A 57,671-nucleotide genomic window follows, 5' to 3' on the forward strand; every position below is an offset into this window, starting at 1 on the left:
GTGATCACGGGCCGACCTCCCCGAAGCCGCGTGTACCCGGTCCGTTCGGAACGCGTCGCACGGGCGCGGCGCGCCCGCCCCTTCACACGTCGTCCCCGGGCCTCATCCGGGCGGGGGGCCGGGGAGCGGGACGTCCGTCGGCAGCAGGCCTCGGGCATGCAGCGCGCGCCACATGCCTGCGGGGATGGGGTGGTCCATCATCGCGACGGCGTCCTCCGTCTCGCCGGCGCCGCGCGCTCCGATCAGCACTCCCGCGACGGCGGGATGACCGAGCGGGAATCGGAGTGCGGCGGCTCGCAAGGGGACGTCGAAGCTCTCGCACACTGCTTTCATGGCCAGAGCCCGTTCCAGCAGTCGCGGTGGGGCGGGGGCGTAGTCGAAGGTCGCGCCCGGCCGGGGGTCGGCCAGCAGGCCGGAGTTGAACACTCCGCCGATCAGGACGGACACGCCGCGGCGTGCGGCCTCGGGCAGGAGCGAGTCCAGTCCGCTGTGGTCGAGCAGGGAGTAGCGGCCGGCCAGCAGGATCACGTCGATGTCGGTGTCGCGGACGAACCGGGTCGATATCGCGGTCTGGTTCACGCCGGCGCCGATGGCGCCGACCGTGCCCTCCGCGCGCATGCGTTCCAGTTCCGGGTACGCGAGGTCGAGGGCTTGCCGCCGGTGGTTGTCCGGGTCGTGGAGGTAGACGATGTCCACGCGGTCCAGGCCGAGTCGGGTGAGGCTCTCCTCGATGCTCGTGCGCACGCCGCGGGCGGTGAAGTCCCATACCCGTTCGTGCGTGGCGGGGACGGCGAAGCCGTTCGCCAGGTCGTCCCCGGAAGGTTCGGTGCGCGGGCGCAGTAGGCGGCCGACCTTGGTGGAGAGCGTGTACTGCTCGCGCGGGCGGGTGCGCAGTGCCTGTCCCAGTCGGCGTTCGGACAGGCCCAGTCCGTAGTGGGGCGCGGTGTCGAAGCTGCGGATCCCGCACGCCCAGGCGGCGTCGACGGTGGCCGCGGCTGTCTCGTCGTCGATGGCGTGGAACAGATTGCCCAGGGGGGCGGCGCCCAGGGACAGTTCGGTGACCGTGGTGGCGGTGCGGCCGAGGGATGTGCTGCGCATGGTTTCGTGGGTTGCCTCTCACGGGGGCCGGCCGGACCACTCGGCGAGGGACGGCCGGTCCGGCCGGGCGTCGGGGTCGGCCGGCGGGGGTCGGGGGGTCAGCCGGCCGCGGGTCGTGGGCGGAGAGCGGCCATGCCGCCGTCGACGGCCAGCGCGGTACCGGTGGTCGAGCCCGCCGCGGGGCCGGCGAGGTAGACGATGGCGGCGGCGACCTCCCGCGCGGCGACCAGCCTGCCGTGGGGTTGCCGGGCGTTGAGGGCGGCGAGTTCGCCGGCCGGGTCCCGGGATTGTTCCAGCAGTCGGGTCACCCATGGGGTGTCGGCGGTGCCGGGGTTGACGCAGGTGACCCGGATGCCTTCTCCGACGTGGTCGGCGGCCATCGCCAGGGTCAGCGCGTAGACCGCGCCCTTGGTGGCCGAGTACAGGGCTCGTCGGGGCAGCCCGGTGGTGGCGGCGACCGAGCAGGTGTTCACGATCGCCGGGTGGGCGGATCGGCGCAGGTGCGGCAACGCGGCGCGGGTGGTGCGTACGACGCCGAGCACGTTGACGTCGAACACTCGATGCCACTGCTCGTCGGGGTTGTCCTCGACCGTGCCCTCGGCGCCGATTCCGGCGTTGTTGATCAGGATGTCCAGGCCGCCGAGCCAGGCCACGGCGGTGTCGACCGCGGCGCGCACGCTGTCGTCGTCGCCGACGTCGGCGGTGAAGCCGGCCCGGGATGGCGACGGTGCGCCGGGGGTCAGGTCGAGCACGGCCACCTTCGCACCGCGTTCGATCAGCAGTTCGGCGGTGGCTCGGCCTATTCCCGCGCCGCCGCCGGTCACGATGGCCCGTAGGCCCGTCAGTTCGGTCATGGTCGTCCTCTCACGCCGCGGCGCAGGTCTGCCGTTGGGTGCCGAGCCCGTCGATGGCGGCACCTGTCTCCCGCGCGTGATCGCGATGGTTCGGACCTATGCAGACGATCTTGCCGGGGCGGGCAACGGGGGCTCCGGTCCGTCGGTCGGTGCCGTCCGGTTCCGGAAGCAGGCCCCGGGCCGGTGCGGTTCGGGCCCGGGCCCGGGCCCGGGCCACACCGTCGCCCGCCAGGAAGCGGCCGTCGATCTCGGCGGTGATCGACGACAGGTCCACAGGTCCCACCCGTTGCAGTTTCATCCGAGAGCGTCCCTTCGGCCTCGCATCACGACGTGCCGGACTCTAGGAGCCTTGGTCCGGCGAGCACAAGCGGTACATCAGATGTATTTCCTCGCCAGGATGACCGCGACACGGCATTTATGCAGATCACAGAGGTATGGCAGAGCGTTTCGCCTGCAAATGATTCAGAAACATTTCCGGCGAGGTGTTGTTACGGACGGACGTCGCTGTCTAGAGTCGGTCGCGTCCGGGATCCGGGGGCGAACCCTTCGGCATGGCTCCCGCGGACGCGCTCCCTGAGGCGATCCGCGGACGTGCGGCCACCGCTCTCCCCCGTCGCGCCGACGGCCCGTGCGGCCGATCGCCGCGGGGGAACGTGCACGGCCCCCCGGACAGCACCGGCACCAGCTTTCCCCCGCACGCCGTTGTCGGCGCGGCGACCGGAATTCGGCGCGGCGACAGGAACGAGGTCAGACCCGACATGCAGACCGGACGGCCGGGAACACCCGGCGAACCACGGTGGCTCGACGCCGAGTTCGATCGATTGATCGCCTTCGCCCGCGGCGCACGCCTGGCCGACGGCGGGTTCGGCCGGCTCGACGACGTCGGTGTGCCCTCCTCGGACGACACCGTGCACACGTGGATCACCGCGCGGATGACCCACGTGTTCGCCCTCGCCCACCTGCGCGGTGTCCCCGACGCCGCCCCGCTCGTGGATCACGGGGTCGTCGCGCTGTCGAGCCTGCTGCGCGACGCCGGGCACGGCGGCTGGTACACGTCCGTCCACCGCGACGGGCGGCCGGTGGCCACGGAAAAGCGCGCGTACGACCACGCCTTCGTCGTCCTCGCCGCCGCCGGCGCCTCGATCGCCGCGCGTCCCGGCGCCGACGAACTCCTGGGCGAGGCCCTGGAAGTCGTCGAACGCCGTTTCTGGAGCGAGACCGAGCACGCCTGCGTCGAAACGTGGGACCGCGCGTGGGCCTCGTGCGAGGCCTATCGAGGCGCCAACAGCAACATGCACGCCGTGGAGGGCTTCCTCGCCGCGGCCGACGCGACGGGCGACCCGGTGTGGCGAACGCGCGCGCTGCGCATCGCCGAACGTGTCGTCCACGAACACGCGCGCGGCAACGCATGGCGGCTGATCGAGCACTTCGACGTCTCCTGGCGCCCGGCGTACGAGTACAACCGCGATCGCCTCGACGACCCGTTCCGCCCGTACGCCGCCACGGTCGGGCACTGGTTCGAGTGGGCTCGACTGCTGGTCTCCCTGGCCGCGTGCGTACCCGATCCACCCGGGTGGCTGCTCGACGACGCCGCCGCGCTGTTCGCCGCCGGGGTGCGCGAGGGCTGGCACGCCGACGGCCGCGCGGGCTTCGTGTACACCGTGGACTGGGACGGGAAACCGGTCGTACGCACGCGCATGCACTGGGTCCTCGCCGAGGCCGTCATGGCCGCCGCGGCGCTGCACGAGGCGACCGGCGACCCCGACTACGACCGCTGGTACCGAACCTGGTGGGCCCACGCCGAGACGTTCTTCGTGGACCCGGCGCACGGCAGCTGGCATCACGAGCTGGACGCCGACAATCGGCCCTCGGCCACCGTGTGGTCCGGCAAACCCGACGCCTACCACGCCGTACAGGCAACCCTGCTGCCCCGATTGCCCGCCGCACCAGCGCCCGCCGAGGCACTGCGGCGCGGGCACCTGATCGACGGAGCGCGCGTGCTCCCGAGGGGCGACGAGCCACCCGTGCGACGCGTTCCGAACGGACCGGGTACACGCGGCTTCGGGGAGGTCGGCCCGTGATCACCGTGGTGGGCGAAAGCCTTGTCGATCTCGTCCGGTCCGACGGCGGTACACCGGTGGCCCGTCCCGGGGGAAGTCCGGCCAATGTCGCCGTCGGACTCGGGCGGCTCGGCGCGCCGGTCCGCCTGGTCACCGCGTTCGGCCGGGACACCCACGGTGCGCTGCTCGCCGAACACCTGGCGGCGAGCGGGGTGAGCGTGGTCCCCGGATCGGTGCACGACGGTCCGACCGGCGTCGCACGGGCGCGGGTGGACGGTTCCGGAGCGGCGTCGTACGACTTCGACGTCACCTGGGATCCGGGCAAAACCCTCCCGATGACGGACTGCACCTGCCTGCACACCGGGTCGATCGCGGCGACCCTCGCACCGGGCGCGTCCCTCGTGCGCTCGCTCGTCGAGCACGCCCGAGCCCGGCGACGAGGGCGGGGACGCACGACCGTGTCATACGACCCGAACTGCCGTCCCGCGCTGATGGGCGATCCCGCTTCGGCGCGCGCCCGGATCGAGTCGCTCGTGGCACTGGCCGACATCGTCAAGGTGAGCGAGGAGGACCTCGCCTGGCTCCACCCCTCCCGCGACTTCGCCGACGTGGCGGCCGACTGGCTGGGTCGCGGGCCGGCCATGGTGGTGGTGACACTGGGCACGGAAGGCTCGTACGGTCTGTGCCGGGCCGGCGCCGTCTCCGTCCCGGCGGTCCCGGTCACGCTCGTGGACACGGTCGGCGCCGGCGACGCCTACACCTCCGGTCTGCTCGACGCGCTCCGCCGCCGAGGTGTCCTGGGCACCGAGGACCCGGCCGCCCGCCTGCACCCGGACCTGCTGGCGGACGTGCTGGCCGAAGCGTCCCTGATCTCCGCCCTGACCTGCGCCCGCGCGGGCGCCGATCCGCCGACCGCGACCGAGGTGGCGGCGTTCGGCCCTTGAGCACGCGATGGCGAACCGACCGGGGGCGAGAGGGTACACCCCCGACGAAAGCGTGGAAGGAACGCTACGCCGGCAGGGCGGGTATCCAGGGGACCATCCGCCATGCCGTCGCCGTCGGCCGCATGCCACGCAGCCGTTGCCGCCGGGGGCGGCGGCTATCCGAACAGGTTCCGAACGACGTTGCTCCTGGCCTCCCTGATCAGCACGTCGAGCGAGGAGCTCTCGAGGTCGCGGGGGTGTTGTTCGTTTCGTTGTTGTGGTGTCTCCGGTGTGGCGATCCAGAACGGGCTTCCGCCGGCCGCGGCGACGACCAGGTCGAAGCGCAGGTCGCCGGCGCACCACAGGACACCGCGACCGTCGGTCATCGCCACCCACACGCTTTGGGGCATCTTTGTCCGAAACGTCGCCGCCGCGCTCCCATCGGGTGCGAGCAGTGACAGTCGTCGCTCGGTGATCCTTCCTTCGATGTCGTCCACGCGGCATGGCCACACCTGCCAGGCTTGGCCGCGTAGCAGGACCGCGCCCGTACCGACCCGATCCGCCCGCCCCTTGAACATCGCCGCCACGAAAGCAACCGCCAGGCAGACGGCCATCACGGTGTAGTGAATCCGCGTGTCGAGGTCGACGGCGAACATCAGCACCGTCGTCAACGGGAGGATTACCAGGGGTACCGCTATTCCGGCGTAGACGATGAGCACGGTGCGCCGACCGCGGACCAACTCGTCCTGGACGCCCGGGGTGTGGATCGCCGCCTGCGACGACACCTGGTATCCGTATTCTCGCGCCAACATTCGCACTCCCGTGGTCGTTCGTATGCGTCTACGTCAACGTGCCGCCGCGACGCACGAGGTCTTGCTCAATGTCGGACCGCGACCGGGCGGAACCGAACCGTTGTCAGTCGTCGGTGATCACGGCATGATCGATTCATCTCTCCACAACGCTGTTGCGGTTGTTGCCCCTCGAGCGACCGGGTTCGACGCGGGCGGTATCAAGACTGCTGCGGAGCCGGGGTGGTCGGCTTGTACGAAGGCGCACTCTCGGGCCGGGTCGATGTTCGTAACGGAGGTTGGAATGTCCACGGATTCGAAGGATGGGGGCGGATACGCGGAGCGGTGCCCCTCCGGACGGTTACGCGACCATGTGGTGATGTTCAGGGGACATCGCACCACGGGACGGGGACCGCTCAGGCTCACTCTTCCCTCGGCCACCGTGACGTTGATCCTGGGGTGGGGAAATCCGCTCCACTTGGTCCATGAGGCCCGGAGCGCGCCCGCGGTGCGAACGACGTGGCATGCGATGCTCGCCGGTCTGCGGCTGTCGTCGATCAGGGGTGGATACGAAGGCGTCGCGGAGGCGATCGAGGTGGAGTTCACTCCGCTCGGCGCGTACATGTGCCTGGGTTTGCCGCTGCACCACCTGGCCGACCATCACGTACACCCGGATGCGGTGTTGGGCGCCGGCTGGTCCGCCGGACTCACCGAGCAACTCGTCGCGGTGCCGGATTGGGAAGGGCGCTGGGCGGTCCTCGAGGACGCCTTGGCGCGGCGGATGGTGGACGCGCTGCCGCCGTCGCCGATCGTCGCGGAAGCGTGGAGTCGGTTGCGCGCATCTCACGGGCGGTTGTCCGTCCGGGATCTGGCCGCGGCGACAGGCCGGAGTCCGCGGCGGCTTCAGGTGCTTTTTCGCGAACAGATCGGGCTCCCACCGCAATCCGTCAGCCGGATCCTGCGGTTCCAACGGGCGCTGACTCTGCCCTCGGACGCGTGCCGGTCACTGGCCGACCGGGCGGCCGCGTGCGGCTACCACGACCAGGCACACATGAACCGCGACTTCCGTGACCTGGCCGGACTCACCCCCGCGCGGCTGTGCCTTCTTGCGGACCGTGCCGCCCCTCGTCGCAAAGCTCCCGTCGAGGGGCGGTTGGCGGACGTCTTCGATCACTGAAACCGCCACCCACCGGGCCCGAATGCCCGCTCGGCGGCGCCGCGACTCCTCGCCGGTGCTGCCGGGTCGCGACAGGCTTGATGTACCGGTGGCAGGGGACGAGGACCGGACCCGTCACGGCGTCGGCCGGATAGTCGAACAGGCCTTCGTCCACCCAGCCGTTGCGTGCGTAGAACCTGCGGGCCCGGGCGTTGCCGCTCACGACGGCCAACCACGCCCGACGATGGCCGCCGGCACCGACAAGGTGCTCGGCTTGCGTCAGCAGTAGGTCCCCCACCCCCCTGCCGCGGTGCTCCTTCGATACGTAGACCTGTTCCACCTCGTCGTCGATCACGGTCACGAAACCCACAACCGCTCCATCGATGTCGACGACCATCGTGGCGTCCATACGTTCCAGCGCCCGTGTCCTGAACGACGACGCGCCGCGGACGGCGACGAGAGCCTCGGGAACGTGCCCCAAGTGGCCATCGCGCCAACCTCGTTGCCAGATCTCCGCGATCCTTTCCACATCGTTGGGGCTTGCGGGCCGAAGCATCGAGAACTCCTTTGTCGAGCCTTGTCGTCGAGGGGCTTTTCCGCGTGACCAGGGGACTCGGTCCTCTCGGCGGACGACACTCCCCGGCCGGAGTCGACCATCGCGAGATCGCAAGGCCGACGCCTGGCGGGAACCAGCTTGCCGAGAGGTGGTCAGGAAGTCGTTGTCGTGGCCCGCACCGTTGTTGTCCGTTCGCGCACGGCGTCGCTGTGATGATGGCTTCGGTACTGTCCGGGGGGCATGCCGTACGCGGATCGAAAGACGCGGCTGAAGTTGGCTCCGTCCTTGAAGCCCCACCGGGTCGCGATGGCCAGGACCGAACGCGAACTCAGGGCGGGGTCGGCCAGATCACGCCTGCAGCGCTCGAGCCGACTCCTGCGGATCCAATCGGCCACCGTGAGGCCCTGATCCTGAAAGAGCTTGTAGAGGTAGCGCGTGGAGATTCGGTGAGCTGCGGCAATGGTGTCCGGCGAGAGGTCGGGGTCGCCGAGGTGTGCTCGGATGAACGCGTGAACCTGTGCCTGTATCGCCCTTCGATGTGTCTCCGGCGGCAAGGTGCCGTTGGATTCCAGCTCGTGTGCGCACAGAGCGGCGGACAGGTCGATGGTGATGGCCGCCAGACGGGCGGCGTCCGCCGGGGTATAGCCGGCGGCGTTCGCGACCAAGCTGTCGAGATGACCGGCGAGTAGCGCGCCGAGCCCGTCCCGACTCGCCACGGGAGCCGCGAGGAGCGGGCCGAGAGTCTCCGCTCGGACGGGGAACAGCTTTCTGGGCACCTGCAGGATCAGGCAGCCGGCGACCGTCTCCGCTCCGGCGGTCGCCCACGCGGTGAAGGGTCGCGAGGTGTCGTAGTAGACCAACGTCTTCGACGTCAGCACTGTCTCACGACCCGCCTGGGCGACTCCTATCCGTCCGAGCCGAGGGAACACGAAGTAATAGACGCCCGGGTCCGACCGTCGGATCAGTTTCGAGGTCCGCGTCACGTGCAGCGGACTGTACGTCAGTGTCGATATCTGCACGGAGCCGAGATCGAGACGGCGTATCGAGCCCCGGAAGTCGTCCTGATGGTCGGTGTGGATCAGCGTCGGCAGATGAGACTTGGTTCCGGCGTCGTACCAGCTTGCCCAGCGGTCCTGCCTCGGTAAAACGTCGGTGGTGAACGTGTCTTCGATCATCACCTCTCCCTTCGGTCCGCCGGTTTTCCGTTGCCGGCCACGTCATGGCGCAACGTCCCTTCCAGGGCGATACGTTGCGCTCCCGGAGCGGCCCGCGCCGGGCGCCGCGCGGCGCGTGTCCATAGTGGTGTGGCCGCTGAGCGGTCGCCTTGTACGAAGGCGCACTCCGCGACCGGGGCGTGGACACCACGTCGACGGCCGCGATGGCCGAGCTCGCGGATCTTTCTGGAGTTCGCGCTCGTCTACAGCAACGACCGGTTCCGGCTGCCGTGCGATCCGCCCGTCGGCACACTTGGGAATGGTCGTTCGCATGACCGGCGTCCCGGTACGTTCGGCCGCCTTGGTCGACGGTGAGTCCACGCACGCGGCTCGTTCCGGGATTCGACCGGTACGTCCGGGGGCGACGAGTGCCTACCCCGTGCCGCGGGGCTCGGGGGTGGCCGGTGCGCGCAGGCCGGTCAGGATGATGCGCAGGTTTCGGCGCCATTGGTCGGCGCTGGGTTCGAGGCCGATGGTGTGATCGGTGGGGATGGCCGTGGCGAGTACGAAGGGGACGTCGCGCCAGTCGATGTCGTCGCGGATGACGCGGGTTCGTTGGCCCCGTCGGACCAGGTGACGGACCGCCGCTCCGAGGCGGGCGATGTGCGGCTCCAGGTCCAGGCGGTCCTCGCCGCGGCCGGACAACACGTCGTGCAGGCCGCAGCTCGACGTGCGCAGCCGTACGTACGCCTCGGCGAACTCGACGAACCCCTGCCACGCGTCGGGGGCGTCGAGCGCGGTCCGGGCCCGTTCGGTCATCTCGTCGATGGTGTCGGTGAGGATGGCGGCGAGCAGGGCGTCCAATGACGGGATCCGCCGATACAGCGTGCCCAGACCCACGCCCGCGCGTTGCGCGATGTCGCGGGTGGTGATGGCGAGTCCCTGTTCATCCAAAGCCCGGCGGGTCGCGGCGACCAGGCGCTCGACGTTGCGTCGGGCGTCCGCGCGGGGGCGGGTCTCGCCCTCTGCGAGCAGCGCGGCGACTGCGGATTCGTGCACGACCGCAGCTTAGGCCGTATGCCGTGGATCGGTCCGATCCGGTCCGGGCGAGGCAAGGAAGCGGGTCGGCATGTTCCGGTTCTGCTATCGTAAATAAACGGAACAATGTGACCCGGTTATGGAGGTACAAGCATGCCCGAGCCGATCGGCGTCGGAATCCTCGGCGCGAACCCGGATCGAGGATGGGCCGCCCGCGCGCACATCCCCGCGATCACCGCGTCGGCGCACTTCACACTCGCGGCCGTCGCCACCACCCGCGAGGACAGCGCGGAGGCCGCGCGCGTGCGATTCGGCGCCCGCCACGCGTTCACCGACGCGCGCCGGCTCGCCGCGCATCCCGACGTCGACCTCGTGGTGGTCGCGGTGAAGGTGCCGGCACACGTCGAGCTGGTCACCGCCGCGCTCGACGCCGGCAAACACGTGTACTGCGAATGGCCCCTGGCCACCACGGCCGAGGAGGCCGCCGCCCTCGCCGCCGCCGCGCGGCGGGCGGGTGCCCACGCCACCGTCGGCCTGCAGGCCCGGTTCTCGCCGGCCGTACTCAGGGCGCGGGCCACGATCGCCGAAGGTCGGCTCGGCACCGTGCGGTCGGCGACCGTGTACAGCTCCCGCGCCAAGGGCAACACCCGCGACGTCCCCGACTGGACGGCCTACACCTACGACCACCGCAACGGCGCCGGCCTGGTCGAGGTCCTCGGCGGACACGCCCTCGATCTCGTGCGATTCCTGCTCGGACCGATCCGCGACCCGTCGATGCGTACGGCCATACGTACCGAAGGGCATCGTGTCGCCGAAACCGGCGCGCCGATCGCCGTCACCGCGCCCGACCAGTTCCTCGCCCACGCCGAAGTCGACGGCGGCGCGGTCGTGTCCGTGCACCTGCGGGACGGCGCCACGGCCATTCCGGGGACGCGTGTCGAGATCGCCGGCACCGCGTCGAACCTGCTCTTGACCTCCGCGCCCGAGCACGACCCGTGGGCCGCGCAGATCCAGATCGGCCGACTCGACCTGTACGAGTCCCGAGCCGAACGGCCGGAGTGGACGCCCGTCGCCCTCGACCCGGACTCCGCCGACACGTTGCCGATCGAGGCGGCCAACGTCGCGCGGGTGTACGAGCGGATCGCCGCCGACCTTCGCGAAGGCACGCACACCACACCCGACTTCCACGCCGCCCGGGAACTGCACACGCTCCTCGAACAGGCACCCCGACCCCGCCTCCGGGCCTGATCCGGGCCACTGATTCCGCCCCCGGATTCGGCTCGGCCACCACTCGACGGACCGCCGCGTGGTGCCGTCGTGTGAGCGCTCGGGCTACAACTGCGGCGGCAGCATGGCTTCGATGAGGTGGGGGCCGGGTTCGGACAGGGCGTGCTCGAACTGCCGGGCCAGTTCCTCGGCGGTCCGGGCACGGGTGGCGGGTACGCCCATGCCGTGCGCGAGGGAGACGAAGTCCAGGTCGGGGCGGGACAGGTCGAAGAGTTGGGCGGATGCCTCGGCGGTGGCGCCGACGCGTTGCAGTTCGGCGCGCAGGATCGCGTAGGAGCTGTTGTTGAGGATCACGGTCGTGATGTCGAGGTGTTCACGGGCGTGGCTCCACAGGGCGGACAGGGTGTACATGGCGCTGCCGTCGGCCTGGAGGCAGATCACGGGACGGTCCGGGCGGGCGATCGCGGCGCCGGTGGCCGACGGCAGTCCCTGGCCGATCGACAGACCGGTCAACCCGAGCACGTCGTGGGGCGGTGAGCCGGCTGTGGCCGTGTGGAGGGTGGCCATGCCCGCCGTGATGGACTCGTCGCAGACGATGGCCTCCTCGGGCAGCAGGGCTCCGATGACCGCCGCCCAGTTGTCGACGCTCAGCTCACCGCGCGGCAGTGGTGGCGGCGACAGCTCGGCGAGGACCGGCTCGGTGTCCGGCGCGACGTGGTCGGCCAGTGTTTCCAAAGCCAGTACGGTGTCGGCGCCTTCGTCCTCGGCGAGGACGTGCACCCGGGTATCGGGGGGCGTCGGCAGACTGCTGCGGTCGGGGTAGGCGAACGAGGTGACCGGTGTGCGTGCGCCGCAGAGGATGAGGTGCCGTGCGTCCCGGAGTTGGGCGGTGATGTGCTCGCCTCGGTACGCGAGGGGTTCGACGGATGGCACCCCGGCGCCTCGGCGTTGGCGGGCGGCCCAGTTCCGCGAGAGCAATCGTGCGCCCGTGGCGCGCTCGATCCGGCTCGCCGCGCGCAGTCCCCGCTCGCTCAACGCCCGGCCGTCCAGCAGCAGGACGCACGGTTCTCCCGAGCGCAGCACACGGGCGATGGAGCGCACGTGCTGTTCGGAAGGCGCGATAGGGGCGGGTATCTTCACCGGCCGAGCCGGTCGGCCGCCCGCCGACCAGGACAGGTCCGCCGGGACGATGAGGGTCGAGACGGACCCGGACGTGCCGGTTCGGGAGGAGTCCTGTCCGACCTCCCCGGCGCCCTCGAAGGAGGTCAGTGCCGCCGCGACCGCGTCGGCCGCGTCGGCGCCCAGCGCCTCGGTGGTCGTGGAACGCCGCACCCACGTGGAGACCGTGCCGGCGAGCGCGTCGATATCCGACTCCAGCAGGGAATCCAGACCCTTGTGGCCGATGGCGTGATCGCCCACGACGTTCACCACCGGGGTGTTCGCGCGGCGGGCGTTGTGCAGGTTCGCGAGCCCGTTGGCCAACCCGGGCCCCAGGTGCAGGAGCGTCGCGGCCGGGCGCCCCGTCATCCGTCCGTATCCGTCGGCCGCACCGGTGGCGACCCCCTCGAAGAGGCACAGCACCCCGCGCATCCGCGGCAGGTCGTCCAGCGCGGCCACGAAATGCATCTCGGACGTGCCCGGGTTCGCGAAACAAACCCGCACATCGCTGTCCACCAACGTGCGCACCAACGCATGCGCGCCACTCGTTCCCTGCACCATTGCTCCTTGCCGTGTCCACATATCCATCGATCGCCCGCGACCTCGTGAGCGGTGACCTCACCACGCATCCACCCTGGCACGGCATCAACCTCGGGGTCGGAACCGAACACCTTCCATGCGTAGCGAAACGCGCTATCCCAGCACCCGCCCGAGGAAGCCGCGCAGATGACTCGCGACGACGTCCAGGTGGCTCTCCAACAGGAAGTGGCCGCCGTCGATCAGGTGCACCTCCACGTCCTCGGCGTCGCGGGCGAAGGCTCGCGCGCCGGCCGGGCCGAAGATCTCGTCGTTGCGGCCCCACACGGCGAGCACCGGGACGTCGTTGGTGCGCAGGAATTCGTGCAGCGCCGGGTAGAGCGGGCGGTTGTTCCGATAGTCGCGGAACAGCGCCAGTTGCACCTCGTCGTTGCCCTCGCGGGAGACGAGGGCGAAGTCGTGCTCCCAGGTGTCCGGGCTGACCAGGCTCGGGTCGGGCACGCCGTGCAGGTATTGCCAACGGATGGCGTCGAGGCCCAGCGCGGCGCGGACGGCGGGTTCGGTGTCGGGACCGGGGTTGTCCCCGTAGGCCCACACGTCGGTCCAGAACGACTCGACGAAGCCGTCCTCGTACCCGTTGCCGTTCTGGGTGACGACGGCGGAGACGCGTTCGGGGTGCCGGAGTGCGAGGCGCCACCCGATGGGGGCTCCGTAGTCCTGGACGTAGAGGGCGTAGCGGTCCAGGCCCAGGTGGTCGAGCAGTGCGGAGGTGATTTCGGCGAGGGCGTCGAAGGTATAGGTGAACTCCTCGACGAGGGGGGCGTCGGAGTGGCCGAAGCCGAGATGGTCCGGCGCGATGACGTGGTAGTCGTCCGCCAGTAGCGGGATGAGTTCGCGGAACATGAACGAGCTGGTCGGGTAACCGTGCAACAGGACGATCGCGGGGGCGTCGGCGGGACCGGCCTCGCGGTAGAAGATCTCATGGCCGTCGACGGTGGCGGTCCGGTGGTGCACCGGGCTCATCTCTAACCCCTTCAAGTATTTGATTCGGTTAGGTCTTCGTCATGCAAACACGGGCCGCGATAACCTGTCAAGTGACGTGATCCGGTTAGAAGGGAGCGGTGCCGATGGACACGCTGCTGGACCTGCTCAACAGCAGGCCACTGGTCAACGGCAAGGAACAGGACGCGCTCGGCGACCCGGCCGAAGGCAGACGCTGGGCCCGGGAGCACGGCGGCGAAGGCAGCCTCGCGGAACTGGCCCTGCTGCGCGAGGCGCGGGACGTCCTGCAGGACGTGGTGCGCGGAAAACGCCCGCCCGCCGCATTGGGCCCGCTGCTCGAAGGGGTCCGCCGGGTCCCGGAGATCACCGCGGACGGTCTTCGGTGGACGGTCCAGACGCCACCGCACGCCCGGCCGGCCGTCGAGGCGGTTCTCGCCTGGGCCGCCACCGAGGAGCAACTGCCCGGCCGGCTGCGCCCCTGCGCCAACGACGAGTGCCGGCTGTTCCTGCTCGACCGCAGCCGCGCCAACCGCGCCCGCTGGTGCTCGATGGCCGTCTGCGGCAACCGCGCGAAGGCACGCCGCCACTACGAACGCACCCGATGACCCCTCCCCCACGCACGGTAGTGCCCCGACGCGGTGCTACCGGCGTACCGCGCCCGGTTGTACCGGTGGTCGGGGCGCGCGCACGGTGTTGTGGATCTGCCGGCCGCACCACATGCCCGGGAGAATCCACACGGCGGTCCCCAGGGACATCAGCACGGTGATGGCGTGACGTGCTCGGGCATCCGGGTGGTCTCCGCCGTCGTACCCGGCGAGGGACAGGATGAGGGCGGTGATCCAGACGACGCCCGCGGCGAGTGTGGTCTGGGCGAAGGCCGCCAGGCCGTAGAGGGTGCCTTCACGGCGTTCCCCGGTGCGGGCCGATTCGGTGTCGGCGATGTCGGGGAGAAGGGCCCAGCCGGTGACGGCGACCGCCATACTGCCGGCCGAGCTGAGCAGGATGAGCGTCCAGAACAGGACGTCGTCGCCCCGGCCCGGGACGACGAACAGGCACTGCACCACGGCCCAGCAGCCGGTGAACAGCAGGTATGTGCGGGGCTTGCCGATCCGGTCGGTCATCAGGCGCACCAACGGCAGCCACGCGAGTCCGGCGGCGAACCAGGTGAGCATCACCAGGGACGCGGTCTGCTCGCTGTAGCCCATGACATGGATGCCGTAGTACACCGCGACCGCGCCCGTGACACTCAACGGTGCCCAACCGAACGCGAGCATGCCCAGCGTCAGTCGCACGGTCCTGGACTCGCGAACCATCGCCATGCCGTCGCGTGGTCGCACCGTCGCCGGTTCCGCCGCCAGGTCGCGACCGCGCGCCGTCGCCCAGGTCGCCAACAGTCCGCCGGTGGCCGACAGGGCGCATACCGCCGCGGCGGCCGACCAGCCGGCCTTCTCGCTCCCGCCCAGGGCGTCGCCGAGTACCTCGTGGAGCGCGAGCGGGGTGATCGCGCCGACGAGTGCGCCGAGTTGCGAGAAGGCGGTGCGGACGCTCGACAGGGCGGTGCGCTCGGTCGGGTCGGTACTCAGCTCGGCGCCGAGGGCTCCGTACGGTACGTAGAAGACGGTCAGACTGGTGAACCAGGCCAGTGCGACCGCGGTGTAGTAGGCGGCACGGGCGACGCCCGTCAGGCCGAAGTCGGTGAACAGCAGCCAGGACGCCGCCGTGTACGGGATCGCCGCGGCCGCCAGGAAGGGGAGTCTGCGTCCGTGGCGCGAGCGCAGGCGATCCGAGCGCAGGCCGACGTACGGCTGCAGGATCGCGTTCCATACCGTGCCCAGCGCCACCACCGTTCCGCCGAGCGCGGCGGACGCGCCGACGACGTCGGTCACGTAGTAGAGGAACAGCGTGGAAACCGCCGTCCACATCACGGCGTTGGCCCACTCGCCGCCTCCGTACCCCCACCGCACCCGTCTGGGCAGTGCCTGGGCGTCCGCGGCGCGCGTCATGCCGTTCCCCCCACAACGCGCAGGTCCAGGTGGGACGCGGCGGCCGCGTCGTGATGGATCGTCGTCGTGCCCGCACGGGTGTTGCGGTCCCAGCGGTCGAAGGCGCTGCCGGATATCTCGACGCCGATCCGATGACCCGCGCGAAAGCAATGCCCGGTGGCCCCCAGGCTGACGTACGCGGCATAGGGGCGCCCCGGTTCCACCGGCGTGGGCGCGCCGGCGGGGTCGCGGTGCGTCAGGCGCCGGATGCCTTCCTGGACGAGCTGGGCGGCGCCGTCGGGGGCGATGTCGATCAACGAGACGGTGACGTCCGCGTCGGTCGCGGTCGTGGAGGCGTGGATCGTGGCCGTGATCGGTCCGACGACGACCGTGTCGTCCGTCAGCGGATCGCCGCGGTAGACCAACACGTCGGGGCGCGTGTGGAGATCGCGGCGGTCTGCCAGCGTTTTGGTCATCGACCACAGATCCTTGCCTTCCCACGGCGCCGCCGGGTCGGCCGGGTCGTAGGCGAACCGTGCCGCGTGCTCGGTGACCTCGGGTTCGCCGGCGGTGAGTTCGCGGTTGCCCCGCAGGTAGAGGCGCAGTTCGGTGGTGTCGCGCGGCGGCCACGCGTCATCGGTGTGCCAGCGGTCGGCTCCGGTGACGTACGCCCGTACCCGGGGTCCGTCGAGCTCGACGGGTATCGCCGTCGACTCGCCGGTTCGGGCGAGGACCTCGTCCGTGAACGCCAGCACCCGGTCCCAGGAGCGGGCGCCGGCCGGGATCGGAATGCGGCCAACTGTGCCGTCGAAGTCGCAGCTCGTCTCGTGGTCGGTCGGGCCGATCACCAGGCGCCTGAGGTGCGCCAGGTCCGGGCGGCGCTCTTGGAGCTCGGTCCAGCATTGGAGCGTGCCGGGCAGCAGGTTGTCGTACCAACCGCTCCACACCATCGTCGGCACCTCGACGCGGTCGAGCAGGTGCCGGAAATCGTGCGCGTTCCAGAAGTCGTCGTCGCGCCCGGTGCGTCGGGGGCGGTCGACGAACTCGCGGTAGAGCCCGCCGGGCAGTCCGGCCGCGTCCGCGATCTCCCGCACCGGCAGATGCCGGGTATCGAAGCGGTGCCAATTGAGGAACCCGCGCCCGGCCTGGTCGCACGCCCACATCGCGGTGCTGCCGAGGCACAGTGCGCCGCCCTCGAACAGCAGCGTGTGCATGTCAAGGCCCATGTCGCCCGGCGAGACGCAGACCAGCGCGGGATGGCCGGACGCCGCGGCGGCCCACTGGGTGAAGGCGTAGTAGGACTCGCCGGTCATCGCCACCCGGCCGTCACACCAGGGTTGGTCGGCCACCCAGTCGATCGTGTCGTAGCCGTCGTCGACCTCGTGCACGAACGGACGCCACCGGCCCTGCGAACCGAATCGGCCGCGGACGTCCTGCACCACCGCCGCATAGCCGCGCCGGGCCCAGAAGCGGCCGACGGCGGGCATGTACGCGTACGCCTCGCGGATCCCGTACGGCATCCGGATCAGCATCGCCGGGTGCCGGTTCCCGGACGGCCGTGCGGTGCGGTCGGCCGGCAGGTAGACGTCCGTCAGCAGGCGCACGCCGTCGCGCATCGACACCATCGCGCCTCGCATCACCCGCACCCTGGGGAAACGCTCCGGCGACGCCGAGGGCAGTTCCTTGAACGGCAACGCGAGATGTTTCGCGCCGACCAGACATGCCCGGGTCATCCCCCACTTTGCGTCCGCAATGAGATGCTTCATCCGTGTCTCCCGTTCGCGACGTGCCAGGCGGGTGACGCTAGTCGGCGCGGAACGCGCGATCATGGGAAGAATTCGCCGGCATCCCAACGGAGTGGCATGGACACATCACCCGGCACGCCCCAGCCTCGCCGCGGACGCGGTCGACCGCGCGAGGTCGTGCGTCGGACCCCCGGGGAAGGCACTCCGCTGGACCGTCGCCCCGCGGACTCTCCACGGACGACCGCCGCGATCCTCGACGCCGCGCACCGGGTCCTGCTCCGCGCCGGGACGACCGGGCTGACGCTGGTCGCCGTCGCTCGCGAAGCCCACGTCGACGTGACCACGGTCTCGTACCACTTCGGCACCCGGCACGGCCTCATCGAAGCCCTGATGGACCGGCTCTACCAGGAACAGGCGGCCGACTTCGCCGCCAAGGCCCGCGAACTGCGCCCCGGGCGCGAGCGCTGGCAGGCGTACCTCGACGGCGTCGAACGCATGTGTCAGGACGGCGACGCGACGCGCGCGTACTTCGCCATCGCCGTGCTCGGCCTGCACGACGACGCGTTGCGCGCCCGGCTCGCCAAACTGAACGCCTGGACGGTCCGCGCGTTCGTCGACACCGTCCACGGCGACACCGCTTCGCACGAGCGTCCGATGCCGGATCCCGAACGCCTGCGCGTCATCGGTGAGTTCGTCTACGCGGCCGTCGACGGCATCGAGCTCCACCACGCACTCGGCGACCGCACGTACCCCCTGCCCGACCTGCTCGCCGTCCTCGACGACGTTGTTACCCGGCTGCTCGCGCAGGACAGCCCCTGACCCGCGCGAACGCCCGAGGCACGGCCACGGGTGGGAGCCGCGCAGCGGGACGGGAGAGGAAGGCCGACCCGTCTCCGGGGTCGTGGTCCGGCCGCACGTCCCGAGGCCGGCCGTCCTCGCGGCCGTGGAGTTCGCCGGCATCCGGCCTGCCGCCCTATCGGGTCCCTGCGGCGCGGCCGGCGCGGCGGGACAGCTCCGCGAACGCCGCGCGCAGTTCCGGCGGGGCGACCACCTCGATCTCGGTGTCGAAGCGGGCCAACGCCGCCGCGAGGGCGGCCCAGGACCAGGATCCCGTCGTCAGCCTGGTCCGGTCGGCGTCGAGTTCCTCGACGGCGCCGTCACCGGCGAACGGGGCCACCTGCGCCACCGGCAGGCCGAGGATCACCTCGCCACGGCACGGCCAGGCGTCCGCGCTCTCGGAACCCTTGAACCGGGCCGACAGGAAGGCGATCACGTCGCCGCCCGGCACTTCACGGGGAACGAACCGCGGCCCGTTCGGGACCCGCGGTGTCATCCGATCGACCCGGAAAGTGCGCCAGTCGTCCCGGTCGGGGTCCCAGCCGACGACGTACCAGCGCCCGGCCCGCGCCACCAGGTGATGCGGCTGCACCCGGCGCGGCGGGCGCGGCTCGGCGTCCTCGGCGCGCCCCGGTGAGCGGTAGTCGAAGCGCAGCTCCTCCCCCGCGCGGACCGCCGCACTCAGCGTCAGCAGGATCCCGGTATCGACCTGCGCATCGACACCGTGCCCGGCCGCGCTGATCTCGAGGGCGTCGACCCGCTGCCGCAACCGCGACGGCAGCACCTGTCGCACGCCGGCCAGGGCCCGCGCGGCCGCCTCCTCGATGCCCGCGCCCGTCCCGACGGCGATCCGCAACGCCACCGCCAGCGCGACCGCCTGCTCCTCGTCGAACAGCAGCGGCGGCACCTGGCTGCCCGCTTCGAGCCGGTAGCCGCCGTCGGGGCCCTTGATCGCCTGCACGCGATACCCCAGCTCGCGCAGCCGGTCGACATCGCGGCGCACGGTTCGCTCGCTGACGCCCAGGCGCTCGGCGAGCACGCCGCCCGGCCAGTCGCGGCGGGCCTGAAGCATCGACAGCAGCGCCAGCAGCCGGCTGGAGGTCGTCGTCGAGGAGGCGATCGGCATGTCTTCACCATGGCACACATAGCGGACGTTCTGTGACCTGTACTGCTGCCATCGTCGGTTCTGTCGCCGGAAACCTCCGGCACGCACACCACTCGCGAAGGACCGGAACACCATGTCGCTCAACGCCGTCGCACACCTGAACTTCCACGGCCAGGCCCGCGAAGCCCTGGAGTTCTACCGGTCGGTCTTCGGCGGCCGGCTCACCGTCGCCACCTACGCCGACTTCGGCATGCCCACCGAACTGCCCGGCGCCACGAACGTCGTGTTCGGCCGGATCGTCGCCGACAACGGCTTCCGCGTCATGGCCTACGACGTACCCGGCGAACACACCCCGACCACCCCCGCCGCCCCCACCACCCGTCGGGAGAACGGCACCACCATCACCCGCGAACCGTTCTTCCTCTCCGTCCGCGGCGACAGCATCGACGAGGTCACCCCCATCTGGGACGGCCTCGCCAAGGGCGCCACCGTGATCGAGGCGTTCGGACCCGCCCAGTGGGCACCCGCCTTCGGGATGCTCGCCGACCGCTTCGGCGTCACCTGGATCGTCGACGTCGCGGCCGAGTACACCCAGGCCTGACCGTTGAAATGGGGACTCACCTCATGCCGATCCCACTGTCGGCGTTGGACCTCGTGATCGCGGAGCAGGGACGCACCGCCGCCGAGTCGCTCGGCGCGACCAGCCGAACCGTGCTTCGTCTGGACGATCTCGGATATCGGCGTATCTGGTTCGCCGAGCATCACGGAACCGACCTTTCCGCGAGCGTGGTACCGGCGGTTCTGATCGCGCACTTCGCGGCACGGACCAGCAGGATTCGACTCGGGTCCGGCGGTGTTCTGGCACCGAACCACGCGCCACTGGCGCTCGCGGAACAGTTCGCCACACTGGCGACGCTGCATCCGGATCGCATCGACATGGGCATGGGCCGCGGACCGGGTACCTTCGACCAATCGATCGTGCGGGCGCTGCGCCGAGGCGGCGAACCGAGCACGGACGTGGAGTACGGCGAAGACGTGGCCGCGGTGCTGCGCTACCTTTCCGGCGAAGGCGGCGTACAGCTGATCGCGGGCCGGCAACCGGACAAGGGCGGCACCCGTCCGTGGCTGCCGGCGTCCGGCCCGGCCAGTGCGGAACTCGCGGCGCGACTGGGGCTGCCGATCGCGCTGGCGCACCACATCCGGCCGGACCGGACCATCACCACGGCGGCGCGTTACAGGGAACTGTTCACGCCATCACGGTGGGCGGACCGGCCCTACGTGATGGTCGCGGTCGAGACGGTCGTAGCGGACACCGAGGCGGAGGCCGCGCGCTTGGCCCGACCGACCGACGTCGCGAGATCCAAGCAGACCTCGTCAGCGCTGCTGTCCCCGGAAGAAGCGGCCGTCCACGAGATTCCGGAAGAGACGCGGCGCTACGTGGAAGCCACCGGCGCGGAACAGGCACGCGGCACGGTGACGACCGTACGGCGACGGTTCGCGGAGATCGTCGAGCAGACCGGTGCGGACGAACTGATGCTGTACGCCTCCGTCTACGATGCCGACGCCCGGATCCGCTGCTATGAACTGGCCGCGAAAGCCGCCGGGTGGGCATAGGCCCACGCGGTCGGAGGCGGATACTCCGGGTGGCCGAGGGCCGCACAGGCGGGCCTGGCCACGGGCCGATGGCGAAGGCCGGGGCGGAGTCGGATCCTCGTGGCCGCACGCGTGGTGCGGCCACGGGCGGCGCGGCTTCGGGCCGATCGCCGGCAGGCGGTCGGGCAGATGGGGCCCGAAGCCGTGCCGGGCGCGCGGCGCGGCACCCCGGCGAGGGCCGGGAACACGGCGCCACCGATGCGTGGCGCCGGGGCGAACCCTGACCGGATCGAACCAGCGGGCGCCTCGGCGTCGCCGGGTTCCACCGCCTTGCGCTCGGCGGACGAGTTGATTCCATCGCACCGCGATCGGACCACTGCGCCGCCGTTCGGTGGCCCACACCGCCCACGAACCCGATCGCCCTGCTTCGCGCGCGGTCGAACCGCCCTTTGTGCAAAGGGACATGCATGGCGACCACGGCCCTGCCCGACCCGAGCCATGTGCGGACTCCGGTGGTCCGATCGGAGCGTGCCTTCCGGCCGCGTGTGCGCGCGTCCCCGGCCGGGGGCCGAGTGGCGATGTTCCGTGTCCCGTCACCGAGCGTCGACCGGCGTTATCATGCTCGCATGTTGCGGGGGTACGGGGGTACGTGGTGGATACGGTCATCGTGCAGTTGCCGGACCAGGAGCCGGGGATGGCAGGGGATGTGTCGGGCGGGCCCGCGGTGTTGCGCCTGGGGCCGGGGGAGAGTGCCGACTTCGGGCGTGGAGCGCCCGATGCGCCCGTATCGATCGTGTTGCCCGATCCCGGGGTGTCGCGGCGGGCCGGGGAACTGGTCGCCACCGAGGACTATTGGCGATTGTCCAACTTCAGCCGCACCGCGACCTACGTCGTGGAAAACCTGGAAGGCGCCGGGGAATACCTCAAGGTCGCGCCCGGTCGGCTCGGCGCTCCGGTGCCGTTCGAGTTCTCCCGCCTGGTGCTCCCGGTTGCCGACGGCGACGTGTCGTTCAAGGTGTTCGCCCCCCAACACGCCTATCTGGACCGGGATTCGCAACCTCGCGGCGGCGAACTGACGACCAGTGCGTTCGCGCTCGATCCCACGTCCAAGTATTTCCTGGTCCTGCTCGCGCTGTGCGAACCACGCCTGCGCGGCGTGCTCGACGCGGCGACGCCCGGCGCCGGCGAGGTGTTGGAACGCCTGCGCCCGCTCGCCGGGCACGCGGATCTGACCCGTTCGGCGATCAATTACCACATCGACTACCTCGCCTCCACCAAACTGCGCCTGCGGGAGGCCACCGCAGACGAGGCCGGGCGCACCGGACACAAGCGCGAGCGCCTGGTGACCCTGGCGCTGCGCTTCGACCTCGTGCGGGAGGAACACCTGGCGCTGTTGCCGCCACGCGGCAGGTGATCCGTCGCGAAGTCGGTCCGGCCGCAGCGGGGCCGGAGTTCGTCGAGGAAACGAAGAGTGATGCCGAGGATGGATCAGCCCGCACCGCCCCCGCTCGACATACCCACCGGCCTGGTGGTCGCCGACTGGCGGGTGACCGAACCGATCGGGTCCGGCAGTTGGGGCAGCGTGTACGCCGCGGAACGGACGAGCGACGGGGCACCCGTCGCGATCAAGTTCCTGCGTACCGACCTGCTCACCCCGGGCCAGCGCGGCTCCATGGACGAACTCGTCGACCGCGAGGTGCACTTCAGCCGGACCGCGGACCACCCGAACCTGGTGCGCACGCGCGCCGTGGTCACCGTCGACGATCCCGACCACCCCGAACTGCGCTCCGTGGTCGGCCTGGTCATGGATCGGGCCGCGCGCAGCCTGCGCGACGTGTTGGACAGCGCCGAATCCGGGCTCGAAGTACCGGGCGCCGGCCGGATCCTGCGCGGTGTGGCCGCCGGATTGGCACACATGCACGAACACGGCCGTGTACACGGCGACCTGAAGCCGGCCAACACCCTGCTCTCGGCCACCGGCGACGTCTGGCTCGCCGACTTCGGACTCACCGCCGAACTCGACGGCACGCACGCCTACATCCCACCCCTCGGCTCGCTCGACCACGTGCCGCCCGAGTGGTGGTCGGAACGCACCGGCGAGCGCGGCACGGTGATCCGCGCCACGGCCGACGTCTGGGCGTTCGGAGTACTCGCCCACCAAGTCCTGACCGGCGGACTGCACCCGTTCGTCGGCAGCAACGCCCGGGCCCGCGCGCTCGCCGCCCAGGCCTACGCCCGCGGGGTCAATCCGCTGCGCCTGGACGACCGGGTGCCCCAGGAGTGGCGGCGGCTGATCACCGAATGCCTCGCCCCCGACCACGAATCCCGCTCCCGACTCGACGCGGCGGAGATCGACGAGCGGGTGCGGGCGCTGTCCGGCGCCGCCAGGCCCCGGCGCCGACGCCTGGTGACGGCCCTGGTGGTGGCCGCCGTGGCCCTCGCCGGGGTGGGCGTGGGCCTCGGACTGCGCGGCGACGGCGACCACGACACGCGGGCCGAGGCGGCCTCGTCCGCCGCGGCGAGCGGGCCGGCCGCCTCCACCGGTGCTCCCGCCCCCACGGCGGTGCCGGGCCGGGTCGCCGGGGACATCCCCGCCGGATCCGACGTGCCCGCGGAATTGCGGCCGGTGATCACCAACGCGGCCCAGCGCTGCACCGAGGCCGAGGTCACCCCGGCGCTGCTCGCCGCGATGCTCAAGGCGGAGAGCGGCTTCGACGCCCGCGCGGCGCGACCCGAGAGCGACGAGTACGGGATCGCCATGTGGACGCCGCGGGTGTTCAACGCGTGGGCGGTGGACGGCGATCGGGACGGTCGCAAGGACTACATGTCGCCACCCGACGCGATCGCGACCATGGGCGTCTACGTCTGCTGGCTGGCCCAACACATCAAGCAGGAAGGGCTGCGCGAGGACGTACCCGCCCTGACCGTGGCCGCCTATCGCACCAGCGACCGCACGGTCCGGGAGGCCAGGAGCGTGCCCCCGCGCACGCGCGCACACGTGGACCTCGTGCTGCGCTACCTGGCGGAGTACACCGGCACGCCGCCACCTTCCTCCGCACCGACTGCGCCGTCCGGCTGAAACCGCCGGCCGGCCGGCGACCCTGACATCCGTCAGGGACCGTTCGCCCCGCGCCCCGCCTACCGTTTCAACCAGCGAACGGGTCGGCGGGAACGGGGGACGAACATGGCGGATCGCAGGCGAGACGCGGCCGCGCCGATCCGCGCGGTCGTTGATCTCGGTCGCGACGGCCGTTCCCGTCGCCCAGGCGGCGCAGAACGGATCCGCGGCGTTCGGGTGCGGGGGCCTTCGCCGACGGCGGGATCCACGCCTGGTCCGATCCGAACCTTGCCGACCCGGATGGTGGGCCGACTGCTCGCGGTGCCGGTGCTGTGTGCCGCGATCGTGGCCGGGGTCTGGAACGGGAGCCCCGCCGCCGCCCGGCCGGCGGCTTCGTCCGGCACCGCGGCGAGGCCGAGCGCGATCCAGGTGCCCGCCGGAGTGACCGCCGCAGTCGCCGTGTTCGACCGGCAGACCGGTACGTTCACCGAACAACTCGACGCGAACCGGCGGTTCCGCTCGGCATCGGTGGTCAAACTGCTCATCGCCCTCGACTACCTGTGGAATCGCGGGCCCACGTATGCGATTCCGGCCGTCGATCGACCGGCCTTCGACCGCATGTTGCGCGGCAGCGACGACGCCGCGGCCGGGGACTTGTGGACGCGGGCCGGCTACGGGGCGATCGTCGAGCGCATGGTGACCCGACTGCACCTGGTCGACACCGCGCCGCCGGACGACCCGGGCTTTTGGGGTTACACCGCGCTGTCGGCAGCCGACGTCGTCCGGATCTACCGCTACCTGCTCGACACCGCGCCGGCTCCGGTGCGCGACGTGGTGATGGGGGATCTGCGCCGGTCCACCCGGTGTGCGGTCGACAGCTTCGACCAGCACTTCGGGATCCCGTCCGCCTTCGACCGTCCGTGGGCGGTCAAGCAGGGCTGGTCGGGCTTCGACTCGGGCGGTTGCGGGCCGACCGCCGCCGCGCCCTCGGCCGCTCCCGCCCGTAGGGCGACCACGGCCGGCGGGGTCGACCTGACCAGTCCGGCGCTGCACACCACCGGCACGGTCGGGGCCGGGGACCGGTCGATCGTGGCGGTCCTGACGCTCCATCCGGCGGGCACGTCGTACGGGAAGGCCTACACCGACGTGGGCCGGCTGACCCGCTCGCTGAACGTATCCGGCGCGGTGCGACCGACCGGATCCCGGTTCGGCACGTGGAGCACGGGGGTGCACGTGCGGAAGGGGTCGAACACCGGATCGTCGGTGGTGACGACCCTCCCCGCCGGGGTGGAGGTCCTGGTCGACTGCCAGGTCGAAGGGGAGGAGATCACGGTCCCGCCGTACACCAACCAGTGGTGGGCTCATCTGCCGCAGTACGGGGGCTACATGACCAACATCTACGTCGGTTCACCCGACAACCGACTACCCGACGTGCCGCGGTGTCCGTAATGCAGGCGCGGACACCCAGCACGCACAGAGGGTGGAAGTCCGGCGGTGCGTAACGGGGTTCACACTACGATCCACCCATCGTGGTGACGGACGAGGAAAAACCGGGACGGATCGCCGGAGGGCGAAAGGGCGATGCCGTGGGTCGACCACGGCATCGCCCTTTTTCGCGTCACTGCCAAAGTTGAGGACATCGGCCGGGTAGCGGTGCAAGAGTGGCAGGCGCCTCCATGCCGGCTCGCGTGCAACGCGCGGCTCCGGTCGGGAGCGGCCTCGGAGTCGGTATGGCTTCCGGTCTCGACGGGGCGGGGCCGGAACTCCGACGTCTTCGGCGGTCTTTCAGACCCGCGTGGCGGCGACGGTGGTGGGGAGCGCCCAGCGCTGGGACTGCGAGCCGTCACACGCGGCCAGGTCCAGCCGGGTGCCGTTCGAACCGATGCCCGACGGGTCATGGAGACACAGCCCCGAGCCCAGGTTCCACAGACCGCCCTCGAACGCGGGCAGCCAGACCTGCTGCGGTCCCCCGTCGCACGGATGCAGCGCGACCTGCGTGCCCGTCGTCCCGACGCACATGCCCGCGTGGCTGATCGTCCCGTCGATCCCGGCGGTCCACTGCTGCGCCGCCGACGTGGTGCACGCCTCGACGGTGATCGGGTTGCCGGCCGTGTTCGCGCCGTCGCGGTTGTTCAGGCACGTGTTCGACGCGCCGGAGCGGGTCTGTCCCACCGGATACCCCGGCTCCGACGTCGACGAGAACGATGTCGTGGCCAACCCCGTACCGCCGCTCCACACCTCGAACCCGGCCTCGACCGCGGTCAGGTACCACTCCGGCTTGACCGCCCCGCGCACGACCGCGTCACGCACGAACGCCCGCAGGTCGAGGTCCGTGACGGTGTCGGTCGGGTTCACGAGCCGGTACCCGACGAGCGGCCAGGTCTTGCCGTTGGCGGACATGCTCGTCTGCCACGCGACGTACTGAACACCATTGATGCTGGCGATGCTCCCCGGCGGGCTGTCCGACACCGGTCGCCGGTCGAGCCAGACCATCAGCTCGGCACCGTCGGGCTGCCCGCTGGTGCCGGGCGTGGAGTTGAACCACAGGTCGTACGCCGTGTTGTAGTTCCCCGTCGGTGTCTGCTTCGTCGACCAGCTGGACGTGGCACTGCCGATGTTGTCGACGCGCAGGGGAAGGTTCGTGTTCGACGAACAGGTGTTCCAGTGGCAGCCCTCGAAGATCTCCGGGTAGCTGACCGGACCCTGCGGGGGACTCGCGGACGCCGTCGACGAGACCACGGTGAAGTTCGCGCCCCCGTCGGTGGTCAGGCACTGATCGACGTCGGCGCCGTAGTTGTTGTTGTCGACGATGTAGCGCCCGTTCGCGACGGAGGCTGTCTGGTATTGCCCGCAGAGCGTCTGCGTCTCGGCCTGCGCCGACGTCGGAGCGGTGAGCGTTGCGATCGCGGCCAGGACCAGGCCGGCGAGCCCGAGTTGCTTGCGTCTGCGCGTACGAGTACCGATTGGCATGACGATTGACCTTCCCCGTGGTTCGGTTCCGTCGGATCCGCGACGACCGGGCGGAACCCGCGTATTCGCGTATTCGCGTGGTCCCCCGCAGCCCGAGCGCCGTTGCCCGAGACAACGTACCCGGTCGGCCCCGGAACTCGACCCACGTCCGCGGTGGTCGGACCACGGATCGTGCGCGACGTCGAGGTCCGAGTCACCGGTGGGCGGGACGTGGTCCGACACGTTCGGGTGACCCTGCCCGGACGAACCGTCTTCCGGCTATTGCGGGGCTTTTCCGGGGTTCGTCGTCCGTGTCGGCCAGAGCAGTGCCTGGGCGACGACGACGTTCTCGCCGTCGAAGGTGACGGCGGGGCCTTCGTGCAACTCGTAGCCGAGATTGATGGCCTCGCTCACCCGCCGGCAGAACCCGATGTCGTCCGGCCCGGTGAGGACGCGGTAGATCGGCAATCCGTCGGGCGGCGTGCTCATGAGGGGGAACCTTCCCGGCGCGCCCGCCCACCGATCCGGTGGGACGGTTCGCCCCGATGTCGTGGCTCCCCGGGGTGCTGGGCTGCTGCCACGGCAGGCTCGGGGGCGGTGGCGCGAATGCGTGAAGTGCGGTGGCCGAGGCTCATGGTGGAGGGGTCGCGCTTCTCTCGGGTCCGGGTGGCGGGCCGGTCACGGTGGCGAGGACATCCCTCGGGCAAGGGGCCTGAAGGAAGGTCGAGCGAGAAGTCCATGCGCCATGCGAGGAGGCTACGAACGCCGGCCGGCACGTGGCCAGTGGCACTCGTGCCATGTATCGCCGGCATCGTGCCACATCCGCTGATCGGCCGGGCGGGTATCGAGCCCGTCGGCGGGACGGGAGCCGTGTCATGCACCGCCGGGGACGCGGTGCCACACCTGTCTACGTCGATGTCGGGGCCCAGGTGGCCTGGCCACGCAAGGCGTCGTGATCCGTGATCGCGGGGTCGTGGCCGGTGACGGTAGCGGTGCGGTCGACGAAGTGCGCGGCGCTGACGAACACGTAGTCGAGTTTGACCGGTGTGGCCTTCCCGGTGGCGAACGTGGGCGCGCCGCTGCGGCATTGCGCGGCGGAGGGCGGGCAGTTCGGGGTGTAGTACGCCTTGTCGGTGTCGTCGACCTCCACGAATCGCCCGTGGCCGCCGGTGTGGGAGTACATGCCGTCCAGGCCCGGATGCTCGGGCGTGAGGTTGAGATCCCCGCCGACGATCACCGGCCTGCCCGAGCGCACGACGTTGTCGACGATTGCGGCGAGCCTTCGGTTCTGTTCCACGCCGGCGGCGTCGGGGCTGGGATGTCCGCTGCACGCGTGGACGCGACGATCTCGCAGCACGGTGTCGGTGCACAGCAGGCCGAACTGTTCGCGTGTGGTGCCGGGGGTCGTCAGGTTGTGGAACGTGCCCGGGCCGACCGGGCCCTTGACGAGGACCGCGATGCCTTCGTGGGTACCGCCTCGCTTGTCGGGCCGGCAGCCGGAGCCCTCGTCCAGTTGGCTGTGGAAGACACCGGTGTAGCCGCGTGGACCGAGGTCGGCCAGGAGTGTGTCGAACTGCACACCGCACACCTCGCTCAGGAACACCGCGTCGCTGTTCCAGGCGGTGATCTCTTGTTCGACCTTCGCGACTCGGCGGGTGACCTCTCCCCCTATCGAGGGATCCTCGGTACAACCGCTCCAGCCACCACAGATGTTGTACTGAAGAAAGTGCAGGGGAGATCCGCCGTCCGTGGTGGGGCTCTGTGCGGCGCTTGCGGAGAACCCGGGCACCAGGCAGAGCGCCAATACGGCGAGCAGGAGCGGTCTGGCGCGCACGGACATCCCTTCATGGCGCACGTCGCCGGCAACCGACGCTCGAACACCCGGAGTTCGCGACACGATCGGTTGTCTCGACGTCACCGGCGAGGACATCGACCCATCGACTTTCCCTCGATGATCACACGAACATCTCCGGTTTCCGTGCAGGCGCGACCGACAACCCCGCGAGCGATGGCCGGCCGCCGCAATCGCTCGCCACGCGCCATACATGGCGTGGATGGTCGACATCCTCGCGGCGCTCCGGCTGTGCGGGCGATGCCGGACGCCGTAGATTCGCCCCGTGTCCACGACGTGGCGGTGGGCGGGGCGGCTGGAGACAGGTTTGCGGGACGGCTTTTCCGACGGATTTTTTACCCGGGCGGCACACGAGACGCATCCGGTGGACCTGATGTGTCTGTATCTGGTCCACGGCTCGCTCGATCGTATCCCCGGTCTGTTGGTCGACCGCGAGACGCTGTCGTTCGAGCACCTGAGTCGGCGTGTCCGTGCGGTGAACCGGTCCGGCCATGGCGACGCGGACATGTTCTCGCTCTGGATTCGGAGGAAGGTCCAAGGGCGGCTGTACGGTTTGGAGTTCCGCATCTATTTCAGCGCCGGTGAGCCCTGTGCCGACGCGGTGATTCCGTTCGGAGCACCCGTCGAGTTGCCTCGGTTCCTGCACCACCTTCGCGGCTGCCACGGCTCGGGGGCGGCTTCGGGTGACTGGGACTTCGACGTGTACACCGATGTGCGCGATCTCCGGGAGAGTGTCGTGCTGTTCGGCAACCGGCGCGAAGTCTGGTTCCAGGTCAACCGCGGCCCGGTGGTGGCCGGCGGGTCCCGGTTGACCCCTTGGCACCGGGGGCGTCTGGTGACCGGCCGCCTGCATGGCAACCGGTTCGGGACGAATGCCCGACCGCACGCGGGAAGCGTGATGTTCCCCGACCGCCTCGCCGCCGTCGTGGGTGAATCGGCCGAGGCGCGGGCTTATCGGCGGTACGTGGCCAGGCTGCGCGATCCTCTCCCCTCGTGGCCGGGACGGCCGGTCCCGCCCTACCGGCCCGCCTCGGATCGTTCCGCGCCGCCCCGGCCGCCTTCCGCTCGCCCGTTCGGCGAATAGGCGGCCGTTCGACGTACCGATCCGGCCCCGACCTCGTTGTGGGCGCCAAACTCGTGGGGTCACGCCGGGGTGCCGAGTGGTGGGTGGTCGAGCACGCGGGGGTTGTACTCGACCAGCTGGATGCGGCCGTCGAAGGTGCGGTGATCGATCATCTCGAGGGCGACGTCCGGATAGCCGTCGTAGATGCGTTCTTCGCCCGTGGCGCCGGTGATCACCGGGAACATCACGACCCGGAAGCGGTCGACGAGTCCGGCTCGTAGCAGGGACCGGCACAGGCCGAGGCTGCCGACCGTGCTGAGCAGCCCCGAGCCGCTCGACTTCATGGCGCGGACCGCCTCGACGGCGTCGTCGCGGACGAGCGTGGAGTTGGCCCACGTCAGTGGCTCCTCGAGGGAGGAGGAGAACACCACCTTGGACGCTCGCGTGAGTTCGTCGACGGACGCCTCTTCCTCGGGCCTGAACTCGTCTTGGCCGGCGGGGACCTCGCCTGCGGCGAAACCCGACATCAGGCGGTAGGTGTTCGCTCCCATCAGGTAGGTGGCCTCGGGCTGCTCGCCGAGCCATGCGAGGTAGTCCGGGCCCTCGAGGCCCCAGAACCCGGGCCATCCCTCTCCCGACGCGTAGCCGTCGAGGGAGGTGATGAAGTCGACGAGAAGTTCCGACATGGCGATGTCCTTTCCCAGAGGGTCACGAGCTTGGACCGGTCGGGAGCCGCAAACTCGTCGCCGCGCTGTGGAGTATCGAGAAAACCCATGGACATCGGGACGCCTGCGCGCTCGTCCGTGCGTGTCGGTTGGTGTTCGATGCTCCTCAACTCCCCTTGACAGACTCCGGATTCCGAGAAACGCTAACGACGTTAGATTATCTAACCGCGTTAGGAGTCGGGATGGGAAGGCGGGAGGACGTTCGTCGGCGGACGTTCGCCGAGATCCTGGACGCCGCCGGCCGCATGGCGGAGGCCGAGGGCTGGCAGGCCGTGACGATCCGGCGGATAGCCGCCGAGATCGGCTACAGCGCGCCGGTGATCTACCAGCACTTCGCGAGCAAGGAGGCCGTGCTGCGAACGCTGTTGGAGCGGGCCAACGCGGACCTGCTGGAGCGGATGCGGTCCGCCGTGGTCGGCGAGCCGGCGTCACGAGGGCCGCATCTGGCCGCGGCCGCGTATCTGGAGTTCGCCCGATCGCAGCCCGGCCCGTACCAACTCGTGTCGGGCGGCACCGGCACGGGTGTCGACGCCGCCACCCGCCGCGCGGCCGCCGCCGACGTGCTCGCCTTCACCCGCCGGCTCGTCCACGCGTGGGCGACCGACACCGCGGCCGGGCCGGTCGACCTCGACGACGCCTGCGACCTGCTGTGGGGCACGCTGCACGGTCTCGCCGGCATCGGGTCGATCGAGGACGTCGGATTCGACCGCGCCCTGCACCTGGCCGAACAGGCGGTGTCGGCCCTGCTCGGCTACTGGACCGTCCCATCCACCGACCCCGGCACGCACCACCCGCGCGCCCACCGTCCGAACGTCAGGGGAGAGAAATGATCTACCACCACAACCGTTTCGCCTTCAAGGAGACCGTCACGGCCGAGCAGCGCGAGGAGGCCCTGGCGAGCCTGCGCAACCAGGGCGAGTCGATCGACGCGGTCGTGCGATACGTCGTCGGCAGGGACGTCGGCGGCGACTTCGAGTACGGCGCCGTGTTCGTGCTCGAAGACCTCGACGGGTACTGGGAGTACCTGATGGCCCCCTCCCATGCCCACACCGACCGGATCGGCCTGCCGCTCCTCGAGACCTTCGTCTCCTACGACACCACCGACAGCGACGACCCCGACATCGCCCGCAGGATCGCCGAACTCCACGAACGCCGCTACGCGGGCGACCCGGCCCTCACCAAGCTCGTGGCCGACCTGCCCTCCTACAGCGGCAGCGGGGCACCCACGCCCAACGCGTAAACAATCGTCGAACGACGGGCCGGACGCCCGGTCTTTTCCTCCGGTCGGGATGCCCCGGCGGCTCAGCGGGCCCCACGCTCGTCGGAGAGGCGTAGGTCCAAGATCTCCTCGTCCCCGAAGACTCGGCCTGTGGGGACGAATCCGGCGGAGATGTACAGCGCCCTTGCCGCGACGTTGTCCGCACGTACACCGAGCCGGAGCAGCGGTGCCGAGAACATCTCCCTCACGTGTGTGACGACTTCCCGGAGAGCGGCGCGTCCCAGCCCCCGCGCCTGGTGGGCCTCGTCGATCATCAAGCGGTAGAGCCAGATCTCCCCGTCGTCGGGATCCGGTCCGTACATCGCGAAACCCACCGCACACTCCTCGTGCAGCACTGCCCTCGTCACGAAGCCGGGGAGAAAACGACTCTCCGCGATCGAGTACACGTTGGGTGCGATGAAGTCGCGTTGTTCCCGGGAGACCGTCAGGTCGACCACCTCCTCCCAGTTCGCGTGGTCCAGGTCGGCAAGCCGTACACGAATCGACATGGGGTAGTCATACAAGCCTGCGGGGCGATCGGCATCCCTATTTGGGCCGGTGACCAGTGCAAACGTCACCATCGGGACGGCCCCGGCGTCGAGGAGCCGTGCGGAGCCGCGGGTGTCGGGAGCCCGGAGCGGGGTCGGTCAGGTTTCCAGGATGCGGTCGGCCGGTACCTCGTGGATGATTCCGAGGCCGTCCCTCTCGTCGATGTCCTCGCCCGTCTCGACGAAGCCGAAGCCCCGGATGGTCGCGAGCGACGCGACGTTGTCGGGAGAGATGGTGACCCGGACCACGCGCACGCCGGGCTCCTCGGCCGCACGGACCAGGAGCGAGCGCAGCATCGCCCTGGCGTAGCCGCGACGGCGGGCCTCCGGTACCACCAAGTAGCCGATCTCGACCATGCCGTCCTCGTTCGGCGGGCCGTGATAGCCGGCGTAGCCGACCACCGCGCCGTCCGGTTCGGAGACCGCCGCCCGGGCCACCCAGGGGGCGCTCGCCGGGTCTGCGGTCACCTGGTCGAAGCGCTCTCGCCACAGGCGACGCGCTCGTTCGGACACGAAGAACTCGGGCAGGTCCAGACCGGTTCGCGCGCGGGCCCCGACCAGATCGCCGGCCACCAGGCAGGTCAGCGGTCGGCCCGCCAACAAGACCCAGCGGACCTGCCGCTCGGGGGTGACGAACACGGGTCGGACGGCGTCATCGGGGTTGGTCACCAACGGATCATCGGCGACAACCCCCCGCCCGTCCACCGCATTTCGCCGCCTCCGACGACAACCACCCACTCCCGCGTCGCCGAACGCGCCGGGGCGAATCCGACCCGGGCGGGATACGGCGCGGACCGCGCGCTGCGCCGGTCACCGGTCGCCGCTCGTCGTGCGGGCGCGTCAGGTTTCCGGGTGGGTGCTCGGGTCCCTTCGGTGGCGTGGGAGGCGGTGTGTGGTGAGCGGGCGGTCGTTGACGAGGTGGTCGGTCACGATCGCGGCGATCGTCGGCGGGTCCACGTGGCCGTACCAGACGTCATCGGGCTGCACGGTGACCAATGGGGCCTGGTTGCAGGGGAATTGGCATCCCGTCTGGGTCACGAGGACGTCGTCGTCGCCGAGGCCGTGTTCCATGAGCCGCAGCACCAGTGAGCGCAGGTTGTCGTCCGCGCCCTTGGCCGTGCAGCGTGGCCCGCGGCACACCAGGACCTGGTGTCGGTGGCCGGGGATCTCCTCCCAGGCCGGGGAGGTCAGGCCGGGTTCCTCGCCGGTGATCGCCTTGACGGCCGCCGCGGCCGCGGTCACGGCGGCCGCGGAGTCGGCGAGCCGGGTGGCGACGAGCACCTCGGGGCGATGGCCGGTGCGCTCCCGCCACCAGTACGCCGCGATCCGCCGCAGCCAGGAATGTCCCGGGCCGGTCGGCCCGAGGCGGACCCCGATCAGGACGACGGTCTCGGTGCCCGCGTCGGCCAGTCTGGTCAACTCCGCCGACAGGGACGGCTCGCCCTGTTGCAGGAACGCCGTCGTGGCGCTCGACGGCGCGGCGGCCGCGAGCAGTTCGGTGCGGCGGTCGGCCTCCGTGACGGACATGCCGACCAGGACCGTCGCCCGGCCCGAAGCGGGCTCCGCGGGGGCGCCGTCGTGGTCTTGGTTCATGACTCGATCCCCTCGGGAAGCAGGCCGTTCCATCGGATGTGCGGGCGGTGGTGCAGGGGGTGCCGCTCCACGCTCGCGTCGACGCCGTACACGTGCGCGATCGTGGCGGAGGTGAGCACCTCGGCGGCGGGCCCGTGCGCCACCAGGCGGCCGTCGAGCAGCACCGCGACGTCGTGGCAGTAGGCGGCGGCCAGTTCGAGGTCGTGCAGGGCGGCGACGGTGGTGATGCCGAGTCCGCGCACGGTTTCGAGGAAGCCGAGTTGGTGGCGCAGGTCGAGGTGGTTGGTGGGTTCGTCCAGCAGGAGTACTCCGGGTTCCTGCACCAGGGCGCGCGCGAGTTGCACACGTTGGCGCTCGCCGCCGGAGAGGGAGGACCAGGTCCGGTCGAGCAGTGCGTCGACGTCGGTGGCGGCGACGGCCTCGGCCAGCACGGACTGCTCGTGGGTGGTCCCCGGGCCGGGCAGTACGGGCCATCGACCGCGGTGCGGCGTGCGCCCGAGGTCGATGACCTGGCGGGCCGTCAGCGGCAGCGCGGTGTCGGCCTGCTGTTCCATGAAGGCCACCCGTCGCGCGCGGCGGCGGGCGGTGAGGGCGTACAGGTCGTCGCCGTCGAGCAGGACTCGGCCGGTCTGTGGCCGGCGCAGTCCGGCCAGGGTCCGCAGCAGCGTCGTCTTGCCGGCGCCGTTGGGCCCGAGCAGGCCGGTCGTCCTGCCGGGGGCGAAGCCGAGCGTGACTTCCGTCAGCAGTGTGGCGTCGCCGACGCGCGCGTCGACGTTCTCGGCCCGCAGCCGCACCGGGTTCGCGACGCTCACGGCCGGCCCCCCGCCACGCGCCCGGCTGCCTGGCGCCACAGCAGCCAGGCGAAGAACGGCGCTCCCAGTCCGGCGGTGACGACGCCGACGGGGATCTCCTGGTCCGGGAGCACCGAGCGCGCCACGATGTCGCTGCCCACGAGCAGCGACGCGCCCACGAGCGCGGACATGGGCAGCAGCAGGGCATGGCGCGGGCCGCACACCAGGCGGACGACGTGGGGTACGACCAGACCGACGAACCCGATGACGCCGGTGTTGGCGACCAGGCACGCGGTCACCAGCGCGGCCGCGGCGACCAGGGCCCAGCGGGTGCGTTCGACGTGGACGCCGACGGAACGGGCCGCGGTCTCGCCGAACGCGAACGCGTCGAGGTCCCGCGCTGCCGCGACCATGACCACCGTGCCGACGACGGCCACCGCGGTCAGGAAGACGGCCGTGTCCCACCGCACTCCGGCCACCGAACCCAGCGTCCACTCCATGACGCCGCGAGCGGCGTTGCGGTCGCCCAGGACGAGCACGACGAACGAGGTGTAGGCGCCGCACAGCTGCCCGACCGCGATGCCGGCCAGCACGGTCCGCGAGGCCGGCAGGGTCCGGCTGTGTGCCCCGGCGAGGGTCAGTACGACCAGGACGGCGAGCAGGGCGCCGACGAACGCGGCCGCCGGGAGCGCGCCGACGACCGCGGTGCCGGAGGCTCCGACGCCCAGGACGATCACGGTGACCGCGCCGACGGCGGCGCCGTTGGAGATGCCGAGCAGGTAGGGGTCGGCCAGGTCGTTGCCGGTCAGGGTCTGCAGCACCGCGCCGCACACCGCGAGTCCCGCGCCCGTCGCGGCGGCCCCCAGGACGCGCGGCAGCCGTAGCTGCCAGATGATCCGGTCGTCGAGCGGTGTGACGTCGGCGCCGCCGAGACCGAGCCGGCGCAGGACCACCTCGGCCACGACGTGCGGCGGTTCGTGGACCGATCCCACGGCGAGGCCGAGCAGGACGGTGAGCAGCAGCAGGACCACGGCGGCGGCCAGGGCCACCGCCGCACGACCGGCTCCCGCACGTCGATGGACGGGGCGATCGGTCACGGTCACGGACGCGGTGCCAGGCCGCTCAGGGCGGCCGAAACCCGGACGGCCCCGTCGGCGAGCTGCACGCCGGGGGTCGACTCCGAGAACGGCACGACCACGAACGCCCGATTTCGCACGGCCTTGAGCCTGCTCAGCACGGGGTCGTGTTCGAGGTAGTCGATCTTGGCCTGTGCGGTGTCCCAACCGGCGTCCGCGACCACGATGGCGTCGGGGTCCGCCGCCACCACCTGCTCCCAGCTCGCGTTCTTCCAGCCGCCGGGCAGCGTGTCGAAGACGTTGCGGGCGCCGACCGCGTCGAGCACGAGCTGGGGTCCGCCGTGGCCCGCGCCGACGTACGGGGTCTTCGTACCCGAGTCGTACCAGAGCACGTTCAGGCCCTTGCCCGCCGACTTGGCCGTGACGTCGGCAAGTTGCCGCTGCTGCGCGTCCCGGATGACGGCGGCACGCGGCGAGACACCGAACACCGCGGCGACATCGCCCAGTTCGTCCCACACCGCCTGGAAGGACGCCGGCGCCGCCGGCTTGCCGTCGGCGCAACCCAGCGGCGACAGGTAGGTGCCGATGCCCTGGGAACCCAGTTCGTCCCGCGTGCCCGCCACCTTGTCGGTGAACGCGCCGGCGTAGGAGGCGTAGAGGAAATCCGGGCGCGCCGCGAGGAGTTTCTCCTTGGACGGGTACTTCTCGGAGAGCACCGGAACCGTGTCGTAGGCGGCCTTCCATTTGGCCGGGACCACGTCGTCGAGGTAGGCCGTTCCGGCCATCCGGGACTGCAGATCGAGCGCCAGGGCGACCTCGGTGGCGCCCTGGTTGAGGGTGACCAGCCGGGCCGGCGGTGCGGTCACGGTGGTGGTGACGCCGCACCTGCTCACGCTCACCGGCGTCGGGTGGCCGCTCCCGGCCGCCGCGGCGGGCTTGTCGGGCTCGGGCGCACCCGTACACGCGCCGAGCGCGCCGACGAGCAGGAGCGCCACGGCGGCGAGGCCGGAGCGCGTGGAGCGCCCGGCACGCGGGGGGCGCGGGGGACGGATGAATCGTTCGGCGCGAAACGGGCGCGCGGAAGCGCGGAACACGTGTTCTCCAACCCTCGTGGAACATGTCGCGCCGTGGCCGGTCTCCTGGCTTCCGCATCGACGCTCCGCGGCCGGCCTTCCCGGTTGGCTCGTTCCCGATCCATCCAGTGACCCCGACCGCTTTGCGAGCGGTCGGCGAGGGCCGCGGGGCTCCGCGGCTACAGTGGCGAGGGCCGCGCCGGCTTGAACCGGCTTCCCGTGCACCACGGCGGCCACAGGCTACCAAACCGCTCCTCGCGCCTCGTCGGCCCGCTGCGACGTGCGGGTTCCGAGTGACGTCCGAGCCACCTCCTACGCTGGGCGCTGCCGCGCCGCATCGGGTGAACGCGGCCGTCCTGGTGGGGAGTTGCGGTTCGTGATGTCGTGGGAGAGTGCGGCCGGCCTGCGTTCGGCGTTGTATGCCGCGTATCGTCTCGTGCCCGTCGCGGCGGGTGTCGAGTTGACGACGCGGCTGAGGACCGAGGTGTCGGAGGCGCTGGCCGCCGACCACGTGGCCCCGCCGTCACAGCTGATCGAGGCCGTGCTCGCGTCGGGTGACCACGACCTGATGGCGCGACTCGCGTGCAACCGGCACCTGGACGAGGACACGGCCGTGCGGATGGCCGGCCACGGGGACCCGGACGTGGGCCTCGCGCTGCTGAGCCGGCGCTCGGACACGCGCGTGCACGAAGCGGTCTGGGCGGCGGCGGACCCCGCGTCGGCGGACTGGCACACGCGCCTGGTGGTGCCGCTCCTCAAGCACGACGGGACCCGGTTGTCGCGGTCGATGCTGCACTCGCCCTTCCCCGACGCGGTCCGACACGCGATCTCGCGGCTCGCCCCGTATCTGCCCCCGTGGGTCGTCGTGGAGCGTGTTCTGGGCGTCTGTGCCACGCACACCCGGCTCGCCGACACGCACACGGAACTTCGCGGGTTCGCGGAGATGTTCCACGACGAGGGCATGCACCACCCGGACCTGGCCGCGGTCTTCGGGGAGGCCGCCCGGGCCGAGGACCCGGCCGCCGTGTTGGCCGCCGCCCGAACGCGGCTCGACGGCCGGGCCCGCTCGCGCGCGGACCACGACGCCTGGCTGGTCGGGCTCCGGCTCGGCGATCGGGTCGACGCGCCGGCCGGCGGCGTCGACTGGGCGGCGATCCTGCGCGAGGACGACCGACTCCCCTACGACACCGATGCCCGGATCGAGCTGACGCGGCACGAGGGCTGTCCCGAATGGCTCGTCTTCGCGACCGTTCGCGCCGGCGTCGCGTCGACGTTCGGCACGCGCGCGCACTTCGAGCGGCGCGTGGGCCCGGTGCCGTTCGCCGCGGTACTGGCCCCGGAAGCCCCCGACAACGACCATCACCTGGCCTACCTGCTCACCTGGGGGATCGAGAACGATCGTTTCCCCTTCGACGAGGTTCTTCGCACCGTCGCCCCCGCGGGCGTGGTCGTGGCCGCGCTCGGCAACCTGTGTCCCCGCCGCGCGGACTCCGCCGCCGGCGACGACCCATCGGACCACGCCGACATCGATGATGACGACGACGACCGCGCCTTTCTCCGCAGCTACCGCGGCCCGGTACCCGATGCGCTCGCCCCGTCCGTCGCCCGCCTGATCGAACCGCTCGGCGACGATCCCGAGGCGTGGATCTCGCTGCACAAGCTGCTTCCCCGATTCCGTGGCACCTGCCACGAACTCGTCTCGGCCGCGGTGGCCCACGCCGCCGACGAGCGCGCGAAGGGCACCCCGGTCACGTGGACCCGCGGCCTGGCCGCGCGCTTCCCCGCCGAGGCGCCCGAGGGCGCGCGCAAGCACCTCTACACCCTCCTCGCCGCCGCGCCCGACCACGTGCGGTGTGCCGTGATCCCCGCACTCGACCTGCGCGCCATCCAGCACCTGAGCGTCTTCCACCCGCTCTCCGCGGCGGTGCGCGCGCACGTGTACGCCGTACGCGGCGTCGAAGCCGCCGTCGCGTGCGCCTCGCGCTGGGACATGCCGGCCGATGTCGTGGCGGGACTGCTCGATCTCGACGACCCGGAAGTCAACGCGAGCCTCTACGACTTCGGCGGCATCGCACGGCATGAACGCGTTCGCATCTGCGCGGGCCGGCCGCGAGCCGGCGGCCCCCGTCGCATCCCGATCAGCCCGGCCCTCGGGGACCTGCTCGCCCGCACCAGCCCCTCCACTCGCCGCCACTGGCTCCTCGCCGCGATCGACTCGGGCGATCCGGTACTCGTCCGGGTGATGCTGGGCCGCATGCGCCTGCACACCGAGGTGGGCCGGCTGCGGGTCGCGGTCGCGTTGTGGGAACGCCACGGTCCCGACGCGGTGTCCGCCTTGCTCGCCGAGACCCGTTTTCCCGGCCGCCGCCCCGCCGCCAAGCACCCCTTTCCGGCGACGACACACCACCTGCTCCGTGCCGCACTCGCCGCGCCCGAGGCCGGATCGGCATCCATCCGCGAGACCCTTGCCGCCGCCCGGACTCCGGACGCCGCCGCCGAACACCTCCTGCGCGGCGGCAGGATCGGGGACCGGCTGGAGCACTTCGAGGACGAGTACGACATGGCCGTCCCCTGGGCCCGACTGATCGTCGCCGACGAGAAACAGCCGCTCTCGAAGGAGCCGTTGGCGGCCCTTGCCGCGCACCCCGACTGTCCGCCGCACCTCCTGACGGCCTACCTGGTCCGGTTCGGCATCGCGGACGGCGCGCGCGACCTCGACCGATGGCCGGCCGACCTGGCGGCAGGCCACGTGCTCCCGGCCGATCTCCTCACCGCGATCGCCCCCGCGTCCCATGTCCTGGCCTTCGTCGGGGACATGCTCTCGGCGTTCGGCGAGGAGTTCGCGTGCCTGGTCGACGAGGCCGGGCTCGACACCGCCGACCCCGGGCACTGGGCGGTGGTGCTTCGACTGGTCCCCGAGTTCACTGGCACCCTTCCGGAGCTCCTCGCCACCGCGGCCGCCGTCCTCCGCTGACGGGGCGTGCGTCGACCGGCGGATGCGGTGCGTGGAATGTCCGGTGTGGGTCGCGCTGTCGCCGGTGGCGGGGATATCGGTGTGCCGTGCGGGATCGGCGACTGATAGTCCTGGGCGCGTGATCACTCCTTTCCAGGCGGCGTCCTTCCGTCGTTCCATACCCGCGGCCGTGGCGCTGTTGTTGGCCGCCGGGTGTACCGGGGGCTCCGGCGACAGTGCCTCGAACGCCGCCGCCGGCAGGCCGGTTCCCACGCGGGTGACGACCGGGACGGCCGCGGCCACCCCGCCGCCCGCGCCGCCGAAGCCCAAGGGAGCGGCGGACCCGGCGCTGCGCTCCTTCTACGAACAGAAGATTTCGTGGAAGGCGTGCACGGACGACCCGAAGACGAAGAAGAAGGACGAGAGCGAATTCCGGTGCGGGACCTTCAAGGTGCCGCTGGATTACACCGCTCCCGGCGGCAGGTCGCTGGACATCGCCGTCATGCGGCACCCGGCCGCCGAGCCCGATCGGCGGATCGGCTCACTCGTGTTGAATCCCGGCGGACCCGGGGGCTCGGGCCAGGACTTCGTCAAGTACGGGTTCGCCGACTTCGACGGCCCTTTGCACGACCGCTACGACATCCTCGGCTTCGACCCGCGCGGTGTGGCCGACAGCGCGCCCGTACGGTGCCTGGGCGACAGGGCCCGGGACGAGCGCAACGCCCGGGACTCGCCCCGCGATCCGGTCGAACGCAAGGCGGACGGCGAGCGCGGCGGCAAGGAGTTCTCCGCCGCGTGCCAGGCCGGGTCCGGCGAGTTGCTGCCGTTCGTGGGCACGCGCAACGCGGCTCGGGACATGGACGTCCTGCGCGCCGCGGTCGGCGACGACAAACTCGACTACCTGGGCGTCTCGTACGGCACCTACCTCGGGACCATGTATCTGGACGAGTTCCCCGACCGCGCCGGCCACATGGTCCTGGACGCGGTGGTGGACCCTGCGGCCGACAAGCTCGACGCGAGCATCGACCAGATGGTCGGCTTCGAGCGCTCGTACCGTGCGTTCGCCGCCGACTGCGCGGCCCGGGCGGGCTGTCCGCTCGGCGGCGACCCGGCCAAGGCCGCCGAGATCGGTGCGACCTTCCTCGACGGGTTGCGGGACAAGCCGCTGCGCACCGCCTACGACGGCCGCAAGCTGACCTCCTCCCTCGGCTGGACCGGCACCACCAGCCTGCTGTACGGCGACAAGGAAACCGCGTGGAAGTACCTGCGGGACGCTCTCGCCCTGGCGATGAACAACAAGGACGGCAGCCACCTGCTCTTCTACGCCGACAACTACCTCGGCCGGGACGAGAAGGGGCACTACGACAACAGCTCGGACTCGCGCTCGGCGATACGCTGCGCCGACGGCGCCGCCCCGGCGCCCTCTCCCGAGCGGATCGAACAGGTCCTGGCGAAGCTCAAGGCGGATGCCCCGCTGCTGTCCAAGGACACCGTCGCATCGGATATCGAGGGCCCCGGCTGCGAGTTCTGGCCGTACAAGACTCCCGAACGGCCGCACGTGATCCGGGCCGAGGGCGCGCCGCCCGTCCTGGTGGTGGGCACGACCGGTGACCCGGCCACGCCGTACGCGGCATCCGAGAAGCTGGCCAAGGACCTCGCGCACGCGAGTCTGCTGACCCTGGAGGGCGAGGGCCACGGCGCGTTCGGCCGCAGCAGGTGCGTCGATGCGGCGGTGGCCGCCTACATCATCGAGGGCAGGCCGCCGGCCGCCGGCACGCGGTGCACCGACGGCAAGTAGCCGTCGACCGTTGCCCATGGGCAGGCGACGCCACCGACCCGGTGGGCGGGGATCCGCGAACGACCTCTGGAACCGGTTCGAATCGCTCCCGAAATCCTCGCCCCGGGGCCGTGTGTGCCGCCGGTTATCGCTCCCGGGCGTTCATGGCGTCGATCAGGGTCCGTGGACGCATGTCGGTCCAGGTGTGTTCGACGTGCTCGAGACAGGTTTGCCGGTCGGCCTCGGGGTGGCTCACCGTCCAGCCGGCGGGTACGTCGAGCGTCGCGGGCCACAGGGAGTGCTGGTTCTCGTCGTTGACCAGGACCAGGTAGCCGGCGTCGTCGTCCTCGAAGGGGTTGGTCGGGTGGCTCATGTCGGCTCCCTGAGAAGGGTCGGCGGTCCGGCCGGACCGGGTGCGGGGTGAGGGGTGCCGGGGCCCTCCGTCGAGTCGGACGCGCTGATCCGGTCGAGGTGGGCCGCGAGGGTGGGGCCGATCCGGGCGAGGGCGTCCGGGTGCGTCAGGGCGTTGTGTCGCGCCGGGATCTCGTGGACCTCGATTCGGCCGCCGATGTACGGGTCCCAGGACGCGGGTTCGGGCGTGTGCGGGTCGCGGTCGGCGCACGCCTTGAACAGCAGCATGTCGCCGTCGAAGACGCCGGGGGTGAACGCGTGGGCCGCCGCCGCGTTGTGGTCCAGCACGGCCGCGACGGTCGCGAGTTGACGCGGTCGCAGGGCGGCCAGGATGTGTTCTCGTTCGCGCAGCACCCGGGCGAGCGCGTCGTAGGTGATCCGGTGTGGGGCGAAGGCGTCCGGGTCGCAGTCGAGCACGAGGGCCAGGTGCTCCGCTCCCCCGCGCCGGGTCGACGCGTGGGGGGAGATCGTGTGCAGGGGGTAGGCGTCGAGCACGGCCAGCAGCGCCGTGTGCTCGCCGCGCGCGGCCAGTTCGGTGGCCATGGCGTGCGCGATCAGTCCGCCGGCGGACCAGCCGAGCAGCCGGTAGGGACCCCGCGGCTGGACCCTGCGGATCTCCTCCAGGTAGTCGGCGGCCATCTCCTCGATCGAGGCGGGCGCCGGTGCGGACCGGCTCAGGGCGCGGGCCTGGAGGGCGTACACGGGTTGACTCGGGGGCAGGTGGCGCAACAGCCCGCCGTAGGACCAGCCGATACCGCCCGCGGGATGCACGCACCACAGCGGGGGCCGGGTTCCGTGCGGGCGCAGCGGCAGTACCACCTCCAGGGCGCCGCCGGGTCGATCCGTCCCCGATCGCGCGGCCAGGCCGGCGGGGGTGGGTGTCTCGAAGAGGGCGCCGAGTGCGATGTCGATGCCCAGGACGTCGCGGATCCGGGAGATGAGGCGGGTGGCGAGGAGGGAGTGGCCGCCGAGGTCGAAGAACGAGTCGTCGGCCCCGACGGCGGGCAGGTCCAACACCTCGGCGAACAGTTCGGTGAGGACACGTTCGTGCGGGGTTCGTGGGGTCGTGTGGGTGTCGTCCCCGGTGTCCGGTCGATGTTCGGGGTCGGGTAGCGCGGTGCGGTCGGGCTTGCCGTTGGGGGTCAGCGGCATGCTCTCGAGGATGACGAACGCCGAGGGGACCATGTAGTCGGGCAGGTGTTGTCGGCTGTACGCGCGCAGTTGCGCGGGAGTCGCGGCGGGCTCGCCGGGGGTGGGGACGAGGTGGGCGGTGAGGTGTTTGTCGCCGTGGCGCCTCTCGCGGACGACGACCGCGGCCTGGGCCACTGCCGGATGCGCGGTGAGGACGGCTTCGATCTCGCCGGGCTCGATGCGGAAACCGCGGATCTTGACCTGCTGGTCGACGCGACCGCCGAACTCCAGGCCGGTGCCGTCGGCGCGCAGGCGGGCGAGGTCGCCGGTGCGGTACATCCGCTCCCCGGGCGGGCCGAACGGGCACGCCACGAACCGCTCGGCGGTGGTGGCCGGCCGGTTGAGGTAGCCGCGGGCGACACCTGGGCCGGCCAGGTACAACTCGCCCGTCGTGCCGGGCGGCAACGGGTCGAGCGCGGGGCCCAGGACCCAGGCCCGCATCCCCGGCATGGGCCGGCCCAGCGGCAGCGGACGGTCCGTGGCGACGGCGGGGCCGACCCGGTGGTGGGTGGCGAACGTCGTCGTCTCGGTGGGGCCGTAGACGTGCACCACCTCCGTGCCGGGACATGCCCGCCGCACCCGGGCGACCGCGGCGGGGGAGACCACGTCGCCCCCGGTCCACACCTCGCGCACACCCGCCAGGCAGTGCGGTTGTTGCTCCGCGATCAGGTGGAAGAGTCCGCAGGTGAGGAACAGGGCGGTCACCGCGTGGCAATCCAGGACGCGGTGGAGCGCGTCGGGGTCGAGGGGGCCGGGTGGGGCCAGGACGACGGCGCCGCCGTTGAGCAGGGGTGTCCACAGTTCGTAGGTGGAGGCGTCGAACGCGGTGGGCGAGTGGGCCAGGACGCGCTCGTGGGCGCCGCCGCGCCACGTGGGGGCCAGTGCCAGCGCGGCCACGTCGTGGTGGGTCACGGCGATGCCCTTGGGTTCGCCGGTCGACCCGGAGGTGTACATCACGTACGCGAGTTGGCGGGGGTGGCAGGCGATGTCCGGGGCGGCGGCGCCGTGGTGGTGTCGGTCGAGCGTGGCCAGCGTTTCGGGGTTCAGCAGCAGCGCCGCGTCGGTGTGGCGCATGATCAGGTCGATGCGGGAGGACGGGAAGCGCGGGTCCAGCGGCACGTACACGGCCCCGGCCTTGACGATCGCCAGCAGGGCCGCGACCAGGTCGAGGGAGCGCTCCAGCAGGACCGCCACGGTGTGCTCGGGCCGTACGCCCCGGTCGACGAGGGCGTGTGCGAGCCGGTTCGCGCGCTCGTCCAGTTCGCGGTAGGTCACGATCGTGGCGCCGGCGATCACCGCCGGCGCGTCCGGGGCGGCCCGCACCCGCTCGGCGAACAGGTCGGGCAGCGCGGCCCACGGCACGGGAGCGTCGTGCGTCTCGGGCCGGTCGGTGCCCGAGCGCAGCGTGCGCCGTTCGTTCGGGGAGAGCAGGTCGATGCGGCCGACGGGTGTGTCGGGGTGGGTGGCGGCCGCCCGCAGCAGGCGGATCCATCGGGTGGTCAGTGTCTCGATCGTGGACCGGTCGAAGAGGTCGGTGGCGTACTCCAGCAGGCCGCTCACCCCGGCGGGGTCGGCGTGCGGGCCGTAGCGCTCCTCCAGCACGAACGTGAGGTCGACCCGGGCGGTTTCGGTGTCCAGGGGCACGGCGGTGGTGCGCAACCCCGGGAGTACGAGGTCCTGCGCCGGGGCGGGGTGGAGGCCGAGCATCACCTGGAACAGCGGGTGTCGGGACAACGACCGGGTGGGATTGAGTTCTTCCACCAGTTGTTCGAACGGCAGGTCCTGGTGGGCGTAGGCGGCCAGGGCGTTGTCGCGCACGCGGACCAGGAGTTCGGCGAAGGTGGGGTCGCCGGAGGTGTCGGCACGCAGGACGAGGGTGTTGACGAAGAACCCGACGAGGTCGTCGAGGGCCTGGTCGGTGCGTCCGGCGATGGGGCTGCCGATCGCGATGTCGGTGCCCGCGCCCAGCCGGGTGAACAGGGCGGCGAGTCCGGCGTGCAGGACCATGAACAGGCTCGCGCCGTGGCGTCTGCCCAACTCGGTCAGGGCCGCGTGCAGCTCGGCGTCGAGCGCGACGGCGATGTGCTCGCCCCTGTGGGTGGCGGTCGCGGGGCGGGGGCGGTCGCAGGGTAGTGGCAGCTGATCGGGCAGGCCGTGCAGGGCGTGTTTCCAGTGGGCGAGTTGGCGGGCGGCGAGAGTGCCCGGGCGGTCCGGGTCGCCGAGCAGGTCGCGTTGCCACAGGGTGTAGTCGGCGTATTGGACCGGCAGCGGGTCCCACGCGGGTTCCTCGTCGCGGGCCCGCGCGGTGTAGGCGAGGGTGAGGTCGCGCGCGAGCGGGCCCGTCGACCAGCCGTCGCCCGCGATGTGGTGGACGAGCAGCAACAGCACATGCTCATCCGGTCCGACGATGAACAGCTCCGCGCGCAGCGGCGGTTCGACGGCGAGGTCGAAGGAGTATCGGGCGGCGGCGGCGAGCCGGTCGCGAAGTTCGCTCTCGTCGAGGCGGGTGACGGGCAGGCGCAGGGATCGGCGGACGCACGCCGGGTCCAGCACCTGCTGGTGGGGCTGCCCGTCTTCGGACGCGGGAAAGATCGTACGCAGGCTCTCGTGTCGGACCGCGACGTCGGCGAGCGCGGCGTGCAGGGCCGGCCGGTCCAGGCGGCCGGTCAGGCGCACCGCGAAGGGGATGTTGTAGGTGGGGCTGGGGCCTTCGAGACGGTACAGGAACCACAACCGGCGCTGGGCGAAGGACAGAGGCAGGTTCCGGGGGCGTTCCCGGCGGCCCAGGGCGGGACGCCGGACGGGGCTCGCGCCGTGCAGTCGCCCCGCCAGGTCGGCCGGGGTGGGGGCCTCGAAGAGTGTGCGCAGTTCCACGTCGGTGTCGAGGGCGGCGCGGATGCGGGAGGTGAGTCGGGTCGCCAGGAGGGAGTGGCCGCCGAGGTCGAAGAAGTTGTCGTCGGGGGACACGTAAGCGAGGTCGAGGGTTTCGGCGAACAGTTCGCACAGCAGACGTTCCCGCGGGGTGCGGGGCGCTCGCGGGTGTTCGTCGGCGGCGCGGTGTTCGGGGGCGGGGAGCGCACGGCGGTCGAGGGTGCCGTGCGCGGTGAGGGGCAGGGCGTCCACGCTCGTGAACGTCGAGGGGATCACGCCTTCGGCCAGGTGTTGTCGTGCGTACGCGGTCAACTCGGCGGCGGAGGCGGTGCGGCCGGTGGCGGGGATCAGGTAGGCGACCAGGTGCGCGCCGCCGTGCCGATCGTCGCGGACGACGACGGCGGCCCGATCCACGTCCGGGTGGGCCGCCAGGACGGTTTCGATCCTGCCCGGGTCGATCGGGACACCGCGGAACTCGACCCGGTCGTCGGCGCGACCGCGAAAGTCCAGCCCGTCCTCGTCGGCGCGCCATGTCGCGAGGTCGCCGGTGCGGTACATACGTTCGCCCGGCCGGCCCCACGGGCAGGCGACGAACCGTTCGGCGGTGGCGCCGCGCAGGCCCCGGTAGCCGCGAGCCAGTCCCGCTCCGGCGAGGTACAACTCGCCCGTCACGCCCGGCGGCACCGGCCGCAGGGCGGCGTCCAGCACGTAGGCCCGCATGCCCGCCACGGGCCGGCCGAGGCCGATCGGTGCCACCGGCCCGGTGGGGGCGAGCGGGGCGCTCATCGTCGCCCACGCGGTGGTCTCGGGCGGACCGTAGGCGTGGATCACGCGCCGCCCGGACGCCCACCGGTCCCCCGGGCCTGCCTCGCCGGCGACGACCAGCCGGGCCACGGGGCCGTCGATCGCGGACGGCGGCACGGTGGTGTGCGTCGGGCGCGACGGCGGTTCGGCCGGCGTGTTCGGCGGGTCGGCGACGGCGCGTGACGCTTCGGCGAGCGCCGAGGACGCGTCGGCCCGCGGATCGATCACCAGCGCGGCGCCGGCCGCCAGGGCCGCGCACACGTCCCGGACCAGGACGTCGAAGGCGCGGGAGAGCAACACGCGGCTGCCCGTGCCGAGTCCGAGCGTTTCGGCCTGGACGGCGGCCATGTGGGCGATGCCGGCGTGTGTGACGGTCACTCCCCCGGGGCGGCCGGGGTCGCCGAAGGCGTGCAGGACGCAGGCGCCGTGCCGGGGGTCGACGGCGATGCCCGGGTCGGTGTCCGGGCGTTCCTCCCCGGGGGCGGGGACCCGGTCCGGGTCGTCGAGGACGAAAGCGGGGCGGGCGCCGTCGAGCATCGCCCGGACTTCGGCGGTCGGGCGGTCGGGGTCGACGGGCAGGAAGGCCGCGCCCGCCTTGAGCGTGCCCAGGATCGCGACCACGAGGTCGATCGAGCGGGGCAGCACGAGGGCGACGACGTCCTCGTGGCCGATGCCGCGGGCGATCAGGGCGTGTGCGAGCCGGTTCGCCCGGGCGTTCAGCTCTCGATGGCTCGGCCGGCTCTCGCCGGCGATCAGCGCGACCGCGTCCGGTGTCCGTGCCACCCGTGCCGCGAACAGCTCCGGCACCGACCGCCACGGCGGCGCGGGGGCGGCCCGGTCGAACTCCGGGAGCACTCGTCGGCGTTCGTGCGTCGACATGATCTCCGCCCGGCCGATCGGCCGGTCCGGGTCGGCCGCCACCGACGCGAGCAGGCGGGTCCACCGGTCGGTCAGCGTCTCGATGCCGGCGCCGTCGAACACGTCGGTGGCGTATTCGACGGTGCCCACGATCCCGTTCGGGGCGCCGTCGGGGGTGTGCCGTTCGGTGAGGTCGAGGGTCAGGTCCACGCGCGCGGTGCCGGTGGGTGTCGGTCGCCCGCTCACCCGCAGGCCGGGCAACTCGATCGTGGCGTCGGGGGAGTTCTGCAGGGCGAGCATCACCTGGAACAGGGGGTGGCGCGCGAGTGAGCGGGTCGGGCTCAGCTCTTCCACCAGGCGTTCGAAGGGCAGGTCCTGGTGCGCGTAGGCGGCCAGGTTGGTGTCGCGGACACGGGTGAGGAGTTCGGCGAACGACGGGTCGCCGCCGGTGTCGGTGCGCAGGACCAGCGTGTTGACGAAGAATCCGACGAGGTCGTCGAGGGCCTCGTCGGTGCGGCCGGCGATCGGGGTGCCGATGGGGATGTCGTGCCCGGCACCGAGGCGGGTGAGCAGGGCGGCCAGACCCGCCTGGAGGACCATGTGCAGACTGGCCCCGCGGGCCCGGGCGAGATCGAGCAGGGCGCCGTGCAGGTCGGCGCCCAGCGTGACGTCGACGGTGGCGCCGCGATGGGTGGCCACCGCAGGCCGGGGTCGGTCGGTGGGCAGCGCGAGTTGCTCGGGCAGGCCGGCCAGCGCTCCTTTCCAGTAGGCGAGTTGGCGCGCGGCCAAACTTGCGGGATCCGCCGGATCCCCCAGGAGGTCGTGCTGCCACAGGGTGTAGTCGGCGTACTGCACCGGCAGCGGCGTCCAGCCGGGCGCCTCGCCGCCGCACCGTGCGCGGTACGCCGTCGACAGGTCCCGTGCCAGCGGGCCGATCGACCAGCCGTCGCCGGCGATGTGGTGGACCACCAGCGACAGCACGTGCTCGTTGGGGGCCAGGGCGAACAGTTCGGCGCGCACCGGGGGTTCGATCGTCAGGTCGAAGCCGCGACGCGCCGCCGACGCCGACCGGTCGGCGAGTTCCCGTTCGTCGACCGACGTCACGGGCAGGGCCAGATGCCGACGGATTCGCGTCTCGTCCAGAACCCGCTGACAGGGCGCTCCGTCCTCGTACACGGGGAAGACGGTGCGCAGGCTCTCCTGCCGCAGGGCCACGTCCACCAGGGCCTGTTCCAGTGCCGCCGCGTCGAGTTCCCCGCTCAGGCGCAGCGCGAGGGCGATGTTGTAGGTGGCCGTGGGGCCGTGCATGCGGTGGAGGAACCACAGGCGGCGCTGGGCGTGGGACAGCGGCAGCGGCGTCGGGCGGTGCCGTGGGCGCAGCACGGGCCGGGTGCGTCCCGCGGGGTCGAGTCGGGCGGCCAGAGCGGCCGGGGTGGGTGCCTCGAACAGGGTGCGGATCCCCACCTCGATGCCCAGCACCGCGCGCAGGCGGGAGATGAGGCGGGTGGCGAGCAGGGAGTGTCCGCCGAGGTCGAAGAAGGAATCGTCGGCGCCGACCCGGGGCAGGCCGAGGATCTCGGCGAACAACTCGCCCAGGACCTGTTCGTGTGGGGTACGCGCGGCCCGGCCCGCCTCGCCGAGGTGCTGCTCGGGAGCCGGGAGCGCGGCCGTGTCCAGCTTGCCGTTCACCGTCAGGGGAAGGGCGTCCAGCGTCACGAACGCCGAGGGGACCATGTGGTCGGGCAGGTGCCGCCGCGCGTGCTCGCGCAGTTCCGCGGCCGTCGCGCCACTCGGGCCGGGAACGATGTAGGCGACCAGGCGCCGGTCCCCGGGCCGGTCTCCCCGCGCGGCGACCGCGACCCGGGCCACGCACGGATGGCCCGCCAGGACGGTTTCCACCTCGCCGGGTTCGATCCGGAAGCCGCGGATCTTGATCTGCCGGTCGGCGCGGCCGAGGTAGACCAGCGCGCCGTCGGCACGCCGGCGCACCAGGTCCCCGGTGCGATACATCCGCTCGCCCGGGGTCGTGTACGGGCAGGCGACGAAACGTTCGGCGGTGAGGCCGGGCCGGTTGAGGTAGCCGCGGGCCAGTCCCTCGCCGGCGAGGTACAACTCGCCGGGCACCCCCGGGGGTACCGGTCGCAGGGCGGTGTCGAGGACGAAGGCGCGCACGTCGGGCAGGACGGTGCCGATCACGCTGGCTCCCGCCGCGGCGGCGGTCGCCCGGTCGAACGCGGCGTGGGTGACGTACATCGTGGTCTCGGTGGGGCCGTACAGGTTGAGCACCGCCGACCCGTCGCCGTGGCGGCTGTACCAGTCCTCCAGGCGGGCGGGGTCCAGCGCCTCGCCGACGAGAGTCACCGTGCGCAGCGAGAGCGCCTGCCCGAGTTGCGGCGCTTCGCGGTCGGCGTGCATCAGGGGATGGAACGCGGACGGGGTCTGGCACAGCACCGTCACGCGCTCGTCGACCAGCAGGCGCAGGAACTTCTCCGGGGAGCGGGTGATGTCGTGGGGGACGACGACCAGGCGCCCGCCGTGCAGCAGCGCACCGAAGATCTCCCAGACCGAGACGTCGAAGGTATAGGAGTGGAACATCGTCCACACGTCGTCGGCGCCGCACGCCAGGTGGCCCCGGGCCATGGCGAACAGCCGCACCATGTTGCGGTGCGAGACCACCACACCCTTGGGTCGGCCGGTCGAACCGGATGTGTGGATGACATAGGCCGGATGCCGGGGATCGATGGTGACGAGCGGGTCGGAACCGGGGAGATCGCGCAGCAGCGCCGCGGTCGAGGGGGCGTCCAGGAGCAGCGAATCCGTGCCGGGGGCGGGGTCGATCGCGGCGTGGATCGCGCGGTGGGTGAGCAGCAGGGCCGCGCCGGTGTCGGCGAGCGTGTCCCTCAGCCGTGCGGCGGGGGAGCCGGGTTCGATGGGCAGATACGCGGCACCGGCCTTAAGGACCGCGAGGATCGTGGTCACCATCTCGACGCCGCGCGGCAGTACGAGGGCGACGATGTCCTCGGGGCCGATGCCGCGGGCGATCAGGGCGTGCGCGAGGCGGTTCGCCTCGGCGTTGAGTTGCCCGTAGGTCCGGGTTTCTTCCCCGCACACCACGGCGACGGCCTGCGGGGCGGTGCGGGCGTGTGCTTCGAACAGCTCGGGCACGACGGTCCGCACGACGTCGGTGGGCGCCGGCTCGGGGCGGCCCGTCGACTCGTGGCGCTCGTCGTCGGTCAGCAGTTCGAGATCGCCGACGCGCCGTTCGGGATCGGCCGCGGCCATGTCGTCGAGCAGGCGCAGCAGCCGGGTCTGGTGGTCGACCAGGTCCGCGTCGGTGTACCGCTCCGCCGGGGCGTGCAGTTCCCATCGCATGCCGGCGCCGTCGCGTTGTTCCAGGACCACCAGTGTCGGGCCGGCGACGCCTCCCCGGGAGAGGTTGTGGATCGTGGAGCGGTGTCCGGCGAACGTGAGGGAGGCGCCGAACGTCATGACGTTGACGGTCATGGTGAACCGGGAGCCGACGGGGTCGGGCAGGCCGAGGTCGCGGGTGATGTCCTCGCCGCGGTAGCGCTCGTGCGCCACCGCCTGCTCCACCGCGGCATCGACGCTCGCCAGCAACTCCGCCAGTGACATGGCCGGATGCACCCGAAGGCGCAGCGGCACGATGTTGGCCAGTGCGCCCGGGATGTTGAGCAGGTCGCGCCGCATGCGCCCGGAGACGACGAGGCCGAGGAGCAGGTCGCGCGCGCCGGTCAGCCGGTGGGCGTACGCCGCCGCGGCGGCGACGGCGTAGCGCGACCGCTGTGTCCCGCTCCGCTCGCTCGCCGCGCGCAACGCTTCCGGGCGGGCCATCGGGCGCGCCCGGGTCCGGCGACCGGCACCGGGAAACCACTGGCCGTCCTGCGCGCCGTCGTGGGTGTGCGTGAGGTCCGGTCGGGCGGGCAGCGGGGCGGGGTCGGGCAGGTCGGCGAGCACGTTCGTCCAGTACGCGCGGTCGGCGTCGAACTGCTCGGAGGTCCGGTAGTCCAGGTCGGCTCGCACCAGATGCGCCGGCGACCCGAACGGGGAGGCCCCGGGGGCCTTTCCGGCGACCAGGGCCGTGTACACCCGCGCGACCCGGCGCGCGACGAGGGCGAAGCCGAAGCCGTCCATCACCAGGTGGTGACCGCTGCCGTACCACCACCAGCGGTCCGTTCCCAGCCGGAACAACGCGAACCGGAACAGCGGGCCGCGGGAGAGGTCCATGGGGGTGTCCATGTCCGACGCCACCCACGCCCGTACCGCCGCCTCCGGGCAGGGTTCATCGCCGACGTCCACGTGCGGAAGCGACCACTGCCGGTCCGTGTCCACGACCTGCATCGGGCCGTCGCCGCCTTCGACGACGCGCACGCCCACGGCCTCGGCCTCCGACAGGGTTCGGCGCAGCGCGGCCTCGAACAACGCGGCGTCCACCGGGCCGTGGATCTCCACGCACTCGGCGACACGGTATGCCGCGCCGTTGCCCGGGCAGCGCTGCTCCGCGAGCCAGAACTCCCGTTGCGCGGAGGTCAGCGGCAGCGTGTGCGAGGCGTCCACCGCGCGGCCCTCGTCGGGGCTGGAACCGGGCCCCGGGTCGGGAGTGGAGGCGGTCGTGGCGCCGGGACTGGACAACGGAAACCTCCGTGAGGGGATGGTTCGGGCAGCGGATGAGGGACCACGGACGCCGGGTCGGCCGGTACGGCACCGCCCGGGCGGTCACTTCCGAAGGGGCAGGGGCAGGCACCGGAACAGCGGTCGCCGGGTTCGCTGTTCGCGTGGCGGGCCCGGCCCGGAGCCGCCGAGCATGCCTTCGCGTCGATCGCCGACTCGACGCGGCACTTCTCCGAACATACGAAAAATCAACCATTCGGTTAGTCGAATGGGCAAGGACAAAACGCCACACAACACGAAAGAGTGAACGCCGCTGGACCGCTCGGCGGGCCGAGAAAACGTCCCGACAGACCCCGGTGGGACAAAATCCCGGCGGCGGTCCTACCGCTGACGCCGCATCACCGACTGCGACCGGTCGCCTGGTCGTGCTGTCGGCCCGACCCATCGTCCATCGGGAACCGCGGACCTGTCTGCCGACAAAGACAACTCCGCGACCAGCGGTGATAGTTGCCTGGCTATCGCTGCCTGTCGGATTCGGTCTTGGACATGTGGTGACGGGCATTGATGTGCTGCTGCCCTCGACATCGGCACGGAACGGGGTACACGAGATGTGTGGGAACTGCACGAACGGCGGGGGGCGGGCGAGCGCGAGCCGTCGGGGAATGTTGCGCGCGGCGGTGCTGGGTGGCGCGACGCTCGCGGTTGCCGGCGGCGCGAAACTCGCGGCGGCGACGGAGCCCGAGGTCGCGGTGGATGCGGCTCGCGGGCCCGTGGGGGTGGGTCTGCGCTGGCTCGGCGTGGCCGGGTGGGAGATCACCTTCGACGGGCGCGTGTTGTACTTCGACCCGTACCTGAGCCGCTTCGACTATCGCCTCCAGGGCGGCGCCTTGCGCACCGACCCGCGCGTGCTCGAGGGGCTGTTGGCGTCGGGTCGACTGGCGGGGCCGCCCGAACTGGTCATGGTGAGCCACGGTCACTGGGACCACATGGCGGACGTGCCCCACCTGTTGACCCGCAGGGAGTGGGCGGCGCGCACGATCGACACGATCGGCACGGAGACGCACGCCCATCTGTTGCGGGCCATGGGCGTCGAGCGCCCGGTGATCGTCGCCTCGGGCGGCGAGTACCTGAGCTTCGGCGGCGGCGCCTACACCGTCGAGGTGATCCGCAGCCTGCACAGCCAGTCCGGCGGACACGGCTTCTTCGCGCCCGGTACGCGCACCGCCCCGCCTCCGCCGCCCACGACCACCGCCGACCTGGTCGAGGGCGGCACGCTCGCCTATCAGGTCACCGTGCCGGGCCGGCTGAAGGTGATGCTGTTCGGCGGTACGAACTTCGTCGAGCGGGAGATCGCGGGGATGCGACCGGACGTGGTGATGGTGTCGATGACCGACCACACCACGGTCCACGAGTACCTTCCGAGGCTGCTCACCGCGCTCGGCGGGCCGCGATACGTCATACCCGGCCACCACGACGACATGATCACCGGCTACGACGACCCGGCCCTGCCCGGCACCGTGAACCACGAGGCGGTGGCCGAACTCCGCGCCACCATCGCCCGAATGGGGCTCGGCACCCGGGTCGTTCCGGCCGTACACCTCCAGCGCCTGAACTTCTGACCCGACCATGCCGCCACGGCGCCGGGGAACGATCACGACGGAGACGGGAGATCGTGGTCCGGGCCCGCTTCGCTCTCCCGATTCGTCCGGGCTTCGCCTGCGGGACGCGGACGTCGGCGGCGTGGGCGACGTGGGCGACGGGCGGGCTCGGCCGGGCCGGTCCGGAGCGGGCGGGCGTCGGTCCCGGGCTCCCGGTGCCGGCGTCGTTCGCGCCACCAGGCCAGCCGGTCGGCGGAGTTCTGCGGGAACACGGATCGCACGACGGCGGTGACGGTGGCGGACAGCACGAACAGCAGTACGGCCCACCACGGGGCACCGGGGATGAGCGGGTTCACCTGTCCGCGCTCCTGTCCGCCGCCGGCAGCGCCGCGCCGTGGCGGTGTCGTCGGGGATGGATGTGCGGCGTGCGGTGTCTCATGGGCGTCCCTTCGAGGCGGTCGGGCCGGCCCGGGTGAACCCCGCGGCCGGCGACATGCCTCCATTTCGCCGTGATCCGCAGTCCGCACACAGCGTGTCGGACACATCCGGTGAAGCTCCGGACACGCTCGGACGGCGGCGCTAGGCTCCGGACAGTCTCGGACACCTGGGGGGTGGCTCGATGTCGGAATCCGGGCAGGGGCCTGTCGAGGAATTCGCCGTATGGCTGCGGCAGGTGAAACTGTCGGAGGGCGATCCGTCGATTCGCGAGCTGGTGCTTCGCACCCAAAAGAACGGGGTGCCGATCCCGCGCAGCACGCTCCAGGGGGCTCTGGACGGGAAACGGCTGCCGTCGATCGACACCGCCGTGGCGATCGTGCGGGCGCTGAAGCGCGACGAGAGCTGGGTCGACGAATGCCGTGGCCGATGGCAGCGGGCCCGCTCGGCGCTGACCGGAGTGCCGATGCCGGCCGCACCGGCACCGGCGAGCGCGCGAGGAGCGCGCGCCGCCGACGTGTTGCCCTCCTCCGGCGCCGCGCCGGCGCACTCCGCCGGTGCGTTGCCGCCTCCCGCCGGTGCGTTACCGGGCTCCACCGGTGTACTGCCGCCACCGGCGGGTGTCGCTCGGGAGCCGGAAGCGGCTGCCGACTCCGGTCGACATCGCCCCTCGGCACCACCGCACCGGCGTGCGCCCGTATGGAGGCGCGGGAAGAGTGTGCACATCGCCACCGCCGTCGTGCTCGCGGTGGCCGCGGGCGGTGTCTACGGCGTCTACGGCACGAACATCTCCCGCGGTTCGCGCGGTTCCGCCGACCCGGCGGACAAACCCACCGCCTCCGGCACGGCCGCGGCGCCCGGCGCGGGAGGTACCGCGTCCTCTCCGTTGCCGCCCTATCTCCACATCCAGGCCAGGGACGCCGGGTGCGGGCCCGTCAACTACTACAACGAGAGCCCCGCCCAGTACGAACAACACCCCCGGCAGGGCGGTCGGTCGGTGGGCGAAGGGACCATCGACATCACGAACCAGACCTCCTCCAACGAGGCGGTACTGCTGACCGGACTGCGCGTCCGGGTGCTCCAACGCCGCCCCGTGCCCGCCACCGGCATCGTGGTGGCGGACGGGCAGTGCGGCGGCAGCCAGACCGTGCGCCCGTTCACCACCGACCTCGACAAACCTGCGCCCGTGGCCATCGCCCGCCCCGCCGAGGAAGCCCCCGACTCGCCGGCTCGCCCGGCGGTGACCTTCCCGTTCAAGATCCTGCCCGGTGACCCCGAAGTCTTCGAGCTCATCGCGAGCGGCACCACCTGCGACTGCACCATCGCGGTGGAGATCGACTGGGTCGCGGCGGGCAGGCCCGGCAGCACCGTCCTGGACAACGAGGGCCGCGGCTTCCCCGTGCTGGCCGCCCCCGGCCTTCCCGCCTACCGGGTCGACGGCCCGGGCTACGACAAGCTCGTTCCCGCCGCGTACAAGGACATCGTCCGGAGCACCTATCCGTAGCGCCGCGAGGACGTGGACCGGGCCGGCGTGATCCGGACCACGCGAACGAGCGGACGTCATCGCGCAACGGCCCGACCCCGCTCACCTTCGATCCGCTGGGCACGAATTCGGTCATGTTTTTCGCAGCGGGGGGCGGAAACCGCATCTAGGATTGCCGATCGTGCACGAATGGACGGTTTCGGCGCACTGCGCGCGGTTCTTCCGCGCGCTCGTGCGCGATTCAGGCGGGGATTCCGCCCGGTTCGACGAACTTCCGGGGCTTTCGTCGGAGGACCTCGGCGATGATCTGATACGCGTTCCGACCGCGTCGGCGGTCGCGCTGTGGGAGCAGTTGGTGGTGGCCGGATCCGGTCCCTTCGTCGCGCTGCGCCTCACCGACGCGGCCGACATCGGGACGTTCGGCATATGGGACTACCTGAGCACCTGCGGCCCCGATCTGCGTACGGCGTTCGCCACAGCCGCGGAGTACCTGAGGGTGGTCGGCGACGCGGACACCCGGATCGAGGGCATCGAGGACGGTTCGCTCTACACGCTGCGGCAGTCCGTCGGGGTCGACGTCCCCGACGTGGCCGAGGCGTTCGACCTGATGACGTTGGCCGTGTTCCTGCGCCGGGCGGGCGAGGCCACCAAGACGCCGCTCGTCCCGCTGAAGGTGACCCTCGCGCATCGCGCCCCGACCGGGATTCGCCGGCACGCCGAGCACTTCGGTACGCGAAACATCGAGTTCGAGGCGGCGGCCAACTCCGTGACCTTCCGGCTCGACGACGTCCGGCGTCCGCTGCCCGGCTTCCAACCCGGCCTCGACCGGTTCCTGCGCGATCACGCGGATCGGATCATGGCGACGTCCCGCGCCACACCGACCTGGCATGAGCGCTTCCGCGCGGCCCTGGACGCCGCGTTCCGGGGCGACGCGGTCGCCCTCGACCAGGTCGCCGCCCGCATGCACCTCAGCGGCCGCAGCCTCCAGCGCAGATTGTCCGCGCACGGTACGACCTGGCGCGGCGAGGTCGCGGCCGCCCGCGAGGAACGCGCACTGAGACTGCTGCGCGAGACCGATCTGCCCCGGCAGGCCATCGCCGCCCGCGTGGGCTACACGGACGCACGTACCCTCCGCCGGGCGATGCGCCGATGGCGGGGCGAGAGCCCCGAGGCGCGGCGGGCGGCCCGACCCGACACCACCGAACCGGACATCGCGCGACCCCTGTTGGGCTGAAACGTCCCGAACCGGCCGTCAGGACGCGGCGAGTTCGGCCGCGACGGCGTCGGCGCCGAGGGCGATCATCCAGGACAGCGGGGCGTCGGGCGCGTACTCCCGCATGACGCGGTCGAGTTCTTCCTTGGCCTCGTCGGTGAGGGACGCCCGCCCGTCGGCCAGGCGGGCGACCTCGGCGCGGTAGCACAGCAGGTAGTCGCGCTGCGCGGCGAGGACCCGGACTCCGGTCGGTGCGCCGTGGCCGGGCAGGAGTACGGCGGCGTCGGCGAGTTCGGTGGCGAGGGTGTCCAGGGCACCCAGCCACTGGGCGCCGTGGCCGTCGGCGGTGTAGGGGTGGGTGCCGTGGAAGGCCAGGTCGCCGATGAACGCCACATCCCGCTCGGCGTTGTCGGCGCGGGCGAGGAAGACGCTGTCCGCGTGGCTTTCGGCCGGGCCGAGGTCGCGGGCGGTGTAGCGGACCCCGTCGAGGGTGACGGGGTCGCCGTTCTTCAACTGCACGGTGGGGAAGGCGGTGACGGCGGGCCATTCGTCACCGTAGACGGGTCCCCATTGGGCACGTTTGGCGTCGGAGATGTCGCGGATGACGCGGTCGACGGCTTCGGTGGCGTAGACGGGGACGTCGCGGCCG

The 57,671-nt window shown here is 71.7% G+C and carries 43 protein-coding genes, 1 pseudogene and 1 riboswitch (1 of these 45 running past the window's edge); of the genes and pseudogenes, 19 read left to right on the plus strand and 25 right to left on the minus strand.

The annotated features are described in order from the left end of the window. Nucleotides 1–102: 102 nt before the first annotated feature. The 3 genes and pseudogenes from ACFRCG_RS25835 to ACFRCG_RS25845 form a co-directional block, all read right to left on the minus strand. Nucleotides 103–1,098 carry an aldo/keto reductase gene (locus tag ACFRCG_RS25835; RefSeq protein WP_380035459.1) on the minus strand — a complete coding sequence of 332 codons (996 nt, stop codon included), beginning with the start codon at nt 1,096–1,098 and terminating at the stop codon, nt 103–105. Nucleotides 1,099–1,196: 98 nt separating this feature from the next. Beyond that, on the minus strand, nt 1,197–1,952 hold the full coding sequence (locus ACFRCG_RS25840) for an SDR family NAD(P)-dependent oxidoreductase (protein ID WP_380035462.1): 756 nt from the start codon (nt 1,950–1,952) through the stop codon (nt 1,197–1,199). A 52-nt stretch (nt 1,953–2,004) separates the two neighbouring features. Further along, nucleotides 2,005–2,250, minus strand: a pseudogene (locus ACFRCG_RS25845) (2-hydroxyhepta-2,4-diene-1,7-dioate isomerase); the annotation flags it as partial. A 460-nt stretch (nt 2,251–2,710) separates the two neighbouring features. Between ACFRCG_RS25845 and ACFRCG_RS25850 the strand changes: the two are divergent. Together ACFRCG_RS25850 and ACFRCG_RS25855 are read left to right on the plus strand one after the other, a co-directional pair. Beyond that, nucleotides 2,711–4,033 carry an AGE family epimerase/isomerase gene (locus tag ACFRCG_RS25850; protein WP_380035465.1) on the plus strand — a complete coding sequence of 441 codons (1,323 nt, stop codon included), beginning with the start codon at nt 2,711–2,713 and terminating at the stop codon, nt 4,031–4,033. Beyond that, nucleotides 4,030–4,956, plus strand: coding sequence for a carbohydrate kinase (locus tag ACFRCG_RS25855; RefSeq protein ID WP_380035468.1), 927 nt, complete (start codon nt 4,030–4,032; stop codon nt 4,954–4,956). The genes ACFRCG_RS25850 and ACFRCG_RS25855 overlap by 4 nt, the downstream gene beginning before the upstream one ends. Nucleotides 4,957–5,111: 155 nt before the next feature. Here the strand turns inward: ACFRCG_RS25855 and ACFRCG_RS25860 are convergent, their stop codons facing one another. After that, on the minus strand, nt 5,112–5,747 hold the full coding sequence (locus tag ACFRCG_RS25860) for a hypothetical protein (RefSeq protein WP_380035471.1): 636 nt from the start codon (nt 5,745–5,747) through the stop codon (nt 5,112–5,114). Between the two features lie 505 nt (nt 5,748–6,252). On the opposite strand from ACFRCG_RS25860, the gene ACFRCG_RS25865 reads away from it, so the two are divergent. After that, nucleotides 6,253–6,900, plus strand: a complete 648-nt coding sequence (locus tag ACFRCG_RS25865) for a helix-turn-helix domain-containing protein (RefSeq protein ID WP_380035474.1) — start codon at nt 6,253–6,255, stop codon at nt 6,898–6,900. Here the strand turns inward: ACFRCG_RS25865 and ACFRCG_RS25870 are convergent. The 3 genes from ACFRCG_RS25870 to ACFRCG_RS25880 form a co-directional block, all read right to left on the minus strand. Further along, nucleotides 6,806–7,435 (minus strand): GNAT family N-acetyltransferase, encoded by a 630-nt coding sequence (locus ACFRCG_RS25870; protein ID WP_380035477.1) that lies wholly within the window; start codon nt 7,433–7,435, stop codon nt 6,806–6,808. The genes ACFRCG_RS25865 and ACFRCG_RS25870 overlap by 95 nt on opposite strands. Nucleotides 7,436–7,587: 152 nt before the next feature. Beyond that, nucleotides 7,588–8,610, minus strand: a complete 1,023-nt coding sequence (locus tag ACFRCG_RS25875; RefSeq protein ID WP_380035479.1) for a helix-turn-helix domain-containing protein — start codon at nt 8,608–8,610, stop codon at nt 7,588–7,590. A gap of 411 nt (nt 8,611–9,021) precedes the next feature. Next, nucleotides 9,022–9,648: a TetR/AcrR family transcriptional regulator gene (locus tag ACFRCG_RS25880; RefSeq protein ID WP_380035482.1), complete on the minus strand. Its 627-nt coding sequence runs from the start codon at nt 9,646–9,648 to the stop codon at nt 9,022–9,024. 132 nt (nt 9,649–9,780) lie between these two features. On the opposite strand from ACFRCG_RS25880, the gene ACFRCG_RS25885 reads away from it, so the two are divergent. Continuing rightward, nucleotides 9,781–10,875, plus strand: coding sequence for a Gfo/Idh/MocA family protein (locus tag ACFRCG_RS25885; protein WP_380035485.1), 1,095 nt, complete (start codon nt 9,781–9,783; stop codon nt 10,873–10,875). An 84-nt stretch (nt 10,876–10,959) separates the two neighbouring features. Here ACFRCG_RS25885 and ACFRCG_RS25890 read toward each other — a convergent pair whose 3' ends face one another. Together ACFRCG_RS25890 and ACFRCG_RS25895 are read right to left on the minus strand one after the other, a co-directional pair. Beyond that, nucleotides 10,960–12,573, minus strand: a complete 1,614-nt coding sequence (locus tag ACFRCG_RS25890; RefSeq protein ID WP_380035488.1) for an acetolactate synthase large subunit — start codon at nt 12,571–12,573, stop codon at nt 10,960–10,962. 132 nt (nt 12,574–12,705) lie between these two features. Next, complete coding sequence (locus tag ACFRCG_RS25895; RefSeq protein WP_380035491.1) at nt 12,706–13,572, minus strand: alpha/beta fold hydrolase; 867 nt, start codon at nt 13,570–13,572, stop codon at nt 12,706–12,708. A 104-nt stretch (nt 13,573–13,676) separates the two neighbouring features. Between ACFRCG_RS25895 and ACFRCG_RS25900 the strand changes: the two genes are divergently transcribed. Then, nucleotides 13,677–14,156: a CGNR zinc finger domain-containing protein gene (locus ACFRCG_RS25900; protein ID WP_380035494.1), complete on the plus strand. Its 480-nt coding sequence runs from the start codon at nt 13,677–13,679 to the stop codon at nt 14,154–14,156. A 36-nt stretch (nt 14,157–14,192) separates the two neighbouring features. On the opposite strand, the gene ACFRCG_RS25905 is transcribed toward ACFRCG_RS25900, so the two are convergent. Then, a complete protein-coding gene (locus ACFRCG_RS25905; protein WP_380035497.1) occupies nt 14,193–15,554 on the minus strand; it encodes an MFS transporter in 1,362 nt (453 codons plus the stop codon). Then, the gene (locus ACFRCG_RS25910) at nt 15,551–17,362 is read right to left on the minus strand and encodes a CocE/NonD family hydrolase (protein WP_380035500.1); all 1,812 of its coding nucleotides are present in this window, start codon (nt 17,360–17,362) and stop codon (nt 15,551–15,553) included. Before ACFRCG_RS25910 ends, ACFRCG_RS25905 begins: the two co-directional genes overlap by 4 nt. Nucleotides 17,363–17,395: 33 nt before the next feature. On the opposite strand from ACFRCG_RS25910, the gene ACFRCG_RS25915 reads away from it, so the two are divergent. Beyond that, on the plus strand, nt 17,396–18,097 hold the full coding sequence (locus ACFRCG_RS25915) for a TetR/AcrR family transcriptional regulator (RefSeq protein ID WP_380035503.1): 702 nt from the start codon (nt 17,396–17,398) through the stop codon (nt 18,095–18,097). Between the two features lie 154 nt (nt 18,098–18,251). Here ACFRCG_RS25915 and ACFRCG_RS25920 read toward each other — a convergent pair whose 3' ends face one another. Beyond that, nucleotides 18,252–19,241 (minus strand): helix-turn-helix transcriptional regulator, encoded by a 990-nt coding sequence (locus tag ACFRCG_RS25920; protein WP_380035506.1) that lies wholly within the window; start codon nt 19,239–19,241, stop codon nt 18,252–18,254. Between the two features lie 112 nt (nt 19,242–19,353). Here ACFRCG_RS25920 and ACFRCG_RS25925 point away from each other — a divergent pair, with 112 nt between their 5' ends. From ACFRCG_RS25925 to ACFRCG_RS25945, 5 genes are all read left to right on the plus strand, one after another. Next, entirely contained in the window at nt 19,354–19,821 is a 468-nt protein-coding gene (locus ACFRCG_RS25925; protein WP_380035509.1) for a VOC family protein, read from the plus strand. A 23-nt stretch (nt 19,822–19,844) separates the two neighbouring features. Beyond that, nucleotides 19,845–20,834 carry an MsnO8 family LLM class oxidoreductase gene (locus ACFRCG_RS25930; protein WP_380035512.1) on the plus strand — a complete coding sequence of 330 codons (990 nt, stop codon included), beginning with the start codon at nt 19,845–19,847 and terminating at the stop codon, nt 20,832–20,834. Nucleotides 20,835–21,465: 631 nt separating this feature from the next. Beyond that, nucleotides 21,466–22,227 carry a serine/threonine protein kinase gene (locus ACFRCG_RS25935; RefSeq protein ID WP_380035515.1) on the plus strand — a complete coding sequence of 254 codons (762 nt, stop codon included), beginning with the start codon at nt 21,466–21,468 and terminating at the stop codon, nt 22,225–22,227. Nucleotides 22,228–22,296: 69 nt separating this feature from the next. Continuing rightward, nucleotides 22,297–23,892, plus strand: a complete 1,596-nt coding sequence (locus ACFRCG_RS25940; protein WP_380035518.1) for a protein kinase — start codon at nt 22,297–22,299, stop codon at nt 23,890–23,892. A gap of 279 nt (nt 23,893–24,171) precedes the next feature. Beyond that, nucleotides 24,172–25,320: a hypothetical protein gene (locus ACFRCG_RS25945; protein WP_380035699.1), complete on the plus strand. Its 1,149-nt coding sequence runs from the start codon at nt 24,172–24,174 to the stop codon at nt 25,318–25,320. Nucleotides 25,321–25,656: 336 nt separating this feature from the next. Here ACFRCG_RS25945 and ACFRCG_RS25950 read toward each other — a convergent pair whose 3' ends face one another. From ACFRCG_RS25950 to ACFRCG_RS25960, 3 genes are all read right to left on the minus strand, one after another. Next, a complete protein-coding gene (locus ACFRCG_RS25950) occupies nt 25,657–26,841 on the minus strand; it encodes a ricin-type beta-trefoil lectin domain protein (RefSeq protein ID WP_380035521.1) in 1,185 nt (394 codons plus the stop codon). A gap of 258 nt (nt 26,842–27,099) precedes the next feature. Continuing rightward, nucleotides 27,100–27,309 (minus strand): DUF1737 domain-containing protein, encoded by a 210-nt coding sequence (locus ACFRCG_RS25955; RefSeq protein WP_380035524.1) that lies wholly within the window; start codon nt 27,307–27,309, stop codon nt 27,100–27,102. 418 nt (nt 27,310–27,727) lie between these two features. Then, nucleotides 27,728–28,654 carry an endonuclease/exonuclease/phosphatase family protein gene (locus ACFRCG_RS25960; protein WP_380035527.1) on the minus strand — a complete coding sequence of 309 codons (927 nt, stop codon included), beginning with the start codon at nt 28,652–28,654 and terminating at the stop codon, nt 27,728–27,730. A gap of 439 nt (nt 28,655–29,093) precedes the next feature. Between ACFRCG_RS25960 and ACFRCG_RS25965 the strand changes: the two genes are divergently transcribed. After that, nucleotides 29,094–29,756: a hypothetical protein gene (locus tag ACFRCG_RS25965; protein WP_380035530.1), complete on the plus strand. Its 663-nt coding sequence runs from the start codon at nt 29,094–29,096 to the stop codon at nt 29,754–29,756. Between the two features lie 59 nt (nt 29,757–29,815). Here the strand turns inward: ACFRCG_RS25965 and ACFRCG_RS25970 are convergent, their stop codons facing one another. Next, nucleotides 29,816–30,421 carry a dihydrofolate reductase family protein gene (locus ACFRCG_RS25970; protein WP_380035532.1) on the minus strand — a complete coding sequence of 202 codons (606 nt, stop codon included), beginning with the start codon at nt 30,419–30,421 and terminating at the stop codon, nt 29,816–29,818. A 221-nt stretch (nt 30,422–30,642) separates the two neighbouring features. Between ACFRCG_RS25970 and ACFRCG_RS25975 the strand changes: the two genes are divergently transcribed. Both ACFRCG_RS25975 and ACFRCG_RS25980 read left to right on the plus strand, forming a co-directional pair. After that, complete coding sequence (locus ACFRCG_RS25975; RefSeq protein ID WP_380035535.1) at nt 30,643–31,290, plus strand: TetR/AcrR family transcriptional regulator; 648 nt, start codon at nt 30,643–30,645, stop codon at nt 31,288–31,290. Further along, nucleotides 31,287–31,700, plus strand: a complete 414-nt coding sequence (locus tag ACFRCG_RS25980; RefSeq protein ID WP_380035538.1) for a Dabb family protein — start codon at nt 31,287–31,289, stop codon at nt 31,698–31,700. Before ACFRCG_RS25975 ends, ACFRCG_RS25980 begins: the two co-directional genes overlap by 4 nt. A 62-nt stretch (nt 31,701–31,762) precedes the next feature. Here ACFRCG_RS25980 and ACFRCG_RS25985 read toward each other — a convergent pair whose 3' ends face one another. The 6 genes from ACFRCG_RS25985 to ACFRCG_RS26010 form a co-directional block, all read right to left on the minus strand. After that, a complete protein-coding gene (locus tag ACFRCG_RS25985; protein ID WP_380035541.1) occupies nt 31,763–32,227 on the minus strand; it encodes a GNAT family N-acetyltransferase in 465 nt (154 codons plus the stop codon). Between the two features lie 138 nt (nt 32,228–32,365). Continuing rightward, nucleotides 32,366–32,935: a GNAT family N-acetyltransferase gene (locus ACFRCG_RS25990; protein ID WP_380035544.1), complete on the minus strand. Its 570-nt coding sequence runs from the start codon at nt 32,933–32,935 to the stop codon at nt 32,366–32,368. Nucleotides 32,936–33,106: 171 nt separating this feature from the next. After that, complete coding sequence (locus tag ACFRCG_RS25995) at nt 33,107–33,859, minus strand: ferredoxin (protein WP_380035547.1); 753 nt, start codon at nt 33,857–33,859, stop codon at nt 33,107–33,109. After that, a complete protein-coding gene (locus ACFRCG_RS26000) occupies nt 33,856–34,671 on the minus strand; it encodes an ABC transporter ATP-binding protein (protein ID WP_380035550.1) in 816 nt (271 codons plus the stop codon). Before ACFRCG_RS26000 ends, ACFRCG_RS25995 begins: the two co-directional genes overlap by 4 nt. Further along, the gene (locus tag ACFRCG_RS26005; RefSeq protein WP_380035553.1) at nt 34,668–35,753 is read right to left on the minus strand and encodes a FecCD family ABC transporter permease; all 1,086 of its coding nucleotides are present in this window, start codon (nt 35,751–35,753) and stop codon (nt 34,668–34,670) included. Before ACFRCG_RS26005 ends, ACFRCG_RS26000 begins: the two co-directional genes overlap by 4 nt. Continuing rightward, nucleotides 35,750–36,820 carry an ABC transporter substrate-binding protein gene (locus tag ACFRCG_RS26010; protein ID WP_380035556.1) on the minus strand — a complete coding sequence of 357 codons (1,071 nt, stop codon included), beginning with the start codon at nt 36,818–36,820 and terminating at the stop codon, nt 35,750–35,752. The genes ACFRCG_RS26005 and ACFRCG_RS26010 overlap by 4 nt, the downstream gene beginning before the upstream one ends. Before the next feature lie 17 nt (nt 36,821–36,837). Then, nucleotides 36,838–37,052, minus strand: a riboswitch (cobalamin riboswitch). A gap of 126 nt (nt 37,053–37,178) precedes the next feature. Here ACFRCG_RS26010 and ACFRCG_RS26015 point away from each other — a divergent pair. Then, nucleotides 37,179–39,773: a hypothetical protein gene (locus ACFRCG_RS26015; protein ID WP_380035559.1), complete on the plus strand. Its 2,595-nt coding sequence runs from the start codon at nt 37,179–37,181 to the stop codon at nt 39,771–39,773. A 118-nt stretch (nt 39,774–39,891) separates the two neighbouring features. Continuing rightward, nucleotides 39,892–41,550: an alpha/beta hydrolase gene (locus tag ACFRCG_RS26020; RefSeq protein WP_380035562.1), complete on the plus strand. Its 1,659-nt coding sequence runs from the start codon at nt 39,892–39,894 to the stop codon at nt 41,548–41,550. 124 nt (nt 41,551–41,674) lie between these two features. Here ACFRCG_RS26020 and ACFRCG_RS26025 read toward each other — a convergent pair whose 3' ends face one another. Both ACFRCG_RS26025 and ACFRCG_RS26030 read right to left on the minus strand, forming a co-directional pair. Then, entirely contained in the window at nt 41,675–41,902 is a 228-nt protein-coding gene (locus tag ACFRCG_RS26025; protein ID WP_380035565.1) for an MbtH family protein, read from the minus strand. After that, nucleotides 41,899–52,314, minus strand: coding sequence for an amino acid adenylation domain-containing protein (locus tag ACFRCG_RS26030; protein ID WP_380035568.1), 10,416 nt, complete (start codon nt 52,312–52,314; stop codon nt 41,899–41,901). The genes ACFRCG_RS26025 and ACFRCG_RS26030 overlap by 4 nt, the downstream gene beginning before the upstream one ends. A gap of 641 nt (nt 52,315–52,955) precedes the next feature. Between ACFRCG_RS26030 and ACFRCG_RS26035 the strand changes: the two genes are divergently transcribed. The 3 genes from ACFRCG_RS26035 to ACFRCG_RS26045 all read left to right on the plus strand — a co-directional run bounded on the left by ACFRCG_RS26035 (nt 52,956) and on the right by ACFRCG_RS26045 (nt 57,043). Then, nucleotides 52,956–53,912, plus strand: coding sequence for an MBL fold metallo-hydrolase (locus tag ACFRCG_RS26035; protein ID WP_380035571.1), 957 nt, complete (start codon nt 52,956–52,958; stop codon nt 53,910–53,912). 598 nt (nt 53,913–54,510) lie between these two features. Further along, nucleotides 54,511–55,830 carry a hypothetical protein gene (locus tag ACFRCG_RS26040; RefSeq protein ID WP_380035574.1) on the plus strand — a complete coding sequence of 440 codons (1,320 nt, stop codon included), beginning with the start codon at nt 54,511–54,513 and terminating at the stop codon, nt 55,828–55,830. Nucleotides 55,831–55,990: 160 nt separating this feature from the next. Continuing rightward, nucleotides 55,991–57,043 carry an AraC family transcriptional regulator ligand-binding domain-containing protein gene (locus tag ACFRCG_RS26045; RefSeq protein WP_380035576.1) on the plus strand — a complete coding sequence of 351 codons (1,053 nt, stop codon included), beginning with the start codon at nt 55,991–55,993 and terminating at the stop codon, nt 57,041–57,043. An 18-nt stretch (nt 57,044–57,061) separates the two neighbouring features. On the opposite strand, the gene ACFRCG_RS26050 is transcribed toward ACFRCG_RS26045, so the two are convergent. Continuing rightward, on the minus strand, nt 57,062–57,671 hold the 3' portion of the coding sequence (locus ACFRCG_RS26050) for an MBL fold metallo-hydrolase (RefSeq protein ID WP_380035578.1). 239 nt of this gene lie beyond the right edge of the window; 610 of the gene's 849 nt are visible here — the last part of the coding sequence; its start codon lies beyond the right edge, outside the window; the stop codon is at nt 57,062–57,064.

This window comes from Embleya sp. NPDC056575 (genome assembly GCF_042793325.1).
Taxonomy (GTDB): domain Bacteria; phylum Actinomycetota; class Actinomycetes; order Streptomycetales; family Streptomycetaceae; genus Embleya.

Bases quoted from the DNA above. Each gene is read 5' to 3' on its own strand.
- ACFRCG_RS25835 (WP_380035459.1), bottom strand. From the start codon at position 1,098: ATGCGCAGCACATCCCTCGGCCGCACCGCCACCACGGTCACCGAACTG.
- ACFRCG_RS25840 (WP_380035462.1), bottom strand. From the start codon at position 1,952: ATGACCGAACTGACGGGCCTACGGGCCATCGTGACCGGCGGCGGCGCG.
- ACFRCG_RS25850 (WP_380035465.1), top strand. From the start codon at position 2,711: ATGCAGACCGGACGGCCGGGAACACCCGGCGAACCACGGTGGCTCGAC.
- ACFRCG_RS25860 (WP_380035471.1), bottom strand. From the start codon at position 5,747: ATGTTGGCGCGAGAATACGGATACCAGGTGTCGTCGCAGGCGGCGATC.
- ACFRCG_RS25865 (WP_380035474.1), top strand. From the start codon at position 6,253: ATGCTCGCCGGTCTGCGGCTGTCGTCGATCAGGGGTGGATACGAAGGC.
- ACFRCG_RS25870 (WP_380035477.1), bottom strand. From the start codon at position 7,435: ATGCTTCGGCCCGCAAGCCCCAACGATGTGGAAAGGATCGCGGAGATC.
- ACFRCG_RS25875 (WP_380035479.1), bottom strand. From the start codon at position 8,610: ATGATCGAAGACACGTTCACCACCGACGTTTTACCGAGGCAGGACCGC.
- ACFRCG_RS25885 (WP_380035485.1), top strand. From the start codon at position 9,781: ATGCCCGAGCCGATCGGCGTCGGAATCCTCGGCGCGAACCCGGATCGA.
- ACFRCG_RS25890 (WP_380035488.1), bottom strand. From the start codon at position 12,573: ATGGTGCAGGGAACGAGTGGCGCGCATGCGTTGGTGCGCACGTTGGTG.
- ACFRCG_RS25895 (WP_380035491.1), bottom strand. From the start codon at position 13,572: ATGAGCCCGGTGCACCACCGGACCGCCACCGTCGACGGCCATGAGATC.
- ACFRCG_RS25900 (WP_380035494.1), top strand. From the start codon at position 13,677: ATGGACACGCTGCTGGACCTGCTCAACAGCAGGCCACTGGTCAACGGC.
- ACFRCG_RS25905 (WP_380035497.1), bottom strand. From the start codon at position 15,554: ATGACGCGCGCCGCGGACGCCCAGGCACTGCCCAGACGGGTGCGGTGG.
- ACFRCG_RS25910 (WP_380035500.1), bottom strand. From the start codon at position 17,362: ATGATCGCGCGTTCCGCGCCGACTAGCGTCACCCGCCTGGCACGTCGC.
- ACFRCG_RS25915 (WP_380035503.1), top strand. From the start codon at position 17,396: ATGGACACATCACCCGGCACGCCCCAGCCTCGCCGCGGACGCGGTCGA.
- ACFRCG_RS25920 (WP_380035506.1), bottom strand. From the start codon at position 19,241: ATGCCGATCGCCTCCTCGACGACGACCTCCAGCCGGCTGCTGGCGCTG.
- ACFRCG_RS25925 (WP_380035509.1), top strand. From the start codon at position 19,354: ATGTCGCTCAACGCCGTCGCACACCTGAACTTCCACGGCCAGGCCCGC.
- ACFRCG_RS25930 (WP_380035512.1), top strand. From the start codon at position 19,845: ATGCCGATCCCACTGTCGGCGTTGGACCTCGTGATCGCGGAGCAGGGA.
- ACFRCG_RS25940 (WP_380035518.1), top strand. From the start codon at position 22,297: ATGGATCAGCCCGCACCGCCCCCGCTCGACATACCCACCGGCCTGGTG.
- ACFRCG_RS25945 (WP_380035699.1), top strand. From the start codon at position 24,172: ATGGTGGGCCGACTGCTCGCGGTGCCGGTGCTGTGTGCCGCGATCGTG.
- ACFRCG_RS25950 (WP_380035521.1), bottom strand. From the start codon at position 26,841: ATGCCAATCGGTACTCGTACGCGCAGACGCAAGCAACTCGGGCTCGCC.
- ACFRCG_RS25955 (WP_380035524.1), bottom strand. From the start codon at position 27,309: ATGAGCACGCCGCCCGACGGATTGCCGATCTACCGCGTCCTCACCGGG.
- ACFRCG_RS25970 (WP_380035532.1), bottom strand. From the start codon at position 30,421: ATGTCGGAACTTCTCGTCGACTTCATCACCTCCCTCGACGGCTACGCG.
- ACFRCG_RS25975 (WP_380035535.1), top strand. From the start codon at position 30,643: ATGGGAAGGCGGGAGGACGTTCGTCGGCGGACGTTCGCCGAGATCCTG.
- ACFRCG_RS25980 (WP_380035538.1), top strand. From the start codon at position 31,287: ATGATCTACCACCACAACCGTTTCGCCTTCAAGGAGACCGTCACGGCC.
- ACFRCG_RS25985 (WP_380035541.1), bottom strand. From the start codon at position 32,227: ATGTCGATTCGTGTACGGCTTGCCGACCTGGACCACGCGAACTGGGAG.
- ACFRCG_RS25995 (WP_380035547.1), bottom strand. From the start codon at position 33,859: ATGAACCAAGACCACGACGGCGCCCCCGCGGAGCCCGCTTCGGGCCGG.
- ACFRCG_RS26015 (WP_380035559.1), top strand. From the start codon at position 37,179: ATGTCGTGGGAGAGTGCGGCCGGCCTGCGTTCGGCGTTGTATGCCGCG.
- ACFRCG_RS26025 (WP_380035565.1), bottom strand. From the start codon at position 41,902: ATGAGCCACCCGACCAACCCCTTCGAGGACGACGACGCCGGCTACCTG.
- ACFRCG_RS26035 (WP_380035571.1), top strand. From the start codon at position 52,956: ATGTTGCGCGCGGCGGTGCTGGGTGGCGCGACGCTCGCGGTTGCCGGC.
- ACFRCG_RS26040 (WP_380035574.1), top strand. From the start codon at position 54,511: ATGTCGGAATCCGGGCAGGGGCCTGTCGAGGAATTCGCCGTATGGCTG.